Origin of the sequence: Corynebacterium sp. MSK047 (genome assembly GCF_030232285.1) — a bacterium.
GTDB classification, from domain to species: Bacteria; Actinomycetota; Actinomycetes; order Mycobacteriales; family Mycobacteriaceae; genus Corynebacterium; species Corynebacterium jeikeium_D.
In genome coordinates, this window is sequence record NZ_JASPJI010000020.1 from 1 (window position 1) to 50,856 (window position 50,856).

Sequence of the window (50,856 nt, forward strand, 5' to 3'; positions counted from 1 at the left end):
ATGCAATATCGGAATCAGACCCTTGAAGCCCTAACCGCCTAGAGTTAAACCAGTCCAACTTTCGGGGGCTAGTTCACTACTGCGTGCGCCTCTTTGAATTGTGAAGTTGTCGCGTGCTTGGTGGGCAGTTAACGCTCTAGCAACTGACTACCTGGCCTGCGTCCTACATTGATGTCGAGGAAGCATGTGCCAACGCAATAATCACCGGAATGACTGTCGCGAATAGGAAAGCTGCCAGGCACAGAGCCCAAATGATTGCCGGTTTCCACTTCTGCATGAAGCCCCAAAAGGCCGTGCCGAACATCAGGAAGCCAATCGCGACGCAGACGATGGTGAAAATCACCCACGTGTCCACTTACTGTCCACCTCCAGGGTTACCGGGGTCTCCGCCGCCTTCATTGCCACCGCCGAAACCACCGCCTCCCGGAATCGGGATGGGCAGTAGGTCAGCGATTCCGCCGCCACCGCCTCCGCCATCGCCACCCGGAACCGGAAGCGGTGCAGGCTGCTCCTCGGAGGACTCAGAGGTCGACTCCTCGGCCGACTCCTCTTCTGTGGTCTCCGGGGCATAGCCCTGGTCATAGCCAGAGTCAGAGGTCGACGGCGCCTGGTACTGCGGCGCACCTGCGACACCACCGATTGGCTCCGGCTTGGTGAAGTACTCAAAGTCCTCGTTAGACAGTGCGTTATCCATGGTGTACTTCCACAGATCGCCCGGGGTTTGCGAGCCGTACATGATGCCACCATAGGAGTTGTAGAGCGCCGAACCATCGACGTTGCCAACCCACACTGCAGTCGACAGCTGCGGTGTCGAACCGATCATCCACGCATCCTTGTTCTGGCCGGTGTCACCCAACTGCGTAGTACCGGTCTTGGCGGCCGACGGGCGACCACCACTCAAGGGCTTGTTGCTGTAACCGGCAATAGGCTCCATGGCCGATATCATATTGGTGGCCACTGCCTTGGAAACTCGACGGTCGCCCTTGTCAGCGTTGGACTCGTAAACAATCTCGCCCTTGGAGTTTTCGACCTTCTCTACGAAGTGAGTCTGCTGATAGACGCCATCGTTAGTCAGGGTAGCCAGACCAACGGCCATATCCAGCGGACGTGAGAGGTACTGACCCAGGGCGATACCGTCCTGCGAGTGACCGTTGTCGTCCATCAGAGTCTTTTCAATACCCGGGATGGACTCAGCCACGCCCAGACGATGAGCCATTTTGGCGGTGTCATCCGGACCATTCTTCAGGTCGCGCTGCAGGCGAATAAACGGGGTGTTCAGCGACTGCTTCAGGGACTCATAAAGCGGAAGCACGCCACCGCCGGCACCGCCGTCGTTGTGCAGAGTGACGTTACCGGACTGCACAGGTGCCGAAGAGTACTGCGCGGTCAGTGGAATGCCCTGATCGAGCGCTGCTGCCAGCGCAAAAATCTTGAAAGTAGAGCCGGTCTGCAGACCGCTGTTCGCGTAGTCCCAACCAGTCGGATCGTCGCCACCGTAGTAAGCGCGGACAGCACCGGTCTTCGGCTCCACCGAAACGATGGCGGCACGCAAACCCGTTGACTGATCGACGTAGTTTTCCATCGCATCCAGGGCAGCCTGCTGCACCGTCGGGTCAATGGTCGTCGTAATGCGTAGACCGCCAGTGTTGACCTCCTGCTCGGAGATACCTTCGCGCTCCAACTCAGCCAGAACCTGATTCTTAATCATGGCAGCCGGGCCGGGCTCCGGAGCCTGCTTCGGCGCCAACGCCGGATCGATGGTCTCCGGGTACTGCATTCCCGCGCGGTCCTGCGGCGAGACGATGTTCATCTCCACCAGGCCATCGAGGACGTAGTTCCAACGCTGCTCAGCCTCCGGGCGGTTAGTCCACGGATCCAGTGCAGATGGACGCTGAATCGAGGCTGCCAGCACAGCACCCTCTTCGGCATTCAGCTCACCGACTTCCTTACCGAAGTAGGCCTTCGACGCTGCCGCGATACCGTATGCGTTACGACCAAAGTAAATCGTGTTGAGGTAGGCCTCAAGGATTTCGTCCTTAGTCCACTCCCGCGCCATCTTCGCCGACATGACCAGTTCCTTGGCCTTACGGGTCAGCGTGCGCTCATTGCCCACCACAGCATTCTTGACGTACTGCTGCGTAATGGTCGAGCCGCCACCGGCACTGGAATTACCAGTCACGACTCCCAGAGCCGCACGGGCATAACCAGTCAAGGAAAAACCCGGGTTGGTATAGAAATCACGATCCTCAGCTGCCAGCACTGCATTGCGTACAGCATCCGGCACCTTGTCGATAGTGATGTTGCTTCGGTTACCGCCCTCGGGGACGATGCGCGTGATTTCCTTTTCACCACTGCGGTCATAAATCACCGCAATCTGGCTATTGGCCAACTCCTCTGGCTCCGGCACGTCCGTTGTCGCATAAGCAACACCGAACACAACTACCGGCAACAGCACGACCAGCGCCACGGCTAGACCGAGCCACGCTAAAATTCGCCGCTTATTATCAGTCGGCTGTTCTTCTTGCGCCATCGAGCTTTCCTCTTCATGGTCATCTGGTTCATGGTCATCTGGGGCGTACTGCCCCTTCTCCGGGTCCGGCTCGCTTGCCGACGTCATCTCTGAATCGGTAGCCAGACCCTCGTCACTGCCACCGACCGAAACAGCATCAATGCTGTCGCTGGAATCGTCGTCAAGCGATGCGTCATCGGAGCGTGCGTGCGTATTGAAGGAATCAGCATCCGGCTGATCCCACCACTCGCCTGATGAATTAGAACCCTGGCCCTCGTGAGGGCTGTTAGGACCGCCTGGGCTATCGGGTCGATCATTGCTCACGGGTGCTCTCCCTAGTTTTCTGACTCTTCTCGAGCTGCCTGAAGTGTCCGGGTCAGGAAACTCCACTTGCAGTCGGGGCACACCTCAACTTCTTTGACGGTGCACGAACCATATTCATTAACTATTGCGGATAATTCGTTTTCAGTACAAGCAGAGCCGGAACGACGGCCCAAGTTTTCTCCGAACACCCAGAATACGAGTCGGAGGTCGAATTTGCGACATACTGGGCACTCTTCCTGGGGCTTTCTGCCGTGAAAACGCGCGGCAGCGACCAGCCGAGCATCGGCATCACAGAGTGATTTCCGTGAAATCTCCCCTGCACGCCACTGCTCCAATAACTGCTTCTTGAGCAAGGAGTGATCGATCTCGCCCTGCCATGTCATCACGAAGACAGATTAGCAGGCGCGTGCGGGCTGATTTCACCCCCGCTTTATCGGTAAACACATGCCCCCTCACGGTTCGGGCATCGGCAAAAAACGCATAAAGGTATAACGTCACGCTCGTTACCTCAATGCGTGCACCCACTCACGGCCGCACCGCTGGCGTAAGGCCCTGGCGCGGGGTCCTGATGCTAGGTCCTGATGCGAGTTCCCGGTGTGAGTTCCCGGCGCGAGGTCAAAGCCTCCGAGCACATAGTTTCAAGGAGAATTACCAAATGAGTTCAATTCGCGTCGCTATCGTCGGCGTCGGCAACTGCGCCTCCTCCCTGGTGCAGGGTGTCGAGTTCTACCGCGATGCAAAGCCCGATGAGACCATTCCTGGCCTCATGCACGTCGTCTTCGGCGACTACCACGTCTCCGATGTCGAGTTCGTCGCAGCTTTCGATGTTGACGACAAGAAGGTCGGCAAGGACCTCTCCGAGGCCATCGTTTCCTCTGAAAACTGCACCATCAAGATCGCCGATGTCCCGACTCTCGGCGTTGAGGTTCAGCGCGGCCCGACCCTGGACGGCGTTGGCAAGTACTACGCGGACACCATCGACGAATCCCCAGCTGAACCGGTCGACGTAGTTCAGGCGCTGAAGGATGCCAAGGTCGATGTCCTGGTCTCCTACCTGCCAGTCGGTTCCGAGCAGGCCGACAAGTTCTACGCACAGTGCGCCATTGACGCTGGTGTAGCCTTCGTCAACGCCCTGCCGGTCTTCATCGCTTCCGACCCGGAGTGGGCCAAGAAGTTCGAAGACGCAGGCGTTCCGATCGTCGGCGACGACATCAAGAGCCAGGTCGGCGCAACCATCACCCACCGCGTCATGGCCAAGCTATTTGAGGACCGCGGTGTTCGCCTCGAGCGCACCCTGCAGCTCAACGTCGGCGGCAACATGGACTTCAAGAACATGCTCGAGCGCGACCGCCTCGAGTCCAAGAAGATCTCCAAGACCCAGGCCGTCACCTCCAATCTCACCGGTCCACTGGCCGGCAAGATCGATGACCGCAACGTCCACATCGGCCCGTCCGACTGGGTGGACTGGCTGGATGACCGCAAGTGGGCCTACGTCCGACTCGAGGGCAAGGCCTTCGGCGAGGTGCCGCTGAACCTTGAGTACAAGCTCGAGGTCTGGGACTCCCCGAACTCCGCTGGCATCATCATCGATGCTGTTCGCGCTGCCAAGATCGCCAAGGATCGCGGTATCGGCGGCCCGGTTTACGCCGCTTCTTCCTACCTGATGAAGTCCCCGCCGAAGCAGCTTGCCGACGATGTTGCGCGAGCACAGCTCGAAGCATTCATCAAGGGCGAAGACTAAAAGGTACAAGCACTCAAAAGTACAAGCGAGCAGCTCCGAGAGCATGTTCCTTGAAAAGCGTCAGCCGGTTACCCATGCGGTAGCCGCTGGCGCTTTTGTGCTTCTCTAGCCTCCCCGCGCCCTCCCACGCTCTTCTCGTCCTCCTCGCCCTACTCGCTGCTGCGCCCATCTCGTCCCCGCCATGGATGCGTGCGCTGCAGTCGTCGTAAAGCAGACAGCAATACACCCGCGAGGATGAATCTGCGAGATATATCACAAGCCAAAAGCATTCGCGAAAGTAGCCGTATGGCTACCTCCAACCCAAAGTTCTAAGTACAGAAGAAGTGACACTTTAGGGGGTTTCTGCCAGCACCGAAAAACCTTATACGCAGATAGGTTTAATGTTTTGTACTGGGGTTTTAGATGTTTGGTGGAAAATTCCTGGTGATTTCATCGCCGAAATCACCAGTTGTAGAAAAATAAATAGCACCCCAAATAAATTTCGTATTGGCAACTAGCACTGTTCGCATATAACATCGTCGCTATGACATTATCTTCGGGCTCGATTGGCAATCCTGATGCCGTTACTCCTCTGTCGCTCGCTAAGCGCATTCGCCCTCTCCTGACTCGCGCTGAGCTGCTCTACAGCCGCCGCTCCTCGGAGTCCCAGCTCAGCCGCGCGCAGCTGTCCATCATGATGACCCTGGAGGCACTGGGCGCCTGCCGTATCAGCCAGTTGGCTGAGGCCGAGGCCATCCGCATGCCCACCGCCTCCAACGCCGTGCACCACTTGGAGGTCGCCGGCATGGTGGAGCGCGTCCGCGACAGCAAAGACCGTCGTGGCGTCCGCGTTGAACTGACCGACCGTGGCCGTGAAGAGCTGCACCGTGTTTCTGAAGAGCGCGATCAGCAGATGGCTGAGATGTTCAGCACGCTGAGCCAGGAAGAGCTGGAATTTGGCGCTGGTCTTGAGACGATTCTGTCCAAGATTCTCGAAAACTACCCGGAGCACCCAAAGACAAACCCAAACGTCTAGTCTCTTTTCCAGCTAGCCCTGCCCTCTTTAAGCCCACAGGCAGGATACATAGCTTTTACACTTCCTCGGTGCCGTTTTAAATATGCCCGCCTATCCACGTAGGCTATTACCCAGAAGCACCACTTGGATATTTCTGAGTAATCACAGGAGGATTAGCGATGGCTTCCCGCCCGCTTCGTATCATGATTGCGTGGCGTCCAGGCGAGTACGGCACCGAAACGCTTGCTTACGCCGCTTGGTTAGCTCGCACCACGAAGGTGCAGATTCGCGTTGTCAGCGCACTGTCGCGCGGCTGGCCGCTGACCTCACTGGCTCGGTTGAGCACCAATGACTCCTGGGTTTCCCACGAAACCGAGTCTCTTGAAAAAATCATCAAGGATGAGCTAAAGCTCGCTGGCCTGCGCAAGGGCATGCTTGACGACGATGCCGTACGAATCATCGAATCCTCCAGCGAATCCACAACTATCTGCAACGAAGCCGAAGAATTCGAAGCCGATGTGGTTTTGCTTGGCACGCGCCGAAGCAATACCAAGGACTGGACCGCCAAGAACCGCAGTCGCTTTACTGCGGGATCAACCTCGGATGCGCTGCTGCATTACTCGCCAATCCCGCTGGGATTGGCGATCCCCGGCGCGAAGCTTTCTAAGCACGGTGTGACCCGTGTCAGCATTTGCTACATTGACACCCCGCAGTCCCACCATGCATTGAATAAGGCTGCTGACCTGGCATATCGCTGGGAAGTTCCCCTGCGCCTGGTCTCGTTTACGCCTCGTGGTGCGACCATGTACCCAACGGAGAACGGCTACGGCCCCTCCTCTGACCTGATGATTGAGTGGCGCGAGCAGGCTATGGGGCTGCTCGACCGCGGTATCGACCGCGCACATACCCGTTACCCAGACCTTTCCGTTGATGCGGAAGTGGCGTCCGGCAACGGTTGGGAAGAGGCCATTCAGTCCATCAAGTGGAAAAAGGGAGACTTGCTCGTTTTGGGTTCGTCTACCCTTGGCCCATTCGGACGAATTTTCATCGGCTCGTCGACTAACCACATCGTTCGCCACAGCCCGGTGCCAATGCTGATTACTCCGGCCTAGTATGGCAGGCACATCAGACGGCATTTAGAGGCGAGGGGAGCAGAAGGTGGATAATTCACCGAAGCGCAGTACACCAGAGCGCAATGAGGATGAAATCTTCGACGAGCTTGAGCGCAAGATGTATTCCGGAAAGCGTGCCTACATCTACACCGCGGGTGTGATTCTTACGACGCTGCTCGCGGGCCTCATTATCGGCATCGCCGGCGCCATTGTCGGTGGCCCCACCTGTGATGCGGGTAAGTCCAGCTTCCTCTGCTCCCGCACTTGGGAGATCCTTTTCCCCGTTGTCCCGGGCGTAATCTCCCTGGTCGGCTGCCTTTTGGGCTTCTGGCAGACCTACGTGGAGTGGAAGAACTTCCGCAACTGGCGCGCGTGGCTCGCTATGTGCTGGGTGCTCATGCCCTTCACTTTGATGTGGATGCTCTCCACATTCGGCGTCCTGATTCTGGGCGTTAAGTAGGGGTAAGAGGCGGCCAGCCTCGGAGCCACCCCTTGAGGCTTTTGCGAGAAAGTCTCAAGCGAGAAAGTGTCTGGGTTTATGTCAAATTTGAGCCGATTTTAGGCCTCAAACTGTCATAAACCCAGACACTTTCTTGTACGCACTAGTCTCCTTGGCTACTTCTTCACAACCAGGTTGACCATCTTGCCCGGAACGACAATGACCTTCACGATATTGCCACCGGCGTTCTCCACAGCTGCGACAACCTTTTCGTCGGCACGCGCGGCGGCCTCGATGTCCTCGCGGGAAGCATCGGTAGCCACATCAATGCGAGCGCGAACCTTGCCGTTAATCTGAACTGGCAGCTCAACGGTGTCGTCGACCAGCCACTTCTCGTCAACTGCCGGCCACGGACCGTGTGCCAGGGACTCGGTGTGGCCGAGACGGCTCCACAGTTCCTCCGCGATGTGCGGTGCCACAGGGCCAAGCATGAGGGCCAGCGGTTCCACGGCGGCGCGCGGGGCACCGGTCGAACCGTAGGTCTTAGTCAGGTAGTTGACGTACTCAATGAGCTTTGCGACGGCCGTGTTGTCACGCAGCTCTGCGTAGTCAGAGGTAACCCCTTCCACGGTGCGGTTGAGCGCCTTGAGGTCGTCGTCGGAAAGCGCTGCGTCCGTGACGGCGAGCTCACCGGAGTCCTCATTGACCACCAGGCGCCAAGCGCGCTGGAGGAAGCGCTGCGAGCCGACCAGATCCTTCGTCGCCCACGGGCGGGAGGTGTCCAGCGGACCCATGGCCATCTCGTAGACGCGCAGGGTGTCGGCGCCGTAGTTGTCGCAGACCTCGTCGGGGGAGACAGCGTTCTTCAGGGACTTGCCCATCTTGCCGTACTCCTGGAAGACCTCCAGGTCAGAGCCGTCTTCGGCGCCGCCCGGGATGAGGAACTTACCATCGCGCTCAACAACCTGATCCGCCGGCTGGTAGACACCACGGGCATCGGTGTAGGCGTAAGCCTGGATGTAGCCCTGGTTGAACAGACGGCGGTACGGCTCCTTGGAGGTCACGTAGCCGAGGTCGAAGAGGACCTTGTGCCAGAAGCGGGAGTAGAGCAGGTGCAGCACTGCGTGCTCGACGCCACCGACGTAGAGGTCGACGCCGCCTGGGTCGTCCTTACCGTGAGTCTCCGGGCGAGGGCCGGTCCAGTAGCGCTCGTTTTCCAGGTCAACGAACTCCTCAGCGTTGTTCGGGTCGATGTAGCGCAGCTGGTACCAGGAGGAACCTGCCCAGTTCGGCATGACGTTGGTGTCACGGCGGTACTTCTTCTTGCCATCGCCGAGATCGAGCTCGACATTGACCCAGTCAGTGGCCTTGTCCAGTGGAGCCTTTGGCTCGGTGTCAGCATCGTCCGGGTCGAAGGTGACCGGCTTGTAGTCCTCGACCTCTGGCAGCTCGACCGGAAGCATGGACTCGGGCAGCGCGTGGGCGTGACCGTCCTCGTCGTAGACGATGGGGAAGGGCTCGCCCCAGTAGCGCTGGCGGGCGAACAGCCAGTCGCGCAGCTTGTACTGGACCTTCTCGTGACCCGCACCTTCCTTCTCCAACCACTCAATGACGGTGGCGATGGCGGTGTCCTTGTCCAGGCCATTGATGTCCAGGCCGGAATCATTGGCGGAGTTCACGCACGTACCGTTACCGACGTACGCCTCCTTTGCAATGTCACCACCTGCGACGACCTCGCGGATTGGCAGACCGAAGGCAGTGGCGAACTCGTAGTCGCGCTCATCGTGGGCCGGGACAGCCATGATGGCACCGGTGCCGTAGCCAATCAGGACGTAGTCGGAAATGAATACCGGCACCTGCTCACCGCTCACCGGGTTGGTGGCGTAAGCGCCCAGGAAGACACCGGTCTTTTCCTTGTTCTCCTGGCGTTCCAGGTCGGACTTGGAGGCAATTGCGGCGCGGTAAGCGGCGACGGCCTCGGCTGGGGTTTCCTTGCCGAAGGTCCAGCGCTCATCCACGCCCTCGTAGGAACCGCTGCCGGCTTCAACCAGCTGATCCACCAGCTCGTGCTCAGGAGCGAGCACCATGTAAGAGGCTCCGAAGAGAGTGTCCGGACGAGTGGTGAAGACCCTGATCTTGGTGGAGACCTTCGGGCCGACCTCGGCTGTGAAGTCGACCTCGGCACCGCGGGAGCGGCCGATCCAGTTGCGCTGCATGGACTTGACCTTGTCCGGCCAGTCCAGCAGCTCCAGGTCGTCGACCAGGCGGTCAGCGTATGCGGTGATGCGCATCATCCACTGGCCCAGCCGCTTGCGGAACACCGGGAAGTTACCGCGCTCCGAACGGCCCTCGGCGGTCACTTCTTCGTTGGACAGCACAGTGCCGAGGCCCGGACACCAGTTGACCATCGAATTCGACTGGTAAACCAGACGGAATTCGTCGACTGCTTCGCGCTGCTCGGTCTCGCTGAGCTCAGCGTAGACGCGACCATCCTTGGTAGTCATCTCGCCCGACTCCAGCAGCGGAATCAGCTCATCGATGCGACGGGCCTTCTTCTGATCCTCATCGAACCAGGCGTTGTAAATCTGCAGGAAAATCCACTGCGTCCACTTGTAGTAGTCCTGGTCAGTGGTCGCGAAAACACGGCGGCGGTCATGGCCAAGTCCCAGGCGGCCCAGCTGGCGCTCCATGTTGGCGATATTCGCTTCCGTCGTCACGCGCGGGTGCGTACCGGTCTGGATTGCGAACTGCTCCGCCGGCAGACCGAAGGCGTCGTAGCCCAGGGTGTGCAGCACGTTTGCGCCCTGCATGCGGTGGAAGCGCGCGAAGACGTCGGTGGCGATGTATCCCAGCGGGTGGCCTACGTGCAGACCGACACCGGACGGGTACGGGAACATGTCCTGGACGAAAAGCTTGTCCTTCGGCGGAGTCGAGCCGTCGGCAGCTGCCAAATCGCCCACCGGGTTGGGGGCGTAGAAGGTGCCGTTATCTTTCCAATACGCCTGCCACTTTCCCTCTAGCTGAGTCGCCAGCTCGGGGGAGTAGCGGTAGTCGGTGGCTTCTGCCGAGGACGAGGACTTTTCGCTGTTGGTCATGGTCTCACAGTCTAATAGGTGCGTTTGGCACGTGCTCAACCACCTATATAAATTGGAAGCATGATTGTCATCCCTGTAATTACCCTGGTTCTGGCTGTTTGCATAGCCGTTGTCGCTGGTTTGGCATGGTCGGCGAAACTGCCGGGTAATGACTGGATCGGAATTCGAGCGCCTGAGGCTCGAAAGTCCCAGGAAAACTGGGATATTACGCACCGCGTTGCCGGCCCGCCGTGGGCTGTGTCCGCTATCGCTTTCCTCGGCGCCGCCATGCTCGGCTTCCTCGCCATCCGCCCGGAGGCCTCTGGTTGGATGTGGCTGTGGTACGCCGTCGCTCTGCTCGCCGGTATCGCCATGCTCGGCATTGGTGCGGCTATCGGCTCGCACACCATCGCGCTTTACGACGCCAAGGTCTCCGCCGAGTCCGGCTCCGGTTGTGGGTGCGGTGACGGTGACAGCGGCTGCGGCTGTGGCTCCGCCGCCACTGATGCCACCGACGCTGCACCTGATGATGCCTGCTGCTCCGACAACCCGGCAGCTGACTGCGGTGTCTCCGGTGGCTGCAGCTCCTGTGGCCTGGAAGGACTGTGCACGGACAAGGGCTCATCCGCGAATGCCACTTTCAAGCCTGTGGACAAGGATGCGCTGCGCAAGGCAGCTGAGCAGAAGAAGTAAAAAATTATTGCAGAGAAAAGCTTCTGCAAAACAGTAAGACAACCTCTGGTTGCCCACTAAGCTATTTGTCCATGTGGCAACGAATTGTGAATTGGCGTCCAGATCCCCTCATCGTCGGTATCGTTGCTGCAGCGATACTGGCGATTATTTTTCCTGCAAGCGGCACTACCGCTGAGGTTTTCAGCTGGGCCACAAAGATCGCCATTGGCTTCTTGTTCTTCCTCTATGGCGCGCGCCTGAGCCCGCAGGATGCGTTGGCCGGTGTTAAGCATTGGCGGCTGCACATAACCATTCTGGCTTTCACATTCGTGCTGTTCCCAATCCTCGGCCTGCTGATGAAACCCCTGGATTGGATTCTTTCTCCTGGCCTCTACCTGGGCATTTTGTACATGACGCTGGCACCGTCGACGGTGCAGTCGAGTGTGAACTTCACCTCCATCGCCAAGGGCAATGTCGCCGGCGCAATCGTCAGTGCCTCGGCATCTAACCTGCTGGGCATTGTGGTCACACCGGTGCTGGTGATGCTGTTGATGGCCACTGGTGGCGGCGTTCATGTGGATTCGTCGGTGTTCTTGGATATCTCGCTGCAGTTGCTGCTGCCATTCGCAATCGGCCAGCTCACTCGCCGTTGGACCCTGAAGTTTGCCGCCGCGAAGACGACTAAGAACGTTGACCGCCTATCTATCGCAATGGTCGTTTACGCAGCCTTCTCCGAGGGCATGGTGCAGGGCATCTGGTCGAAGGTGCCGGCAGGGGACATTGTCATCCTGTGCGTGCTTTCGGTCGTGTTGGTGGAATTCGTTTTGCGGTTGTCCGGATTCGTCGCCAACAAGATGGGCTTCGACCGCAAGGACCGCATTGCGATTCAGTTCTGCGGTTCGAAGAAGTCCCTGGCCACCGGTCTGCCCATGGCCGCCGTTATCTTCGGTGCCGATGCCAGCCTCTATATTTTGCCGCTGATGATTTTCCACCAGATTCAGCTGATGATCTGTGCGGTCTACGCCGCTCGCTGGGGCAAGGAGGCAGAAGCCGAGCCGGAGCCACAACCCGCTTAACGCGGTCCAGGGCATGGACCCGAGGGGCGAATCCGGCTTGGCACATATACTGGGGCGCACAACATATGGTTCGGTTTTAAACGAGCAAACGAAAGTGTGAGATTCAGCATGGCTAACGAGAATCCGGCTCCGTTCTCCCCGGAACAGCGCGCCGCAGAAGAGACCGCAATCAACGAGTTCTGGTCGTGGTGGAACTCTTTTGGCGCCGATGCGCTCGACTCGATGTTTAGTGTCCAGCTCGGTATCGATGGTGCTCCGAACGCCGCCGATGTGGACATTATTGATGTCCAGAAGGAGGTCGGCGGCCGCATCGCCGCTATTAATGACCGGCTCATCTGGGGGTTTGAGGCTGGCGCTCCGTATTCTCGCCACCTTCTGACTGTTAGCGCTGCCGGCGATCCGGAGCTGCGTCCGGTCGCTCGCCGTTGGCTGGAGGCCGCGCCTGACGACGGCGCGGTGTGGTCTTTCACCGACCTCCGTCAGGCGGATCCGGCGATGAAGCTGTCGCTGGGGGATGTCGCGGCCACGTTGGTTGCACAGGGTGCGCTCGAGGCCGATGCTCCGGCCGAGGTCGATCCGGCAGACGCCCGCGTGGCTGTTAGCAGTGGTCATGGGGCAGTGGACGTTCGCCTATTCCACCCGCTGTTCCCGGCAATTGCTCAGTTGGAGGACGGTGAGCGCTTGGTAGCTCAGCTCGGTTTCACGCTGCTGCAGCTGGCTCTGGGGGAGGAGGACTTCGGCCTATGGCTACGCGGTTTTGCCTTCGCCGGCGAGGAGCCGGAAGGTGCGATCCCGCTACCGGAGCTGGGCGGTGTCGTCGAGAAGCTCGCGGAAGAGTGCCCGGAGTGGCTCACCATTGATGCCGAAGCCAACGGCCAGCCGCTCGTCGTCGCCACCCGCGCTCCGATTACGCAGCTGGTGAGCCCGACTATGACGCAGCATGTGCTGATTCAGCTCATGCTCGGCAATATTGATGACAAGGGCTTGCCGACGGACGAATCGAAGGAATCCCTCTCCGAGTTCAATACCGCTGCCGCTGAAGCCATCGCTGAGGACAAGGGTATTTTTGTCGCAACTGAGCAATCCGATGGCATGGCTCTGATGCACTTCTTTATTGACCCGGCATCTGATGCGGAGGCGGGTCTGCGAGCTGTTGCGGAGACGTGGGCCGAGGGAGAGCATGTCGTCGATACCGGTTACGATCCAGCTTGGCAGCGCGTCGGTCACCTGCGCGTGTAGATTGGTTTTTTGTTATGAACGCTCGTCATCGTCTTACTCCACGGCCTTCCCGCGCGATTCGCATGGGTCTTACCGGTGTCATCGCTGTCACCAGCCTTCCGCTGGCAGCTGGAAACGTCGCTGCGGCTCCGCAGCCAAAACTGACTCCGCAGGGCACTATTGATGCTCCGGGGCGAACCCAGATCAGCTTTACCCACACCCCAAGTGGCACGCACTACGGTACGGCGAACGAGAATGAAGCTCGTCCGGGGCTTTCGATTGTCAAGCTCTACATTGCGGACTACGTCTTCAAACATGGCACAGAAGCGGACAAGGCGAAGGCTACAGAGATGATTCGCTACTCCGATGACAATATCGCCAGTGAGCTCTATGGCCGTTACCCGGATTCCATCAACGCCACTGCGCGTGAATACGGCCTCAGCAACACCCACGATGCAGGTCACTGGGGAAATTCAACTACGTCCAGCGCGGACACTGTGAAGTTCCTGGAGGCCAAGAAGCGTGAGAACACTTCTGACCCGGTTCTGGTTGCTATGAGCACCGCGTCACCTGTGGCAGCGGATGACTACCGTCAGGATTACGGCACCGCCACGCTGCCGGGTGTTATTGGCACAAAGTGGGGTTGGTCCGATGACCGCCAGAGCGTTCACGCCTCGGCATCCATTGGACCTGACTTCAGCGTCGCTGCTAACACCTACGGCACGAAGGAAACTCACACCAGCGATGTTCAGAATGCCTTCGACGGCACGCTGGGCACTCCATCGCTGCCGGACATCCCAGGCGTCCCGAACCTGCCCGAGAGCCCAAATCTCGGCGAACTACTGAATCTGCTGGAAACCCCGCAGCTGCCCCAGATTCCGGGACTACCGGACTTCACAGGCCAGGTACCGGCGCAGTTCTAGCCACTGCCGCTAGCCACTGGTTCGCTGGCACTGTCCACACACAGCGCACCTCACGCGACAAGGTTCACGAGGACCATATACAGCGCCGTGCCTACAAAAATCGAAATCACGGTGTTACGCCGCCACCAGTGCAGGCCAATGGTGACCACCAGTGCTACCGGCACGGCCCAGGCAGCGCCGGGGTCGCCACTCTCACCACTGAGTCCTAGCCGCCCGAAGACGGTGTAGGCAACCAACGCCACCATGACTCCAACCGGCATGGTCGTGCCGAGGAACTCGAACAGGGGAGACCCTTTCAGAGTGCGCACGAACGCAAACGGCAGCGCACGCAGCGCAAGAGTCACCGTACCCATCGCAAAGAGCGCGGCAAGCACATAGCCGGAATCGGGCATCGCGGTCATGCTCGCTCTCCCTCCGTTACACGCTGATTGCTTGCCGACGTCATGCGCATCACCCGATCCACCCGCGGTGACCACACGCGCAACAGCAGCAGGCCGAAGTACATCAGCAGTCCGATAACCAGCATCTGGTTCGGGTTAATCAGCCAGCCCACCAGCGTGCAGACGATAGCGGACAGGGGCAGTGACCAGTCCTTAGAAGTCTCAAACGCGTCCATGGCCAGCACCGTAAAGAGCGCCACCAGTGCGAACTCGGCACCGCGGATACCCTCGGGCAGTGCTGCGCCGGTTAGAGCCCCGACAATACCGGAGCCCACCCACAATAACTGGCAGAGAATCTGAATCGTCAGCAGTCGGTGGCCCGACATCTTTTCGTCCGCATTTGCCGCAGAGACGATGGCATACGACTCGTCGGTAAGCGCGTATGTGGAGTATGCGCGACCGAGACGAGACTGTATCCGGTCGCGTGGGAACGTCAGCCCATAGAAGACGTGGCGGAAGTTGACCATAAAGGACGTCACAGCACAGCCGAGCAGACCCGTATGCGCCATAACCAGGCCAACAGCGAGGAATTCCATCGACCCCGCGTAGACCACGAAGGAGAAGATGGGGGCCCACCACCAGCTAAAGCCAGTCTGTGCGATGAGCAGGCCGAATGCGAGCCCCAGCGGAATGAGTCCCATGCCCACGGGCAGTGTCTGCCGGATGCCGGCAGCTATGTCGCTGCGGTCGCTGTTTCCTGTGGCGCTACTTCCTTCAGCCCTGTTTCCTTCGGTATTGATGTGCTCACTCATCTAGTTGTCACGTACATCTACGGGGTAGGTGCCATACAGTGGCAGCGGCCATGGCTGACGGCGCATGCAATCACCCCAGATGTCCGCGGCAGCAGGAGCGAGTACATCAGAGGGCAGGGCAGGGGCGACGTACCAGTCACCGCGGTCGAGCTCGTCTTCCAGCTGTCCCGGGTCCCAGCCTGCGTAACCGGCGAAGATGCGTGCGCCATCTATGCGGTCGCGTACGTCCTCCGGCTCCGCACCGAGGTTGACCAGCGCAAACCTGTGGGCGATGCGTTCCATCAGCGGGGTACCGGTAATACTGTCGGTCTCCTCTGGGAGGGTGGCGCCGTTTCGCACCACACCAATGCAGATTGGCTGTGTCTGGTTGACCGGACCCCCGACGTAGAGCACCGGCGGCTTGGCCATCAGCGGCGCCCAAGGCTCGAGCACATTGTGCACCGGCGTCTGCGAACGCTGCGTGAGATCGACACCAAGGGTGCCGTGTTCATCGTGCTCAATAAGGAAAATCACCGAGCGGGAAAACTCCGGCGAGAGCATGCCGGGTGCTGCGAGCAGCAGCATCCCGGCAGCCGGGTCGTTGCGCTCAAGGCTGGTAAAAAGCCGGTCGCCGTAGAGATTTTCCGGATTAATCGATGCCATTAGCTCTCACTTTCGCTTTCAGCCTGCTCACCGGACTGCTCGTACCACCATTTCTTCAGCGCCAAGATAGCATCTTCACGCTCCAGCGGACCGGACTCCAATCGCAGCTCTTTCAGGTAATTCCAGGCCTGTCCGACTTCTTTGCCGGGCTTCAGGTCCAGAATTTCCATGATTTCGTTGCCATCCAGGTCGGGGCGGACGCGTGCGAGGTCCTCCTGCTCGGCGAGCTCCTTGATTCGCGCTTCCAGGCTGTCGCAGGCTCGTGCGAGGCGTGCTGCTTTACGACGGTTTCTCGTCGTACAGTCGGCCCGCACGATTTTGTTGAGTCGTTCCAACAGATCTCCGGCGTCGTTGACATAACGTCGCACCGCCGAGTCCGTCCACTTGCCTTCGCCGTAGCCGTGGAAGCGCATGTGCAGGTAGACCAACTGCGAGATTTCGTGGTTGGTCTTCTTCGGGAACTTCAGTTTCCGAAGGCGGCGCCGCACCAGCTTCGCACCAACCACTTCGTGCTGGTAAAAGGTGACGTTTCCCTGCTCGTTGTAGGCACGGGTAGCGGGTTTGCCGCAGTCGTGCAGCAGTGCCGCCCAGCGCAGTACGAGGTCCGGTTCACCGGGTTCTTCCTGGTCAATAGCTTGCCGCATGACCTGCAGAGAGTGTTGGTAGACATCCTTGTGCTGGCGGTGTTCATCCTGCGTCATGCGCATGTCGGAAATCTCCGGCAGCACGCGGTCGGCCAACCCCGATTCCACCATCAGGTCGATACCTCGGCTTGGGTCCGCACCCAGGATGAGCTTGTTCAGCTCGGTGGAGATGCGCTCGACCGTGATGCGGTCAATTTCGCTGGACATTTCCTTCAACGCCTTGAGCACACGCGGTGCCACATCGAACCCCAACTGGGATGCGAAGCGGCAGGCACGCAGCATCCGCAGGGGGTCGTCGCCAAAACTGACCTCCGGCGCACCCGGGGTATCCAACACACCCGCGACAAGATCCTCGAAACCTCCGAGCGGGTCAAGGAAGGTGCGGGTGCCGTCACCGTGGAGCTCCACGGCGATGGCGTTACAGCGGAAGTCACGGCGGATTAGGTCGCCCTCCAGCGTGTCACCGAAAGTGACCTCCGGATTGCGACTGACCTGGTCATACGTATCCGCACGGAAGGTGGTGATCTCCACCTGACGGCCATGCCGTTCCGCGGAGAGTGTGCCGAATTCAATGCCGGTATCCCAGACAATGTCCGCCCAGTCATCGAGGATCGCGCGTGTCACCTCCGGGCGCGCGTCGGTGGTGAAATCGAGATCCACGCCCAGTCGCCCTAAGAGAGCATCGCGCACAGAACCGCCCACGAGGTACAGGCGATGGCCAGCTGCACTAAACGCAGCTGCCAGCGAATCCAGGATCTCCGACTCCTTGGCGATCGCCTGATCCGCCACTGCCAGCATTGCCGTCCTGCGCACCTGTGGGTCCGCGTCAGCAGCCGCCGGAGTAGCACCGTGAGGTGTAGTCCCCCCGGGCTGGTCACCATTTGTCGTTGAAGGAGTCGATTGTGTCACGACCGACACAATACCCGCTTATACCTATAAACCCGGTAGTCTAAGTGGAATGAACAACGTGGTACGCAATGACAACTCGGTGGCGAAGAGCCGTCGACGTCGTCGGCGACCGCGCAGAAGAGGTGGCGTTTCCTCGTCCACCAACACTAGCAACGCTACTACCAGCGGAAATTCTGCAAAACGTAGTGGCTCCGGTGCCAATGGCTCCCAAAAGGCCAAGCCAAACTCCGGTGGCGCCAAGAAATCTTCCAAATCACCGAAGTCGGCACGACCCTCGAAGCAGTCGAACAACCGCGGTGGCCGTAAGAACGGTCAGGATAGGAACAATCGCCGTCGTCACGCACAGACGAAGCGCACAAACAATCGCCGTGCGCACTCGTCGCGCGCGCAAAATGCAGCGCCGATGCAGACCTCGATTGAGACTTCGGCGGGCGGACTGGTCGTCTCGGGGCTTGCTGAGGCTGTCGGCGATGGCGGCAAAGTCAACCTGTCACGGATTTATGTCGCGCTGATTGGTCGGCACGATCGTCGCGGGCGCCTGCTGTGGTCGATGCCTAAGGGCCATGTCGAACCCGGCGAAGCTTTCGATTCCACCGCCGAACGCGAGGTGTGGGAAGAAACGGGCATTCGCGGCGAGGTCATCGAAGAGCTCGGTGTGATTGACTACTGGTTTGTCTCCGACGGCACGCGGATTCACAAGACCGTGCACCATCACCTTCTGCGCTACGTCGATGGCGATTTGAACGACGAAGACCCCGAGGTCACCCAGGTCATGTGGGTTCCTGTGGATACCCTGGTGGAACGGTTGGCCTACGCTGACGAACGCAAACTGGCCCGGCGCGCGCACAATCTGCTGCCCGATCTCGCCCGCGCGGAAAAGCGAGCAGGCCGGCAGACGCCGAGGTGATTGCGCATGTTCAGGTTGCAGTTGCCAAGGAATGTTGTTCGTAAAGTCACGGCCGCCACCGCAGCGCTCGTACTGTGCTTGCCGACGACCGTTGCGCCCCCAGCTTTTGCGCAAGATGAGCAGTTGTGGGGCAGTGGCACCAATCGTGTCGGTGAACAGGGCCCCCTTCGGCTTTCGATAACCAGCTTCACTCCGCATGTCGCGGCTCTACATTCGACGCTGACCATCAAGGTGCAGGTGCACAACACCTCCGATGCGGATATCAGCAATGTTGCGCTGCGCCCACAGCGGGCCGGCGCACTGGCTTCCTCTGCAGATGCGCGGACGATTCTCGCTGAGCCTGAATCGGTGTTTGATGTGGCTGGGACCTTCAGTGCCCCCATCGAGCTGAAAGCGGGGGAGAAGCGTGAGGTTACGCTAAGTGTTCCTATCTCCGCACCGGCTCCAGAAGGACTCGACATCACGGAAGCCGGCACGTTTCCGCTGCTCATCAATGCTAACGGGCAACCGGCAGATGACATCGACCGCCTGCTGGCGGAAACACGCGCACTGCTTCCGGTGACGGATCCGCAAGCGGAAGGTGATGAGCCGGAACCGCCTGCCGGTGATCAGAACGACAACGATGAGACCGACAATTCCGATGCGCCCACCCGCCGCGACCCAGTGCCGTTTTCGCTGATTTGGCCCATCAGCCAGCCAGTGCCACTGGTCGGCGGTGAGACCGGTGACGCACCCTCGTCGCCGAATCTCATCCTCACCGACAATTCTTTGGCCGAGTCTCTCGAACGCGGTGGCCGCCTCGACGGTTTGCTCACCTCGTTGGAAAAGGGCTTTGCCGGCCCGGATGGGCAGAGGTTGCGGGAATCAACCTGCATCGCCATCGACCCGGAGACCCTCGACGCAATCTCCAGGATGACCCGCGACTACTGGATTGGCACCAGCCGCCCAAGTCCTGTGGAGTCCTCTCCGCGACTGCGGGATTCCTGGGGAAACGCGGATGACACCAATCTCACGCATATGCCCGCCAGTGACAATGCTGCCGCCTGGCTCAATCGGCTGCACGATCTCACACAGGACACCTGCACACTGTCACTGCCGTGGGGCGGCACCGATGCCAGCGCCGTGGCTCGCGTGGGGGATCACGAGCTTTCGATGGAGGCACTCGCCGCTGGTCGGCAGACTATCGCCAAGCATTTGGACGTTCAGGCACTGCCGGGCCTCTATTTGCCGGCCGAGGGATACGTGACGTCGGAAAGCGCCCCGCTGTACTCGGCGGCGACGGCCCTGAACGGGACCGCCCCGGAGCGCGCATTCGAAAACCGCGTCGATACCGGCGAGGCGATGCCACCCTCGCCCACTCCACCCGAAGCCGCGCACGACACCACCGTGTTAGTCGCAGACAACACCGCCGTCACCGCCGATGGTCAGACACTGCGCCCCGGCCACAGTGGCGTGCTTGCCGACGGTAGCCGCGCCTTCGCCCTCCCTGGGGCACTGACAACCTCTCTGGCTGCAACAGGGCGGTCTCCCCAGACTGTGGCGTATTCGAATCTGCTCGGACGCTACGATTTCCGAATCGACTCCGAGGCTGCACGGATGCAGACAGCGATTGGCACTCTGTTCCAATCACTGACTGATTCGGATGACCCTCGCGCGGCTGTGGTGGCAGCACCGCCGTCCGGTTGGGATCCACGCGCTAGCGACGCTGAAGATTTCATGGCTGCGGTCAGGAAAGCCGTGGACGATAACCTGGCTGAGCTGACTCCGCTGATGGACTCCATCACCGCTTCAGCTCACGACCTGGATGCGGGCTCGGTTACTCCAATTGACGAACTTGCCGATCCCGCGCCAGTGAGTGAGACGCTCGTGGAGAAGGCTCAACTGGCCTCCCGCGAAATCACGGACCTGACCACAATCATGTCCAACGATCCCAATGTCGCACTGACGCGGTATGAATTCACCCGCCCCCTGCGGCACGACTTGCTGCGCTCGTTTACAACTCTCGGCCGGCGAAATCAGCTGCAGTCACCTGACGTGCAGCGGCGGAGCGAAGAACTCAGCGACCAGGCACTGATTATGACTCGACGCCTGCGCAATTCAGTGACGTTGGTAGCTCCCGGCGGTGTCTACACCCGCGCAACGCAGCTGTCGCCGATTGCGGTGCTGGCTCGCAATGGCCTGCCGCTGCCGGTTCCCGCGTTCGTGCGCGTCGGCGCTGGAGATTCGGTGTTGGAGGAGAAGTATGAGGCCGCCATCCCCGCCAAGGGGTCGGTGACTGTTCAGTTCACTCCGAAGTCGGGTGATGATGCAGAATCCACTCCGGCGACCAATGCTCCAGAGGGAGACCGGCCACGGGATAGTGGAGACAACTCCCACAACCTGTTGCTGTGGCTCGAATCACCTGGCGGCACGCCGATTTCTCGATCAGTGAGTATTTCCGTGCAATCGGGCGCTTCGGTTGGGGTTTTGGCTATCGTGACCCTCGTCATCGTCACTGTTGGTGGGTTTTTTGCCGCAAAACGGTCTCAGTACTTTCGGAAATAGACCCCCTTTTAAGCAACAATAGGACATGTGACTGACTCAGACGCGCATAAATCTGGACTTCGAGGCCGCATTCGTCGCCCCGCGCCACCGGCCCCAGTTCCGGCGGCGCGGCCAACGGCTGAATCTCAGCCGGCCGAAGCGGCCCCGGACCTAACTCGCGTATCCGGCCATAAGGCAAATGCCGATACCGCCGCTGACGCGATGACGGAATCGGCATCACCATCGCCAGCAAAGGCGGCAACTGCGACAGCAACCGCTTCCAGCGATTCCTCCGCAGGCTCGACGGCGGACGCAAATCAGGGACAGTCGAACTCGGACATCGTCGCCTCCACGGGCTCGATGGCAATCGCTACCCTGATTTCGCGCATTACGGGTTTTTTGCGAAACCTGCTCATCGGCGCGACGCTGGGTCCGGCTGTGGCTTCAGCCTTCAACGTCGCCAACACACTGCCGAACCTGATTACGGAAATCGTCCTCGGCGCAGTGCTGACTTCTCTGGTGGTGCCAGTGTTGGTGCGCGCGGAGAAGGAGGATCCAGATCACGGTGCCGCCTTCATTAGACGTCTCTTGACTGTCTCTATGACGCTGTTGGCAGTGGTGACGGTGCTGGCGGTGATAGGTGCGCCACTGTTGACCAGATTGAGCCTTAACGAGGCCGGTAAGGTCAACGTTCCGCTGGCAACGTCATTTGCGTTCTTACTATTGCCGCAGATTATCTTCTACGGCATATTTGCGCTGCTCATGGCGGTGCTAAACACCAAGGGAATCTTTAAACCCGGTGCGTGGGCACCTGTCGCTAACAACGTCGTGGCCATTGCCACGCTCTTGCTATATCTGTTCCTGCCCGGCCAGTTGAGTCCGGATTCGGACGGTTCACTCTCCGATCCGCACATCCTGCTTTTGGGTCTTGGTACCACCCTGGGTGTCGTCATTCAGGCAGCCATCATGATTCCCTACCTCAAGCGCGCGGGCATTGATTTGCGTCCGCTGTGGGGTATCGACGACCGCATCAAACAGTTCACCGGCATGGGTGTCGCGATTATCACCTACGTGGCAATTTCCCAGGCTGGTTACTTCATCACCACCAATATTGCCTCGACTGCCTCCAAGGCAGCGCCGACGATTTACCAGCAGGCTTGGCTGCTGTTGCAGGTGCCCTACGGCATCATCGGCGTTACCTTGCTGACCGCCATCATGCCGCGACTGTCCCGCAATGCAGCCGACGGCAACGATGGGGCAGTGGTCCGAGATCTGTCCATCGGTACCCGCCTGACCATGATTGCGCTGGTGCCGATCGTTGCCTTCTTCACCGCATTCGGCCGCCCCATCGCCGTCGGTCTTTTCGCGTATCTGGAGTTCCCCCGCGAAACCGCAGAGATTCTCGGCTGGACGCTGTCCTTCTCGGCGTTCTCGCTTATTCCATACGCCATTGTGCTTTTGCACTTGCGTGTTTTCTACGCCCGTGAAGAGGCCTGGACCCCGACTTTCATCATCCTCGGCATTACCACCGTCAAGGTGATTCTGTCGTTCTTCGCTCCTCGTCTGGCTTCTGACGATGAGACCGTCGTCGTGTTGCTCGGTGCCGCCAACGGTTTCGGTTTCGTCGCCGGCGCAATAATTGGCTTCTTGCTCTTGCGCCGCACTCTCGGACACTTGGACAGTAAGGCGACCGTCCACACCGTGCTGTGGGCACTGGGGGCGTCGCTTGTCGGTGTCGCCGTTGCTTGGGGCGCATTCGCATTGACCGACCTTGTGCTGTTCGATTTCTTCGGTTCCTTCGGTGTGCTACTGCAGACCATCGTCACCGGCGTGGTCTTCCTCATCGGTACCGGCCTGGTGCTCGCTCAGGCTCCATTGGAAGAGGTCCGCGTTCTGGGTGGCTTCCTCGGCCGCATTCCGGGTCTACGTCGCTTTGCTCCGCAGCCTCATGCAGCCGACAATGCCGTCGCCGACCGTGAGGATATGGAGCGCGAACGTGGCTTCGCCGCTGATGCTTTCTCGATTGCCCCGTCGAACCTGATTGGCGAGGCCACGGGTCTGGCAAACGAGGGCTTCACCGCTTCGCCGCTGTTGCCGCCGATGCCGACGCAGGGTTCTCGCCCGACCCGCTATGTACCCGGCGAGATGGTCTCAGGTGGTCGTTTCCGTCTGCGTTCTGAAGTCGCGACCTCCCCAGGTCTGCGCCTGTGGCGCGCCATGGATATGGGAGATCCCGACAACTCAGATGTCGCACTTGTCTTCGTCGACACGATTGCACTGCCGTACTACGACACTTCGCCATCGGTTGCTGCCCAGAAGATTGCCACGACGACCAACGAGCTGCGTGACCTGGCCGGCACCGGGATGTCCCGCATTCATAGCGTGGCGAAGACACGCACCGAGGTGCTCATCGTCGCCGACTGGACCAGCAGTATCGGTATTGAGCGGTTCGATCAGGCCGCCCACCCGGATGCCCTGGCACTCGCAGTAGCATCACTTGCCGAGACAATCGCCGACGCCCACGAATCTGGACGTTGCCTTGGCCTGACAAACAAGCCTGGGCAATTGCGCATCAGCAGCGACGGCCACATCTACGACGCTTTCCCCGTCGTTTTGCCCGATAGCTCGCAACGTTCGGACTACAACGCGTTGCTTTCTGTCATCGACGAGCTGTTCTACAACGTGCCAAATATCCCCTCCGATATTTCTGCTGCCATCGACCGCGCGAAGCAGGTTCGCCCGGAGAACTTCAACCAACAGGAGTCGCCAGCTCGCACACTCGCGGAGGATTTGCGCACTGCAGCGCTCGGCCCCGACTCTTCGGAGTTTCTCGCAATCGACCCCGACACCGGTGCGCGCGAATCCGTCGATGCCGACGGTGTAGCCCAATCAAACGCTCGCCACACCAAGAATCGCACCCGCGCATTCAGCACCGGCGCAGTCGTTGTCGGTGTAGTCATTGTCGGTGCACTTGTCGCCGCGGGCATCTTTGGTCTGGTTAACCGTTCCTCGGACGCACCGATTAACTCCGAGTCCGTACGACGCGGCCCGGCTCCGATCACGACGCTTTCGCTTGCCGACGCTAACGAGTGGCAGGCCGACAGCGACAACCCGGCAGCCGGTCCAGACAATCCGGACATGGCTGAGCTGACCATCGATAGTGACGAGGAAAGCTTTTGGGTAACTTCGACTTACCTCAGCCAGTTCGGCAATCGCCCAGAGGACTTCAAACCTGGTGTCGGTATTCGGGTCACTCTCGATGAACCGGCAACCATTCGAGAGCTTAAGGTCGCGGCGACCCCGGGCGCACACATTGAAGTTCGCGGCCTACGAGATGCCGACTCGACGAACTTGGATGACACAACGGTTCTCGGAAGCGCTACTGCCACCTCAGGTACGACGACCATCGAAATCGATAGCCGCGACACTGAGTGGAAGAACCTTGTTGTCTGGATCTCCGGCTTGCCGACGGCTGCGGAAGCGGTAGCCGACAGCGACTCAGACACTGACGCTGATACAGATGCTGATACAGATGCTGAGTCGCAGAATTCCGATGCGGACAACCCACTTGTCGGCGACCGCAATCTGGCTGAGCAATCTCCGGATTCGTTGCTGCCAGTTGCTATTGGCGACATTCAGGTGCGTGGTACGGAATAACGCTCTGAGCTTGCCTTAGGTGGCAACAGTTCAAGTTGTCCCAAGTTATCCACAGCTACTGGGACGTTTTGAAATTCATCCACAGCCCGCGGTCTCCACGGCAGTTTTGCCAAGCGGAGAGCGCGGGTTTCGTGTTTGCATAGGAGCCATGAACTTTGGGGGAAGAAATCGAATTGGGGACAGTCACCGTAAGGCCCGCATGGGTCGGCGACTGGGGGATTGTGGCGTCGTCGGTATGCAAAAGCATGCATCTGCGGACGAGGTCGATCGTGAATTATTGAAGGCGCACCTGGCGGGGGATCGTCGCGCGTTCGCGGTGTTGGCACGGCGTTATTATCCGCAGTTGGTAGCGATGGCGCGGCGCTATCGTCGGGATGATTTCGATCCCTTGGATGGGGTACAGGAGGGGCTGGCGCGGGCAATTGCGGGGGCGGCGAGCTTTCGCGGGCGTTCAACGGTGGCGACGTGGCTGACGTGCATCGTGAAGAATGCGTGTATTGACCACAACCGCGGTCGTTTCGGGGAGATCCCTCTCTGCGATAAGGAGGAGGATTTTGAGACGTTTATGAGTTCACAGCCGATTCCCTGCCCGGATGTTCCGCTACGTGTGACTATGGCCGCCGCATTGGAGCAGCTGCCAACGGATCAACGGGATGCCCTGCTGTACTTGGACATCTTTGGATATTCGCTGCAGGAGACCTCTCGCAGTATTGGGCAGCCGAGCGGGACGTTGAAGTCTCGGCGGGCGCGGGCGCGTCGTACGCTTCGGCGACAATTGGAAGAAGTGCAGGTGGCCTAACAACTGCGGAGCAGGGGAGAGGCTGGGGGAATAGAGATGGCTAACCTCACGTTGGTTGAGGTGGCTGGTTCCGGTAATTTCTTTCCCGGAGCTGAAAAATTTGCTTACTACTGAGCATCACTGTGCGCCATGTGATGTGAGAGATAAAAATTATAGGAGTCTTCATGAGCGATATCGTTCACGACCTGATCATCGTCGGTTCCGGTCCCGCCGGTTACACGGCTGCCACCTACGCAGCCCGTGCCGACCTGAAGCCTGTGGTGTTCGAGGGCATCGAGTTTGGCGGCCTGCTTATGACGACTACCGATGTGGAGAACTACCCAGGTTTCTCCGAGGGCATCATGGGCCCAGAGCTGATGGATCAGATGCGCGCACAGGCAGAGCGCTTCGGCGCTGACCTGCGCATGGAGATTGTCGATCGCATGGATCTCACCGGCGATATCAAGTCTGTCTGGGTTGGCGAAGAAGAGCACAAGGCTCACGCTGTCATCCTGGCAACCGGTGCCGCTCCGCGTTATGTCGGTGCTCCGGGTGAGCAGGCGCTGCTTGGTCATGGTGTCAGCGCCTGTGCCACCTGTGATGGTTTCTTCTTCCGCGACCACGATATCGCCGTCATCGGCGGCGGTGACTCCGCAATGGAAGAGGCAACCTTCCTTACCAAGTTCGCCCGCTCGGTGACGATTGTCCATCGCCGCGATGAGTTCCGTGCGTCGAAGATCATGGTCGAGCGCGCGCAGAACAATGACAAGATTCGCTTTGCGACGAACAAGGTTGTGTCCCAGGTTCTTGGTGAGGACAAGGGTTCAGTTACCGGTCTCGAGCTGGAAGACACCGTCACTGGTGAGAAGTCCGTCCTGGATGTGACTGCCATGTTCGTAGCAATTGGCCACGAGCCACGTTCGCAGATGGTTCGCAATCAGCTGGATTGCGATGAGAATGGCTACATTCAGGTAGCCGCTCCGAGCACCCAGACATCTCTCAAGGGCGTCTTTGCGGCGGGCGATGTTGTTGACTCGCATTACCAGCAGGCAATTACCGCCGCTGGTTCTGGCTGCAAGGCTGCGCTGGATGCTGAGCACTACTTGGAAACTGTTGCTCGGTAGCTGACAGCAGGGCAGTCGCACTAGCTGGATAAACACCTAATAGTTGGGGTATCGCAATTGTTGGATAAGCCCTACGATTGCAGATATCCAACTATGGGGAATATCCGATAGTCGGTAAGACCAATTGTTGTTTGCTGTAGCTCAATCAGGGCGCAGCGGGACGTGTTATAGCCCGGTACGCCCCGTACTCATCGAGCACTTGCAGCGTTCTCAAGAACACCATTAATTAACAATTTAGTACTTCACTCGCACCACCGGAAGCCCTAATTTTTGACGCCTTGAGCGCCAAATCCGTACGCGAGGCTGAAGAAGCTAGGTTGAAAAATTAGAATCAAGACCACAAAACAAAACCACTAAGAACTCAAACGAGCTCATTCTAAGGAGAAGAATTTCATGGCTCCGGTAACCGTCACCGCCAACACCTTTAAGTCCGATGTCCTCGAATCCGATAAGCCGGTGCTTGTTGATTTCTGGGCAGAGTGGTGTGGCCCGTGTAAAAAGATTGCTCCCGTTTTGGACGAGGTTGCGACCGAGCTCGATGGCAAGGCCGTCATCGCCAAGGTCAACGTCGATGAGGAGCGTGCACTGGCTGGCATGTTCCAGATCATGTCCATCCCAAGCCTGCTCCTATTCAAGGACGGCAAGAAGGTCGAAGAGATTCGCGGAGTCCGCCCGAAGGGCGAAATCACGTCCCTCATCGAAAAGCACCTTTAAAAGAACTTGGGGTTGCTCTTTATCCGATACGAGGTTACGACTGCCCACCCGTCACTTCGCTACTGCCACCTTCGTTGGACACACCCCATTATGATGTGACTGAAGTTGTGGTTGTGATTTAGAGTTATTCCTGGGGTTCTGCCGTCGGGCTAGCCGACGCGCCCTCGTAACAATCAATTCGCGCCTGCGACCTGGTAATCTTGCTGGAAATGGCGGTTTACGTCTTCCTTAATACCGTGAAGGAACCAGGTTGCCGCCAACTTGAGAGGTATTGCTGACCATATCCTCTGAGAGTACGCGGGATTTCCTAACTGAAGTTTCGTTTAGCTCACTGGCCAGTAATACTGATTAAGTGTTGTGAGGACCCACAACGGCCTAAACATAATTGTGGAGTTCGGAAGGGAGTTTTCGTGCCAGAGTTTCTGAAGGTGGGCGATAGGTCACCTCGTGTAGCCGAGGTACGTTCTACCCTGGCTCGTCTTGGGCTTCTGCCCAATTGGGAGGGCTCAGCCGCGGAGGAGAACTCGCCTCAGTGGTCTGGTGACGATGACCTCTTTGATGAGGATATGCGCAACGCTCTCCTGGCGTTCCAACAGTCCCGCGGTGTCTATGCCGACGGGATCATCCGCGACAGCACCCTGCGCCTACTGCGAGAAGCCTCGTACACTCTGGGCACCCGCGTACTGTCCTATGATCCACTGTCTCAAATGACCGGTGAGGACGTAGGCGTTCTCCAAGCTACCTTGCAGGAACTCGGCTTCCACGATGCCCGAGTAGACGGCCACTTTGGCCCGAAGACCGATGCCTCTGTACGTGAATACCAGCTCAATTACGGGCTGGAGCCCGACGGTATCTGTGGTCCCGTTACTCTCCGGGCGCTCAGCTACTTGGGCAGGAGGGTTACTGGTGGCTCTGTAAACGCCTTCCACGAGAAGGAAATACTGCGCACGATGGGGCCGAAGCTCTCTGGAAAGCGCATTGTCATTGATCCAGGTCTTGGGGCAGGGGAGCCCGGCATTGTGGTCGACGGCCCTTACGGTCAGATTTCTGAAGAAGAGATTCTTTGGGATTTGGCCTCTCGCATTGAGGGTCGCCTTGTCGCGGCAGGTGCAGAGACTATTCTGTCTCGTCCTCGTACCGACAATCCGTCCATCGAGGATCGCGCTGAGATGGCCAACGCATTTGGCGCTGACGTCTTCATCTCCCTGCAGGCTGACCACTATCACAACAACCGCGCCAGCGGTATTGCGACCTTTTACTTTGGCTCGATGAAGGGCTCCAACTCCATTCTGGGCGAACAGCTCTCTGGCCTTATCCAGCGAGAAATTGTTGCCCGTACGAGCCTGGTAGACTGCCGCTCGCACGCCCGTACCTGGGATCTCCTCCGTCTGACCAGGATGCCCACGGTGGAAGTCGCCGTTGGTTACCTGACCAACGAGGATGACGTCGCAATTCTTTCTTCCCCAGATCAGCGGGACGTAATTGCCGAATCTATCGTTGTCGCTGTAAAGCGTCTGTACCTGGGCGATGAAGAGCAGCAGCCAATGACCGGCGCTTACAGCTTTGCGCAGCTGATTGAAGAGGAAAAAGCCTAAACACGGCTGACCAATGAAACCCAGCGCTAAAGACTGAACAGCTTTGAGCGCATAAAGGGTTCTTTCGCACTTAGATCCAACGCATGGCCGATTTCTTCGTCCCAATCCAATTCCGCATCCAACTCGATACGGAGTTTCGGATGAATCGGATGTGGAGTGACCACCCGAAACCCGGAGTCAAGAAGGGTTCGCGTACGAATCAAATCACCGGCGTTATGGTTAATCGCCGCCAACGAATCTGAAATACACGGCTTAGGATTCAGCTTTTCTTCGAGTTGCGCTTCGAAATCAGCGATTAGATTCTCCGTACCGTCGTCAGGCGTTGGCGACGACGGCGTGGATGCCGACATAGAATCCACCGTGCCACTGCAACCAAACGCTTCTACCGCTGAAATCCCGCGTAGCGCGAGCTTGTGCAGAGCGGTCACAATGAGCACGCGGAGCATGTCATCGTCAACCTCTAAAGCGTTGTAATGCAGACTCGTCAGCGCAATCGCATCCGGCGATATTGGCCCGGAAGGCATGGAAAATGTCGTCGGGCAGAAGCGTGGCGGAGCAAAGAGCAGCGTGCCGACGGTCTCAGGTTTCCCATCGATAAGTGATGCCGGTGGCTTTCGTCGTAGCGAATATCCGCACGGTCCCCAGGAAAGGTAGACGGTATTGAGCCATGCTTCCTTCTCCAAGCGCACCTGGGCGGCTAAATCAGGGCTTAAATCGCCATTTAAGAGGCTTTCACTAGCTCCGCCTGGCCGAGTAGGGGATTGGCCGTCCGAATGCTTTAAATCACCGTTGAGCGCTTCATCCTCTTCTGGCGTGCTGGGGTCCAAATTAGGTTCGCGCGGCTCAGTCGAGAACTGGGGTAGGGCAGTTGCTGTACGGATATGCTCCATGCCCTGTTCCCAAAACAGGCTTAACATCGTGTCTGGATAGATTCCTTCGATGTCGGCCAGCGAAATTTTCTCGATGAATACTTCAGTCACAGTAACCGGGTTTACTCTTCGTCGAGATGCATCAGTGACATGATGCGATCAAAGTCCTCGAGGTTGCCGAATTCGATAACGATTTTGCCCTTACGCTTGCCCATCTGGGCAGTCACCTTCGTATCAAAAGAATTGGACAGGCGGTCAGCCCAATTGTGAAGGACCTCCGGCTGCGGAGTGGGCTCGCGGTGCTGCTTTTTCGGTCGCTCGCCGGCATTGAGTAATGTCACTGCTTCTTCGGTCGCACGGACGGATAGTCCTTCAGCAACAATTCGCTCGGCGAGGCGCTGCTGTTCTTCCTTACCTGCCTTAACTCCAAGCAAGGCGCGTGCGTGACCAGCCGACAGAACACCGACCGCTACTCGTCGCTGTACCTCCACCGGCAACTGCAAGAGTCGAATCATGTTGGTAATAACGGGCCGCGAGCGACCGATTCGATCCGCCAGCTCTGCCTGAGTTACACCAAACTCTTCGAGTAGCTGCTGGTACGCAGCGGCCTCTTCGAGTGGGTTCAGCTGAACGCGATGGATGTTCTCTAGTAGGGCATCGCGAAGCATGTCCTGGTTTGGAGTATCGCGAACGATGGCGGGAATCGTGTCGACCCCAGCTCGCTGAGAAGCACGCCAGCGACGTTCACCCATGATGATTTCAAACTCGGGTTGCGGCGCGTTCGGATCTTCCTTACGCGCTGCCTCGAGTGCGGCCGCACGACTACCCTCAGAGATTGGTCGTACGATAATCGGCTGCAATAGACCGAACTCACGAATAGAGTGAGCGAGCTCATTCAGGGGCTCCTCATCGAAGACCTCTCGTGGCTGCTTCGGGTTCGGCGTGATCAGCTTCAAGTCGATCTCGCGATAGGTCGCGCCAAACTCGTTTGCGGCCGAAGCGTCAACATCGGTCGGCTCCGCGCTGCTATGGTCCGCTACTCCCGACGTCGCCGAGGGCAATGTTTCACGTGAAACATCGCTAGACTTACCAATAGCCTTATCGTCACTGTGACGTTTCTGCGCCTCATCGGTATGAGGCTTGCTCTGGCCGGATTTTGCAGATTTTCCGGCGTTTTTCCCTTCAGTCAACGAGGTGCCGGATCCCGTCGCGGCTGCCCCCAGTACGTCGGCAACTCCGCTACTTCCAGGCTGCTTCGTCCCCTGGGTACGGCGGGGACCGAAGATAATATCCGCGGCACTCTCACCTACCGAGGGGTTAGCCGCCGGAGCAGTTGGGATCAGCGCGGCGATACCGCGACCGAGCCCTCCCTTGCGGTTCTCCTTTTTTTGATTCGACATCGGTAACTACTCCTAGTGGCTTTAATTTGTCTCAGTGGAATTGGACGGGGTAGGGGAGGAAGCTGGTTTTTGCCCAATCGCACTTCCACCCGAAACTGCTGAATAGTCGCCACGCGTTGCCAATTCCTTCGCGGCGTCAAGATAAGCAACTGCGCCCCGAGACCCTGGATCGTAGGAAATTACGGTCTGCGAATATCCCGGCGCCTCCGATACCTTCACAGATCGAGGGATGAGATTACGTAGCACAACCTCACCGAAGTAGTTACGAACCTCATTGGCAACTTCTTCCGAAAGCTTGGTGCGGCCATCGAACATAGTGAGCAGCACAGCAGAAATATGTAGCTCCGGATTGAGATGCTGACGAATCATCTGCACGTTATTCATCAGCTGAGTCACACCCTCCAAGGCGTAAAACTCACACTGAATCGGGATCAAAACCTCGTTGGCGGCAGTCATCGAATTCAGAGTCAACAGACCGAGCGAAGGAGGGCAGTCAATAATGAGAAAGTCAAAGCCGTTGTCAATCAGGTACTGATCTGACACTGCATCGAGAAGTCGGCGCTCACGGTTCAGGAGCGAGACCAGCTCAATCTCGGAGCCCGCCAAGTCCAATGTCGCTGGCACACAAAAGAGATTCTCAGATTCAGGGGAACGCTGGATGACATCGTCAATCTGTAGTTCGCCAATTAGAAGCTCATACGTCGACGGGGTCCCGGAAACATGCTCAATCCCCAGGGCCGTAGAAGCATTTCCCTGCGGGTCATTATCGATGACTAGCACCTTGAGACCATGCCGCGCGAGCGCCGACGCGATGTTGACTGCCGAAGTGGTCTTGCCCACGCCACCCTTCTGGTTGGCGATAGTAATACGGCGCGGGCGTTCGGGGCGTGGAAGCGATAAACGGTTCGGGGCCTTAACTTGCGCTGCCCGTTGAGCTGCCGCAGCGATGGGTGTGTCTTGCCAGGACTTCCGGCTCATTAACTATTCCCCTTACAAGCACAGCAATCACCAATCATGGCCACTGGAGTGCGAATAAAAACTTAGTAACTATCTGCAAAAGCGTAATCATCAAGCCCCAACAAGCGTTAGACGCCGACGATTGTGGAAATGTTTCACGTGAAACATCCACCTTGGCCGGTAGGACTTTGCCATACCGCGATACTTATCCCACTCTAGCCCGACGGCACTACGCGCCTCAATGTCGAAACCAAAACACAAGCGAACCGGCAGTGGAGTAGGGGAGGGGGACTTACAACCTACTTCTTCTGAATAATCACGGCGTACGTCGAAGTTCCCAACACGGAACCGCCAACCTCTACAACGCGGGGATTAGTTCCCTTCGCCTTGGCAATAAGCTTTGCGTCCCGATCAATCTCCTCTTGCGCAGTTCCACCCTTCAGTGCAACCATCGCGCCTCCGGATTTAACTAAAGGAAGCGACCAGCCCGCCAATTTCCCAAGAGGGGCAACAGCGCGAGAAGTGACGACATCTACTTGGCCAACCTCAGCGCGAACCACTTTCTCCTCAGCGCGGCCGCGAACCACGGTCACATTGTCCAGCTCGAGATCTTCCACAACCTCGTTCAAGAAAGTCGTACGGCGCAGCAATGGTTCCACAAGAACCACCTTCAAATCTGGTCGTGCAAGAGCAAGCGGAATCCCGGGCAAGCCTGCCCCCGAACCAATGTCCGCAACTAGAAGCCCTTTGCCTATCGCTTCTCCAACTACCGCAGAATTGATAATGTGCCGATCCCACAGCTTTGGAGTTTCACGTGGCCCAATCAAACCTCGGACTGTAGCCTCCTCAGCCAACCATGAATGGTAGCGGTATGCTCGATCGGCATTCCCTCCAAACACGGTATCTATCACCGAACGCAGATCCGGATCGACCAAACCTGCGGAGGCTTCTTGATTATCGACGTCTTTCGCGGAGTTACTCAACAGTTCCACTAACCTTTCCAATGGGGCAGCTGTGCCGTCACCCGTCGAGCTTTTCATTACCCCTAGTGTACGACAGTGCAACAGCCATGTTTCACGTGAAACATTGACCGGAGTTGGATGCCAAACTCCAGGCCCCACAGAAAATTACATGCCTGTAATAACAGCGACGTTGTCTGCGCGATAGAGTGCCAAGGCAAGCAAAAACGCCCCGCATCAACTGCGGGGCGTTTCGATTAATTAACTTATGTAGACGAAGGGCGATTCCACTTCAGCTATTTCTTTTTCCGCTTCCGGTTCTTCCGATTTGCGGGTTTCTGTCCTGGCGCTGGCTTCGAGACTGGGCCCTGCTGTCCCTTCCCCGAATTACCATCCGGAAGATGGCTAGAAGCCTTGTTCGCTGCAGAGGCCTGACCGGACTGCGCCTGCTGCGCATTCTGCGCTGCCTGACGCTTGCCACCCTTCTTCGGATTGATTGGCTTCTGGCCAACCTTCGGAGCGAGCTTCTCCTGTGCCTCGCGCTTGGCAGCCTTCTTAGCTGCGACAGCTTCCTTCTCTTCCTCATCCAGCTTGCCGAAGATGTAGCGCTGCTGGAAGTAGGTCCAGACGTTGTTAGTCACCATGTAGACAAGAAGGCCGATGTGCCAGAAAGCACCGGTAACAAGAATCATGATTGGGAAGAACCAAAGCATCATCTTGTTCATCATGTCCATCTGCTGACCCATAACGCCTTCCTGGCGCTTCACCAGACCGGCTTCCTGGCGGGCACGCGTGCGGTCAACAGACATGCGAGCGTTGAAGTGCGTTGCAAGTGCCGCGATAACAATCAGCGGAATGGCAACGATCATGATGTCCATGCGGGTGAAGTCCGCAGGCGTACCAGGCACAGTAAAGGCTGCGTATTGATCCTCACCCATACCAACCGAACTGGACAGTGGAGCATTGAGCACACGAGCCAGCAGGAAGGACCGCACCTCATCTACACCGAAGACGTAGTTAGGCGTATTCCAGTTCTGCTCCACCGACATGCCGAGCGCATTGCCCGTCGTACCCGTTCGGTTGAACGAACGCAGCACGTGGAAAAGGCCAATGAACACAGGCATCTGAACCAGAATCGGCAAACAGCCGCCGAGCGGGTTGACGCCCATTTCCTTCTGTAGCTGGCGCATAGCAAGAGCCTGAGCCTGCTGATCGTTCTTGTACTTCTCCTTGATGGCCTGCATCTCAGGAGCGAGCTGCTGCATCTTGATGGCAGAACGCTGCTGGTTCAGCATCGGCTTAAACAGGAGGATACGGATGGTGACCACAAGCAAAATAATGGCCAGCACCCAGGAGATACCCGAGGAGGGATCGAATAGGAAACCTGAGGCCTTATGCCAGAACCACAGGATGGCCGAAATCGGCACATACACGAAATTGAGCACGGTCTAAGATCACTCCGTTCTTTAGGGGACAGCGCACTCGCGCCTTCGTCTACAAAGCCCCGTCAAAGGCTAAGCATTACTAGAGGTTACCTGTGCATTCGCCTCAACCACGAACCCAGGCCGGGGAATGTGGCAGGAACTGGATCCCAGCCACCCGGATGCCAGGGTGCGCAACGGAAGATGCGCAAGAGAGTCAGCCACAGGCCACGAATAGCTCCAAAGCGGCGCACGGCCTCAAGACCATATGCGGAGCAGGTCGGTTCAAAACGACATGTGCTGGTCGGCTTCAGGTTAGAGATGCGACGGCGATAGAAGAGAATCGCCCGCTCCGCCACACGTGCACCAGGGCCGTGGGCGAGGGGACCGTCGTCAAGCGAATTAGCGCCGACGTTCGTATGTGGCGAGTGCCGATTGCACATCGTGGGACAGCTCCTGGCTGGTGGCTGTGGCAGATGCAGGCAGCGCGCGAACGACAATGTCCATGGTGGACGGAAGATTCTGCGCGGCCGCGGCCATAACATGGCGGAGCTTGCGGGATACAGCGTGACGAGTCACAGCGTTGCCCACAGCTTTAGATACGACAAGACCGACACGCGGACCACCAAACCTGGCAATCTGCGTATCGGTCTTATCTTCACCGCCAGAAGCGGCGGTGTCACGAATATGCAAGACCAAGGTCTTGCGTCCGATTCGGCGTCCACGTCGTACGGTGACCGTGAAGTCACGCGAAGAACGCAGCTTATTGCTCTGAGGGAGCACCGAAATCGGCGTCCTCTTACTTAAGCGGACAGGCGGGCACGGCCCTTGCTGCGGCGTGCTGCCACAACGGCGCGACCGGAACGGGTACGCATACGGGTACGGAAGCCGTGCACGCGTGCACGACGGCGGTTATTCGGCTGGAACGTCCGCTTCGACACGGTTGACACTCCTTGAAACTCAAACGACCACGAGTCCACGCTGAACACACCGCAGTAAACTCCTCGCTTCGAGTCCGAGGCAGCGATGCGTCTGACGCATTCCCGTGATGCACGGAAAAATTACTTACCGACAGATTGAAAGCTACATGCATTCTGTCGGGTCCAAGCACAAGCTCGGACTCATATCTCAATGGATATGAAACACCCAGATAGGTTACGTCGAATCGAGCGAGAAATTCAAATCAACACGCCGGATTTACCTGGAGAATCATTTTCCAAGTTTTCCGACGGTACCGATGTTGACCTGTGGAAATACTGACCTATGCACTGCAATCCACAGGGTGTTTATCCCATCAGCTGTGGATAACTTCCACACCATGAATCACAGCGAGCAGGGGAAATAACGTGTTTACCTAGGTAAACGCAGACTAGGGGGCTATTTTTCATTGTGGGCAAACTGTGGATAAACTGTTAGTCAATTAGCGACAAGGTTTATCCACAGGTGTGGACAAACATGTGGAAGTCCTGCTCGGGGCGTATAGCACCTTGTGTAGAAACACCCCACAGGGCGAATTACAAGAAATAGCCCCCAAATGGGCAGATATGGCGCTCTCGCCATGCCAAAAACGCTCCACAAAAACAGGTCGCCTCGATAAATTTGATGAACGTAAACATGTAAAAGGACATTCACACAGTGAGCGAACAACCAGAATTGCCAGGTGGACTCTGGGAGCAGGTCGTTTCTATCCTGACTTCACCAGAAGGTGCGCCGGAGTTGGGCATTGCACCACTACGCCCGCCACACAAGGCACTGCTGCGGTCAGTGACGCACACTGGTGACTTTCCAGGTTTTTTCCTGCTCAGCACTCAATCGCCAGTGGTGCAGGCGCTGGTAAAAGAAGAGCTCAAGGGCATTATCGAGGCCGTCTTAGCTTCGCTGACCGGTGAGGAGTTGGAAACGGTCATTACCGTTGCCGATCCTGCTGACGACGCTGAAGATAGCCAGGCAGCAGAGACCACTCAATCACCTGCACAGCACTCGGGACAGATGCCATCTGCAGCTTCGCGTCCGCAGCAGGCTCAGCGTCAACAGCCAAACCAGCAGCACCAGCAGCAATCTGGCCGCAACTACCCGTTCCCCAGTGCAGATGCGAATGACTTCAATCGCCACGAGCAGCACCAGGGATCGACGCAGACGCCACAGGTGCCGCAGACACACCAGCAGAATGTCCATAATCAGCAGAGTGCCCAGTCACAGCACCGATCGATGGACGCAGTGGATTCAATGGCGCAGGGGCTTTCGCACTCATCTGCCGAGAATCCGATGACTATTGCTGATCAGCGCCAGGTCACAAGTCCTTTCCGCTCCGAGAGCCACGGCACTCCAACCGAGATGAGCATGCCTTTCGAGGAGCCCACCCTCAACCCGAACTACACCTTCGAAACCTTCGTCATTGGTCCGCAGAATAAGTTCGCCGCCGCAGCCGCCGTCGCTGTTGCGGAGTCTCCGGGGCGCACCTACAACCCGCTGTTTATCTCCGGCGGTTCGGGTCTTGGCAAGACGCACCTGCTCCACGGCATTGGTCACTACGCCAAGCATTTGTACCCTAACCTGCGGGTTCGTTACGTTTCCTCGGAAGAGTTCACCAACGACTTCATTAATTCCGTGCGTGACGACGCCCAGGAATCCTTCAAGCGTCGCTACCGCGATTTGGACATGCTCATCATCGATGACATCCAGTTCTTGGAGGGCAAGGAAGGTACACAGGAAGAGTTCTTCCATACGTTCAATGCCCTGCACCAGTCCAATCACCAAATTGTGCTGTCGTCGGACCGCCCACCACGCGAGCTTAAGACCCTGGAGGATCGCCTTCGTACCCGCTTCCAGTGGGGGCTCAATCCGGATCTGCAATACCCGGACTTGGAGACGCGAATCGCAATTCTGTCGAAGAAGGCACAGCTGTCTGATTTGGTCGTTCCGCATGATGTACTCCAGTACATCGCGGAGAACACCTCGTCTTCTATTCGTGAGCTCGAGGGGCGTCTACTGCAGATTAGCGCTCACGCATCCATGATTCATGAGCCTGTGACCTTGAAGTTTGCGCAGGAGATCCTCGGTGCCGACGAAATCGAGGTGCAGATTACCCCGGAGATCATCATCTCCACCACGGCTGAGTACTTCGACCTAACGGTTGCGGATTTGGTGGGCCCGGGTAAGACTCGTCCGGTCGCTCATGCTCGCCAGATCGCGATGTACTTGACGAGGTCCTTCACTGAGCTTTCGTTGCCGTCGATTGGCCGGGAGTTCGGAAATCGTGACCATTCGACGGTTTTGCACGCTGAACGCAAGATTGTTAAGGAAATTCAGGAGAAGAAGCCCTCAAAGGACCAGGTCAACGACCTGACTACGCGCATTCGAGACCGAGCTCGCGGCACGGCTTAAAAACCTTGGGCTCTGCGTGCGGAATTCTTGTTATTAACTGCGGTTTTTCCGTGCACAGAGCTGTGGACAACTCGTAAATTTTGTGGATGAAAGATGAAGCCCGAACACTATCCACAGACACCCCAAGTTATCCACAGTTAGACGCACTGGTTATCCACAGCTCGAAACCGGTGAAGACCAGCGGGAATCATGTAATTTCACAATGTGCACACCCCCTATTACTACTCCCGACTTTAAAAATCTCTAGAAACTTCTAGATAAAAGGGGGCCTGCGCACAACCTCGGGCAAACAACCTCTGGCGCACAACTTCATAAATGCCAAGAACGAGTAAGAACTACGATTAAGCACTAGACGGACTACAAGAATCCCAGTGAGGTCTTTGGCAGTCTGCAGTAGAGTTGTACGATGGAATCTTTGTAACTCCAGTCATGTGCGCTGACATAGCGTGCTGACAACACAAAAGACGGCTAATAACAGACATCCAATACCGGTGGAGGAACGATGGAGCAGACCGATGTCCGTATTCGCGCGGCTAAGGACGATCTCGCGGGTGCGGTGAGCTGGGTTGCTCGTAACCTGCCTGCACGCCCGACTCAGCCGATTCTGCGTGGCATGATTTTTCTCGCGGATGACAATGGTCTGCAGCTCGCTGGCTATGACTACGAGGTCTCGACTCAGATTCGTATTAGCGCAGAGGTCGATGAGCCCGGTCGCTTCGCCGTCAATGGCAAGTTGGTTTCTGACATTGTCTCTAAGCTGCCGAATAAGCAGGTAGAGATGCACTTTGATGGCACGAAGGTCATCGTTCGCTGTGGTTCTTCCCGCTTCGAGTTGCCAAGCCTGACCTTGGAGGATTACCCGCAGCTACCAGAAGCTCCGGCTGCTACCGGCACTGTCGATGCCGCTCTGCTGGCTGAGGCTATTGGTCAGGTCGCTATCGCTGCCGGCAAGGATGAGTCGCTGCCGATGCTGACCGGTATCCGGATGGAAACCGAAGGTAACGAAGTCACTCTCGCTGCCACCGACCGTTTCCGCCTGGCGGTTCGCAGTTTCGAGTGGGAGCAGATCCCGGAGGGGGAGACTAAGCTGCTCATCCCGGCAAAGACCTTCGCGGAGACTGCCCGCACTCTCGATACCACTTCCAGTGAGCCAGTGACCTTGGCATTCGGCGACGGATCCGATGATCGTGAGGTCGGCTCCGAAGGTCTGCTGGCTATCCTCGCCGATCCTCGTCGCACTACCACGCGACTGCTGGACGCCGAGTTCCCGAAGTTCCGCCCGTTGCTGCCGAAGCAGCATTCCTCCATGGCTGTTGCCCGTGTTGACCAGCTGCAGGATGCCATCCGTCGTGTGTCTCTGATGGCCGATCACGGTGCGCAGATTCGCATGGACTTCTCCGATGGCCAGGTTGTCCTTTCCGCTCATGGCGACGAGGTTGGTCACGCAGAAGAGACTGTGGCCTGCAACTTCTATGGGGAACCACTTCTGATTGCCTTCAACCCGCAGTACCTGCTCGAGGGGCTCAGCGCTGTTCGCTCCCACCGCGTTCTGCTGGGCTTTACGCAGCCCTCGCGTCCCGCGATTCTCATTCCGGAGCCGGAAGCCATCCCGGAGCTCGGTGAGGACGGCTTCTACCCAACGCCGGAGACCGACTTCACTTACCTGCTGATGCCTGTGCGCCTGCCGGGCTAGTCTGCGGCTATGCACATTCGGTATTTGTCCTTGCGGGACTTCCGCTCCTGGCCGGAGTTGGAAGTCGAGTTCACGCCTGGAATTACCGTATTTACCGGGCAAAATGGCTACGGCAAGACCAATATCGTCGAGGCCGTTGGATATCTCTCCACGCTCGGTTCGCATCGAGTGTCTACGGATGCTCCGCTGGTTCGTTCGGGGACCCCGTCGGCACGCATTTCGGCGACGGCGGTCAATGATGGCCGAGAGCTGACGGCGCATCTGCTCATCAATCCGCATCGCGCGAATCAGGCGCAGATTAATCGCACGCGGCTGAAGTCTCCGCGGGAGCTGCTGGGGATCGTCAAGTCGGTCTTTTTCTCGCCCGAGGATCTCACGTTGGTCAAGGGCGAGCCCGCGTCCCGTCGCCGCTACATCGATGATTTGCTCGCTTTACGACGGCCACTGTCCGCAGGTATCCGCATTCAATATGACAAGATCTTGCGTCAGAAAAATGCGCTGCTGAAGTCGGCGGGCTCGACGCTGCGCCGTGGCTATTCTTCCTCGGAGGGGCAGGCCGCACTGAGCACGCTGGACACCTGGGATGCGCAATTGGCGCAGGTGGGAGCGGCACTAATGGCTGCGCGCATGGATTTGATTGCCGAACTGTCGGAACACGTCAGCGAGGCCTATGCCACGCTTGCCCCGCACTCGCGCCCAGCCACGATTGCCTATGCGCCGAAGGTCGACAGTCTGGATGGCGGGCCATTGCCCAGCGAACCGGAGCTGCTCGAGGCACTGCTGCTGACGAAGATGGCGGAGCGCCGCACCGCGGAGATTGAGCGCGGTTCCTGTCTCGTTGGTCCGCATCGCGATGATCTCAACCTCATTCTCGGCAATGACCCCGCCAAGGGCTTCGCTAGCCACGGCGAGACCTGGTCTTTTGCACTCGCGCTGCGTCTCGGCGCGTACTTTTTGCTCCGTGCCGATGGGCCCGACCCGATCTTGGTGCTTGACGACGTGTTTGCGGAGCTCGACCGGCATCGTCGGGAAGCTCTCATGGAGATCGCGCAGCAGGCTGAGCAGGTGTTGATCACCTCGGCGGTGGGGGAGGAGTTGCCTCAGGCACTGGTCGAGGATTCTTCTGTCACTCATCACACGGTGACGGTGGCGCAGACTGAGCAGGGGCGAATCTCACTGCTGGATGAAAACCCAGTCGCGGAAGAGTGACGGGTATGGTCGAGAACATGGAGCCGGATAACTCACCGGAAGAAGAAAAGGACCTGATCAGCGACGCTTTCTTCCGCATGCGCGATGCCGCTAAGGAGGGCGGTCACAAGTTACCGAATCTCCAGCGGCCACCGAAGAAGAAGGGCTCGTGGTCTGGCCTCGATAGCCGTGTGCCTGTGAAGGCCGCGGAGGGGATTGTTGCGGACGTCGATAAGCAGCGGGCAGCGCAAGCAGTGGTGCGAGATCGTGCCGGTACGGTGATTTCACCGAGCCTATTGAAGGAGGCGGGGATTCGGCTGTACCGGAAATATGACCGTCGACCTGCGCCGATTGGTGCGGTGCTGAATAAGGCAGTAGTCGATCGCGGCTGGCAGATCCACATTGCCCACGGTGTGATCATGACGGAGTGGGATTCGATGGTCGGCAAGGTTGTCGCGGAACACTCCCAGGTCAAGGAGTTCAAGGACGGCACTTTGGTGGTCGAGTGCCAATCGACAGCATGGGCAACACAGCTGCGGCTGGCACAGCGACAGGTTTTGAAGTCGATTGCGGAACGCGTCGGCGATGGGGTGGTTGAGGAAATTAAGGTGCTGGGGCCAAAAGCGCCGAATTGGCGCAAGGGCAAATTGCACATCGAGGGCCGAGGACCGCGTGATACTTACGGGTAAAGGTCGGTAAACGGTCTACGATTAGCCGTCGGTATGCGTAAAACTGCGAAATTTGGTCCTTTGAGCGCATCGGCTATATCCACAGTAGGGGACTACGTTGGGGTAAGATGGGCAGGAGAAAACCGGCAGGCGGTTCTTGAGACGTTATCGACTTCCAAACTAGCCAGACCTATCTAGTAGTCCTATGTAGTTCTGGCTGGCGCTGATAGCGCTTGACCGCCGGCCTATTTTTCGCGCGCTGACGAATGTTGCGCGGGGAGAGAACCAAGAATAGGAGACGCGCCGAACCGTGGCTGCTACCGAACATCAATATGACGCCTCATCGATTACCATCCTCGAGGGCCTCGAGGCCGTGCGTAAGCGGCCGGGTATGTACATTGGCTCAACTGGTGAGCGTGGCTTGCACCACCTGGTGTGGGAGGTTGTAGACAACTCCGTCGACGAGGCGATGGCGGGTTACGCCACCGATGTTGAGGTCACTCTGCTGGAAGACGGCGGCGTTCAGGTCCGCGATAACGGCCGTGGTATTCCTGTCGAAATGCACCCGTCGGGTATGCCGACGGTGCAGGTGGTTATGACTCAGCTGCACGCCGGCGGCAAGTTTGACTCCGAGTCCTACGCTGTCTCCGGTGGTCTGCACGGTGTGGGTATTTCGGTGGTTAACGCGCTGTCGACGCGCATGGAAACCGAGGTCATCCGCGATGGCTACACCTGGTACCAGAACTTCGACCAGGCTGTTCCGGAAGAAATTATCCGAGGTAAGAAGACTCGCGGTTCGGGTACCACGCAGCGTTTCTGGCCGGACCCGGAGATTTTTGAGACCACCGATTTCAAGTTCGACACCATTTCTCGCCGCCTGCGCGAGATGGCGTTTTTGAACAAGGGCCTGACCATCACGTTGGTGGACAAGCGTGTCTCCGAGGAGGAGCTCGAGGCCGAGGCTCTGGCGGAGCAGGCGGAGACCGAATCCGCTGAAATCGCCAAGGATGCGGTTGAGGAGCAGAAGGAGAAGGCAGAGAAGACCACCAAGCCGAAGGAGCGCCGCAAGGTCTTCCACTACCCGAATGGTCTGCGGGATTATGTCGAGACTCTGAACAAGTCGAAGAACATCATCCACCCGACCATCATTTCCTTCGATGCTGCAGGTGACGGCCATGAGGTCGAGATTGCAATGCAGTGGAACTCGGGTTACTCCGAGTCGGTGCACACCTTCGCCAACACCATTAACACCATTGAGGGTGGCACGCACGAAGAGGGCTTCCGTTCTGCGTTGACATCGCTGATGAACCGCTATGCGCGTGAGCACCGCCTGTTGAAGGAGAAGGAAAACAACCTCTCCGGCGAGGACTGCCGTGAAGGTCTCGCTGCCGTGATTTCGGTGAAGGTCGCCGATCCGCAGTTCGAGGGCCAGACGAAGACGAAGCTGGGTAACACCGAGGTGCGTTCCTTCGTCCAGCGCATGACTAATGAGCACATCGGTCACTGGCTGGAGGCCAATCCGGCTGAGGCCAAGGCCATTGTTAACAAGGCCATTGCTTCGGCGCATGCCCGTCAGGCGGCTCGTAAGGCCCGTGACCTGGTGCGTCGTAAGTCCGCGACCGATCTTGGCGGTCTTCCGGGTAAGTTGGCGGACTGCCGTTCGAAGGATCCGAAGCAGTCCGAGCTGTTCATCGTGGAGGGTGACTCCGCAGGTGGTTCTGCAAAGGCAGGCCGAAACTCGCTGTTCCAGGCCATTTTGCCGCTGCGCGGTAAGATCTTGAACGTCGAGAAGGCGCGCCTGGATAAGACGCTGAAGAATAACGAGGTCCAGGCCATTATTACGGCGCTGGGCACCGGTATTCACGACGAGTTCGACATCGAGAAGCTGCGCTACCACAAGATTGTGCTGATGGCCGACGCCGACGTCGATGGTCAGCACATTGCCACGCTGCTACTGACGCTGCTGTTCCGTCTGATGCGTCCGCTGATTGATGAAGGGCACGTCTACCTCGCCCAGCCGCCGCTGTACAAGCTCAAGTGGGCCAAGGGTGAGCCGGGCTACGCCTACTCAGATGCTGAGCGCGATCAGCTGCTGGAAGAGGGGCTGGCTGCCAACCGCAAGATCAACAAGGACGATGGCGTTCAGCGTTACAAGGGTCTCGGTGAGATGAACGCCGCTGAGCTGTGGGATACCACCATGGATCCGGATCACCGCGTGCTGCGTAAGGTCGCCCTCGAGGACGCGCAGAAGGCCGATGAACTGTTCACCATTCTGATGGGCGATGACGTCGCTTCACGACGTTCGTTCATTACCCGTAATGCGAAGGACGTTCGCTTCCTCGACGTTTAAGCCGGTACCTGGTTTTAGTTTTCGCCTTGTCGGTTCCCCTGACAAAACCTCAGTTCAGCCATTAATGTTTATGAAATGGAAGATACTCGGGGAAGCATGGTCAACGGGGAACCGCCAGTCGAGCCACGTATTGTGCAGGAGACTTTGCCAGATGGCTCCGTGACCCCGATGGCGCTTCGGTTTCCCGAAGGTTCGCCTCGGGGCATTGTCGTTATTTGGCCGGGCTTTGGCATGGGTGCTCGCTACTACCGGCCGATTGCCCAAGAGTTACAGCGCCGAGGTTTTTGCGTCCTGACCTCGGAGTTGCGCGGCCAGGGTAACCAGACTGCGGTGGCCACCCGCCGTCACAATTGGGGCTACCAGGATCTCGCGTCGGTGGATTACCCGTTGGCCGTGGCGCGGGCTCGCAAGGAGTTTGACCACCTCGCGGCAGGGGAGAAGCTACCCATCTACTTGCTGTGTCATTCCATGGGCGGTCAGATTGCCTCGCTGTATCTGGCCCGACCGGAAGCGGACGTGGCCGGCGTAGTGATGGTTGGCTCCGGTACTCCGCACTACAAGTGTTTTACCGGCAAGGAGTACAAGCGACTCCGTTACGGTGCACCGTTTATGCAGGTGGTGTCCCAGATCCTCGGTTATTGGCCAGCGGGCAGGCTTGATGTGGCCGGCTATGGCCGGCAGGCTCGTAACCATGTGGTGGAGTGGGCGCGGTTCTCTCGTACGGGTCTTCTGCGACCGCGCGGTGCGGATATCGACTATGCCGCTGAGATGCCGAAGGTGACTACCCCGGCGCTGCTGCTGAACTGTGGTGGTGATCGTGACTGCCCGGAGGCCTCCGCACAGGCGCTGGCACGGATGCTGCCGAATTCGGCAAAGTACGAGTTCATTGAGCAGCGCCTTGGCCACAATCGCTGGGCGCGTGAGCCACAGGCTGTGGTTGACCGTCTAGAGCAGTTTATTGAGGAAATTTAAACCGCAATTTTCCAGCTGGTAATCTGCGCTTCTTAACGTAGATGCCTATGGCAACTTCACCTAAAAATATATCTGAATTTTCCCGTCGGCACTTCCTGCAGACCGCCGCAGGTGTCGGTGCTGTCACCGCTGCGAGCACGCTGCTGCCGCCATCATTGCGCCATGCACTCGCGCAGCCCCGACCGGCTGGCTCCCTCGACCAGGTTGAGCACGTTGTCGTGTTGATGCAGGAAAACCGCTCTTTTGATCACTACTTCGGCACTCTCCGAGGTGTGCGGGGGTACAACGACAATTCCGCTTTGCCGGGCGTTTTCAACCAGAGTGGGGTCAGTCCATACCTGATTCGCAACGCCGCTAATCGCGGTGATCTCTCGGTGGAGTACATTGCAAGTTTGCCGCACGGTTGGGAAGACGGGCAGGTTGCACTAAACGGCGGCCGCTGTAATGGCTGGATCGAGGCCAAGGGCAACGGCACGATGGCCTGTTATGACCGTCAGGACATCGCGTTCCAATTCGCTCTCGCAGAGACGTTCACTATCTGCGATGGTTACTTTTCCTCGATGCCTACGTCGACAAGCCCGAACCGCAACTACCTGTTTTCGGGTGATACCCGAAAGGAACCGTGGGGGACTGGAGCGGTTGGCAATGCGGCGTACGAGCCGACGCACCCGGGGTACAGGTGGCGCACGTATGCCGAGGATCTCTCGGCGGCTGGGGTGCCATGGCGCGTCTACCAGGAGTGGGATAACTACACGGACAACAACCTGGATTTCTTCGCCGCGTTTCGAAATATTGGCCGCAAGGTCATTCGTGAGGCCGGGCTGCCTGGGCTCGACATGACGGGCTTCCACGAGAAGCTGCTGGAACTGGGCGATGGGATGCCGCCAACTGCAGAGCAGCAGGAGATGGTCGACCGCCTGAATGCCGCTGTGGAGAAGCTGCCTGAGGCGGAACGGGATCTCTATGATCGCGCGCTGCACCGCCGCCAGCCGGGCACGCTAACCGACGCTTTCCGACGGGATGTTGAATCTGGGGAGCTGCCAAAGGTGTCCTGGATTGTGCCTTCGGCCGCGGAAAGCGAGCACCCGGGAGCGTCCTCGCCGATTCAGTCGGCGAATATCACTTACCGCCTGTTGGATGCGTTGGCCTCCAACCCGGAGGTGTGGGCCAAGACGGTCTTCCTGATTAACTTTGACGAGTTTGATGGTTACTTTGACCATGTGGTGCCGCCGCTGCCGCCGAAGAACGAGCCAGGGGAGTGGTACCTGGGCAAGCCGAAGGGGCTCGGTTTCCGCGTCCCGATGACTGTCATTTCACCGTGGTCGGTGGGTGGTTCGGTGTCCTCAGAGGTCTTCGATCACACTTCGGTGATCCGTTTCCTGGAGCAAGTCACCGGCGTGAGCTGCGGAAATATCACTGATTGGCGTCGCCGGATTTGTGGTGATTTGGTATCCACACTGGACTTCTCGGCATCTGCGGGAATGCAGCTTCCAGAGCAGCCGGGGCCAGCGCCAGAGTTTGTGAAGCGCTGGGAGGCGGAGCCGGCCGGTGACTATCCGGTGCAGGAGTCCGAGCAGGCGACCGCGCTGCCGACACCGTACCGGCTGCACGCCTACCTCAAAGGCGGCAATCTTGTGCTGGTCAATGACGGTTCCCGTGAGGCTGTTTTCGCTGTTTACAGTGGCAATAAGGTGGAGCATCACACGGTGCTCGGTACGTTAGAGCTGCGAATTGGACTCCTGGAGCGCGAACTTACCGTGTGCGGCCCGGACCGCTTCCTGCGTGTATTCAGCAAGACGGCGAAAGAGTTGCCGGAGGTCACTTTGGAGCACGCGGCGGGACGTGTTCTAGTTGGCGGGCAGGACCGGACGGCTGATTATGTCCGTGATGGTTGGTACGAGGTTGAGCTGGCTGAAGGTGAGGCCACGGCGTATTACACGGGCCGGCTGGAGTCTGGCAATCGCATTCCGACCAGCCCGTTTACCCGAAAGGGTGACTAGGCCCTGTCCCCGGCTAAGTGCCACCTTTGACCAGTTCCCACGTCTCTGCGAATGACAGCTCTTCGCCGTTGGTGGTGAGGAGTATGTGTGCAAGTAGTGCGCCCAGTGTGGTGTTGCCAAAACTTAGTGGTTTCACGTGAAACGTTGCGTAAGCGACCGCTTGTGCAGCCGCAGAAACCATGGGAAAGCTACGGTGACCAGCAATGACTCCTGAGCTGGCGGCGACAATAGCGCTGATTGTCCACGGCCTCGCAAGTGTAGCGTCGACCAATTCCGGCACTGTGGCCACCAGTTCATCGGTGGCCGCCAGGATAGCGGCCTCGCTGAGAGGCTGAATCTGGGGCGTGCTCATTCCTGTGCTCCCCGGGGCCTTGGGGAGCTCAACTTTCGCAGCAGCGCCATGTCAGTATCAATTACGCTTGCCGTAATTTCCCGGGCCTGACCTTGCTGAAGGGCTCTCGCTGCGGCGGATTCGATGGCGCGAATGGCGGCCTCGTGTTTAGACACGCCCTCCATGTGCGCCAGCAGAGCCAAGGCGGTGTCCTGTTCTTTCGTGAGCCTCAAGGTCATCGCCATCGCATTTGCTCCCTGCTATCTAACTGCGCTTCTTAACTGCGCTAGTTTGTTTCTCGCTATCAGGCCTAAAACCCCAGATTTGATACCACAATGGTATCGAAAAGTTGCACACGGCGTCGTAAAGCGGGCTCTAAAGCCCTGTAGAATGGATGCGAACCTCTTTTAAGTAAAGGAAGCAGTCATTGAGCGACGATAACAACAACGACGGCTCATCTTTCGGAAGTGGAGTATTGGGCCACCAGGTTCGCCCGATCGACATCAATGAAGAGATGCAGTCGAGCTATATCGACTACGCCATGAGCGTGATTGTTGGCCGCGCGCTGCCGGAGATCCGTGATGGTCTCAAGCCGGTGCACCGCCGCATTCTCTACGCCATGTTCGACAACGGCTACCGCCCGGAGCGCGGCTATGTGAAGTCCGCAAAGCCGGTTTCGGACACGATGGGTAACTACCACCCGCACGGCGACAGAGCTATTTACGACACCATGGTGCGCATGGCGCAGCCGTGGTCCATGCGCTATCCGCTTGTCGACGGTCAGGGTAACTTCGGCTCCCGCGGTGACGACGGCCCCGCAGCTATGCGTTACACCGAGGCCCGTCTGACGCCGTTGGCCATGGAAATGGTGCGCGACATTCGCGAAAACACCGTCGATTTCCAGCCGAACTACGACGGTCGTACGACAGAGCCGGTTATTCTGCCGTCGCGTGTCCCGCAGCTGTTGATGAACGGCTCCGGCGGTATTGCCGTCGGTATGGCCACCAATATCCCACCGCACAACCTGCGTGAGGTCGCGGATGCCATCAACTGGTGCCTGGACAACCCGGAAGCGGATGAAAAGACCACGCTGGATGCGGTCATGGAGCGCATCAAGGGCCCGGATTTCCCAACTGCCGCCCAAATTGTCGGCGATAAGGGCATCAAGGAGGCCTACACCACCGGCCGTGGTTCGATTCGCATGCGCGGTGTGACCTCGATTGAGCAGGAGGGCACCCGTCAGTCGATTGTCATCACTGAGCTGCCGTACCAGGTCAACCCGGACCGCATGATTGCCAACATCGCGGATCAGGTCAAGGACGGGCGTCTGCAGGGCATTGCCTCGATTGATGACGAATCTGACCTGAAGTGGGGCATGCGTATCGTCGTCAAGCTCAAGCGCGACGCCGTACCGCGTGTGGTGCTGAACAACCTGTACAAGCACTCCCAGCTGCAGACCAGCTTCGGTGCGAACATGCTCGCCATCGTCGACGGTGTGCCGCGTACGCTGCGCATTGACCAGATGGTGACGCTGTATGTCGCCCACCAGATTGAGGTCATCGTTCGACGGACCCAGTTCCGCCTGGACGAGAAGGAAAAGCGCGCCCATATCCTGCGTGGCCTGGTCAAGGCCCTGGATATGTTGGACGAGGTCATCGCCCTGATTCGCCGGTCTGCCACGGTTGATACCGCGCGCACGGGCCTGATGGGTCTGCTCGAAATCGACGAGATTCAGGCTGACGCCATTTTGGCGATGCAGCTGCGTCGTCTGGCTGCTCTGGAACGCCAGAAGATTATTGACGAGTTGGCTGAGATCGAGCTCGAGATCGCCGACCTGAAGGACATCCTGGCCAAGCCGGAGCGTCAGCGTGCCATCGTTAAGGAAGAGCTGGGCGAGGTAGTGGAGAAGTACGGCGATGACCGTCGTACCCAGATTGTGGCCGCTGAGGGCGACGTCACCGAAGAGGACCTCATCGCCCGCGAAAACGTGGTCGTGACCATTACTTCCACGGGCTACGCCAAGCGCACCAAGGTCGATGCCTACAAGGCCCAGCGCCGTGGTGGCAAGGGCGTGCGCGGTGCGGACCTGAAGCAGGACGACATTGTCCGCCACTTCTTCGTCTGCTCCACGCACGACTGGATTCTGTTCTTCACCAACAAGGGTCGCGTCTACCGTCTCAAGGCCTACGAACTGCCGGAGGCCACTCGCGCCGCCCGCGGCCAGCATGTCGCCAATCTGCTGGAGTTCCAGCCGGAGGAGCGCATCGCCGAGGTGCTGCAGATTCAGAGCTACCAGGACAGCCCGTACCTGGTGCTGGCCACCAGCGAGGGCAAGGTTAAGAAGTCTCGCCTGGAGGACTACGAGTCCGCTCGTTCCGCTGGCCTGATTGCCATCAACCTGCGCGAAGGCGACTCCCTCATCGGTGCTCGTTTGTGCTCTGCTGACGATGACCTGCTGCTCGTCTCCGAGCGTGGCCAGGCTATCCGTTTCACCGCCTCCGACGACGCGCTGCGCCCGATGGGCCGCGCCACGGCCGGTGTCCAGGGTATGCGCTTCAAGGGCGACGACAAGCTGCTCAGCATGGTCGTGGTCGAGGAAGAGCACAACCTGCTGGTTGCAACGACCGGTGGCTTCGGCAAGAAGACCAAGCTCAGCGAGTACACCCCGCAGAACCGTGGCGGTATGGGCGTGTTGACGCTCAAGTACGACCCGAAGCGTGGTCCGCTGATGGGCGCCCTGGTGGTCGACAACGACGACGAAATCTTCGCTGTCACCTCCGCCGGCGACATCATCCGCACCAACGTCAACGAGATTCGTGCCACCTCGCGTGCCACTAAGGGCGTGCGCCTGGTCAATCTCGCTGACGGCGTGGAACTATTGGCTGTCGACCGCAACGTCGAGGATGAGGGCGAAGAGACCGCTTCTAAGGTCTCTGAGGCCGGAACCTTGGACGTAGTCCCGAAGCGCACCGGCGCCACCAAGAGCACCGGTGCTGCCGAGTCCGGTGACTCGGAGGCGGAGAAGGAGTAAGCGTATGGCCGAAACTAACTTGGTAGTCGACAAGGTGAGCCCCTGGTCCGCCATGCGCATTACGGCGGCCACTGGTTTCATTTGCTTCCTCGTCTGGCTTGCCGCGGTTGGCCTGCTCTACCTCTTGCTCTCCGGGATGGGATTGCTCGCTCCGATCAGTGAAATGATCGGCGGGGAGGATTCCATCAGCGCGGGTCTTGTCCTTGGCCTGGCGGCCGCTGTAGGTGCGCTGTGGTGGGTGCTGTCGATTGGATTCATGGCCCTCGGCGCGGTTATCTACAACGCTTGCGGCGGTCTCGTCGGAGGTCTCAAGATTTCGCTTGCCGACGACGACTAGGCTGCCTTGCCGCCCGCTGGCCCCGGTGTCACCCCCGTTCGGTGGCTCCGGGGCCGCGTTGGTTCAGAGGTGTTTTTCAGTGAACTGGTTGTGGAGTAGCTGTAATGACTACTTAATGACTGCTTTTTAACCTAATATTTAGGCCTCTGACCAGGCGATTTGTGAAGTGTCATGGTTACGGGTTAAGTTATATCTCGTTCCACGGGGCCTATAGCTCAGGCGGTTAGAGCACTTCGCTGATAACGAAGGGGTCGGAGGTTCAAGTCCTCCTAGGCCCACTCCGAACAAGGTATAATTGCTCGGTATACGGGGCTTTAGCTCAATTGGTAGAGCACCTGCTTTGCAAGCAGGAGGTCAGGGGTTCGATTCCCCTAAGCTCCACAAAAAAAATTCCCCCCGGTCGTAAGGCCGGGGGAATTTTGCGTTCTGGGTTAGGTGGCGGTTCTAGGGGCGGGTTAAGGGTCAAAATGTGTGTCTGGCTCGGCGTGTCGCGGGGGTTAGATTTGGCCTTTTTGAATGCCGATTGAGT

The 50,856-nt window shown here is 58.4% G+C and carries 42 protein-coding genes and 2 tRNA genes; 26 read left to right on the forward strand and 18 right to left on the reverse strand.

Annotated elements, in window-relative coordinates:
* Nucleotides 1-163: 163 nt before the first annotated feature.
* From QP981_RS08815 to QP981_RS08825, 3 genes are read right to left on the reverse strand one after another with little or no spacing between them, the layout of a single operon-like run.
* Nucleotides 164-355 (reverse strand): hypothetical protein, encoded by a 192-nt coding sequence (locus QP981_RS08815; protein WP_016421704.1) that lies wholly within the window; start codon nucleotides 353-355, stop codon nucleotides 164-166.
* The gene (locus tag QP981_RS08820; protein WP_016421705.1) at nucleotides 356-2,833 is read right to left on the reverse strand and encodes a transglycosylase domain-containing protein; all 2,478 of its coding nucleotides are present in this window, start codon (nucleotides 2,831-2,833) and stop codon (nucleotides 356-358) included.
* An 11-nt stretch (nucleotides 2,834-2,844) separates the two neighbouring features.
* A complete protein-coding gene (locus tag QP981_RS08825; RefSeq protein ID WP_224433683.1) occupies nucleotides 2,845-3,216 on the reverse strand; it encodes a DUF5318 family protein in 372 nt (123 codons plus the stop codon).
* Between the two features lie 272 nt (nucleotides 3,217-3,488).
* Between QP981_RS08825 and QP981_RS08830 the strand changes: the two genes are divergently transcribed.
* The 4 genes from QP981_RS08830 (at nucleotide 3,489) to QP981_RS08845 (ending at nucleotide 7,140) form a co-directional block, all read left to right on the forward strand.
* Nucleotides 3,489-4,574, forward strand: a complete 1,086-nt coding sequence (locus QP981_RS08830) for an inositol-3-phosphate synthase (protein ID WP_016421706.1) — start codon at nucleotides 3,489-3,491, stop codon at nucleotides 4,572-4,574.
* A gap of 523 nt (nucleotides 4,575-5,097) precedes the next feature.
* Complete coding sequence (locus QP981_RS08835; protein ID WP_070429059.1) at nucleotides 5,098-5,589, forward strand: MarR family winged helix-turn-helix transcriptional regulator; 492 nt, start codon at nucleotides 5,098-5,100, stop codon at nucleotides 5,587-5,589.
* Between the two features lie 158 nt (nucleotides 5,590-5,747).
* Nucleotides 5,748-6,680 (forward strand): universal stress protein, encoded by a 933-nt coding sequence (locus QP981_RS08840; protein ID WP_016421709.1) that lies wholly within the window; start codon nucleotides 5,748-5,750, stop codon nucleotides 6,678-6,680.
* Between the two features lie 46 nt (nucleotides 6,681-6,726).
* Nucleotides 6,727-7,140: a hypothetical protein gene (locus QP981_RS08845; protein WP_070429060.1), complete on the forward strand. Its 414-nt coding sequence runs from the start codon at nucleotides 6,727-6,729 to the stop codon at nucleotides 7,138-7,140.
* A gap of 155 nt (nucleotides 7,141-7,295) precedes the next feature.
* Here the strand turns inward: QP981_RS08845 and leuS are convergent, their stop codons facing one another.
* Nucleotides 7,296-10,214 (reverse strand): leucine--tRNA ligase, encoded by a 2,919-nt coding sequence (leuS, locus tag QP981_RS08850; protein WP_284797641.1) that lies wholly within the window; start codon nucleotides 10,212-10,214, stop codon nucleotides 7,296-7,298.
* A gap of 60 nt (nucleotides 10,215-10,274) precedes the next feature.
* Between leuS and QP981_RS08855 the strand changes: the two genes are divergently transcribed.
* From QP981_RS08855 to QP981_RS08870, 4 genes are all read left to right on the forward strand, one after another.
* Nucleotides 10,275-10,886, forward strand: coding sequence for an SdpI family protein (locus QP981_RS08855; RefSeq protein ID WP_070628761.1), 612 nt, complete (start codon nucleotides 10,275-10,277; stop codon nucleotides 10,884-10,886).
* Nucleotides 10,887-10,957: 71 nt separating this feature from the next.
* On the forward strand, nucleotides 10,958-11,941 hold the full coding sequence (locus tag QP981_RS08860) for a bile acid:sodium symporter family protein (protein ID WP_284857871.1): 984 nt from the start codon (nucleotides 10,958-10,960) through the stop codon (nucleotides 11,939-11,941).
* A gap of 108 nt (nucleotides 11,942-12,049) precedes the next feature.
* On the forward strand, nucleotides 12,050-13,180 hold the full coding sequence (locus QP981_RS08865) for a DUF695 domain-containing protein (protein WP_069358893.1): 1,131 nt from the start codon (nucleotides 12,050-12,052) through the stop codon (nucleotides 13,178-13,180).
* Nucleotides 13,181-13,194: 14 nt separating this feature from the next.
* Nucleotides 13,195-14,082 (forward strand): serine hydrolase family protein, encoded by an 888-nt coding sequence (locus QP981_RS08870; protein ID WP_284857872.1) that lies wholly within the window; start codon nucleotides 13,195-13,197, stop codon nucleotides 14,080-14,082.
* A 50-nt stretch (nucleotides 14,083-14,132) separates the two neighbouring features.
* Here QP981_RS08870 and QP981_RS08875 read toward each other — a convergent pair whose 3' ends face one another.
* The 4 genes from QP981_RS08875 to QP981_RS08890 all read right to left on the reverse strand — a co-directional run bounded on the left by QP981_RS08875 (nucleotide 14,133) and on the right by QP981_RS08890 (nucleotide 17,358).
* The gene (locus QP981_RS08875; protein WP_049189416.1) at nucleotides 14,133-14,483 is read right to left on the reverse strand and encodes a branched-chain amino acid transporter permease; all 351 of its coding nucleotides are present in this window, start codon (nucleotides 14,481-14,483) and stop codon (nucleotides 14,133-14,135) included.
* Nucleotides 14,480-15,163 carry an AzlC family ABC transporter permease gene (locus QP981_RS08880; protein WP_048733174.1) on the reverse strand — a complete coding sequence of 228 codons (684 nt, stop codon included), beginning with the start codon at nucleotides 15,161-15,163 and terminating at the stop codon, nucleotides 14,480-14,482. The genes QP981_RS08875 and QP981_RS08880 overlap by 4 nt, the downstream gene beginning before the upstream one ends.
* A gap of 111 nt (nucleotides 15,164-15,274) precedes the next feature.
* Nucleotides 15,275-15,916, reverse strand: coding sequence for a YqgE/AlgH family protein (locus QP981_RS08885; protein ID WP_048733149.1), 642 nt, complete (start codon nucleotides 15,914-15,916; stop codon nucleotides 15,275-15,277).
* The gene (locus tag QP981_RS08890) at nucleotides 15,916-17,358 is read right to left on the reverse strand and encodes a CCA tRNA nucleotidyltransferase (protein ID WP_016421726.1); all 1,443 of its coding nucleotides are present in this window, start codon (nucleotides 17,356-17,358) and stop codon (nucleotides 15,916-15,918) included. Before QP981_RS08890 ends, QP981_RS08885 begins: the two co-directional genes overlap by 1 nt.
* Before the next feature lie 160 nt (nucleotides 17,359-17,518).
* Here QP981_RS08890 and QP981_RS08895 point away from each other — a divergent pair, with 160 nt between their 5' ends.
* From QP981_RS08895 to QP981_RS08925, 7 genes are all read left to right on the forward strand, one after another.
* A complete protein-coding gene (locus QP981_RS08895; RefSeq protein WP_284857873.1) occupies nucleotides 17,519-18,376 on the forward strand; it encodes an NUDIX hydrolase in 858 nt (285 codons plus the stop codon).
* 6 nt (nucleotides 18,377-18,382) lie between these two features.
* Entirely contained in the window at nucleotides 18,383-20,920 is a 2,538-nt protein-coding gene (locus tag QP981_RS08900) for a hypothetical protein (RefSeq protein WP_284857874.1), read from the forward strand.
* Nucleotides 20,921-20,947: 27 nt separating this feature from the next.
* Nucleotides 20,948-24,556 (forward strand): murein biosynthesis integral membrane protein MurJ, encoded by a 3,609-nt coding sequence (locus QP981_RS08905; RefSeq protein WP_070566075.1) that lies wholly within the window; start codon nucleotides 20,948-20,950, stop codon nucleotides 24,554-24,556.
* Between the two features lie 235 nt (nucleotides 24,557-24,791).
* Complete coding sequence (locus QP981_RS08910) at nucleotides 24,792-25,355, forward strand: sigma-70 family RNA polymerase sigma factor (protein WP_042389015.1); 564 nt, start codon at nucleotides 24,792-24,794, stop codon at nucleotides 25,353-25,355.
* Between the two features lie 164 nt (nucleotides 25,356-25,519).
* Complete coding sequence (gene trxB / locus QP981_RS08915) at nucleotides 25,520-26,458, forward strand: thioredoxin-disulfide reductase (RefSeq protein WP_005511625.1); 939 nt, start codon at nucleotides 25,520-25,522, stop codon at nucleotides 26,456-26,458.
* Nucleotides 26,459-26,851: 393 nt separating this feature from the next.
* Complete coding sequence (gene trxA / locus QP981_RS08920) at nucleotides 26,852-27,172, forward strand: thioredoxin (RefSeq protein ID WP_016421730.1); 321 nt, start codon at nucleotides 26,852-26,854, stop codon at nucleotides 27,170-27,172.
* 410 nt (nucleotides 27,173-27,582) lie between these two features.
* Entirely contained in the window at nucleotides 27,583-28,767 is a 1,185-nt protein-coding gene (locus tag QP981_RS08925; RefSeq protein ID WP_048733139.1) for an N-acetylmuramoyl-L-alanine amidase, read from the forward strand.
* 26 nt (nucleotides 28,768-28,793) lie between these two features.
* On the opposite strand, the gene QP981_RS08930 is transcribed toward QP981_RS08925, so the two are convergent.
* The 8 genes from QP981_RS08930 to rpmH form a co-directional block, all read right to left on the reverse strand.
* Entirely contained in the window at nucleotides 28,794-29,747 is a 954-nt protein-coding gene (locus QP981_RS08930; protein ID WP_048733137.1) for a hypothetical protein, read from the reverse strand.
* A gap of 11 nt (nucleotides 29,748-29,758) precedes the next feature.
* The gene (locus QP981_RS08935) at nucleotides 29,759-31,036 is read right to left on the reverse strand and encodes a ParB/RepB/Spo0J family partition protein (RefSeq protein ID WP_069358896.1); all 1,278 of its coding nucleotides are present in this window, start codon (nucleotides 31,034-31,036) and stop codon (nucleotides 29,759-29,761) included.
* 21 nt (nucleotides 31,037-31,057) lie between these two features.
* Nucleotides 31,058-32,014, reverse strand: coding sequence for a ParA family protein (locus QP981_RS08940; protein ID WP_048733133.1), 957 nt, complete (start codon nucleotides 32,012-32,014; stop codon nucleotides 31,058-31,060).
* Between the two features lie 278 nt (nucleotides 32,015-32,292).
* Nucleotides 32,293-32,928, reverse strand: coding sequence for a 16S rRNA (guanine(527)-N(7))-methyltransferase RsmG (gene rsmG, locus QP981_RS08945; RefSeq protein ID WP_224783766.1), 636 nt, complete (start codon nucleotides 32,926-32,928; stop codon nucleotides 32,293-32,295).
* Nucleotides 32,929-33,248: 320 nt separating this feature from the next.
* Nucleotides 33,249-34,397 carry a membrane protein insertase YidC gene (gene yidC / locus QP981_RS08950; RefSeq protein ID WP_048731382.1) on the reverse strand — a complete coding sequence of 383 codons (1,149 nt, stop codon included), beginning with the start codon at nucleotides 34,395-34,397 and terminating at the stop codon, nucleotides 33,249-33,251.
* A gap of 86 nt (nucleotides 34,398-34,483) precedes the next feature.
* Nucleotides 34,484-34,816, reverse strand: coding sequence for a membrane protein insertion efficiency factor YidD (gene yidD, locus QP981_RS08955; RefSeq protein WP_082149732.1), 333 nt, complete (start codon nucleotides 34,814-34,816; stop codon nucleotides 34,484-34,486).
* The gene (gene rnpA, locus QP981_RS08960; RefSeq protein WP_048731381.1) at nucleotides 34,776-35,156 is read right to left on the reverse strand and encodes a ribonuclease P protein component; all 381 of its coding nucleotides are present in this window, start codon (nucleotides 35,154-35,156) and stop codon (nucleotides 34,776-34,778) included. The genes yidD and rnpA overlap by 41 nt, the downstream gene beginning before the upstream one ends.
* A 20-nt stretch (nucleotides 35,157-35,176) precedes the next feature.
* Nucleotides 35,177-35,314 carry a 50S ribosomal protein L34 gene (gene rpmH, locus QP981_RS08965; RefSeq protein WP_005511646.1) on the reverse strand — a complete coding sequence of 46 codons (138 nt, stop codon included), beginning with the start codon at nucleotides 35,312-35,314 and terminating at the stop codon, nucleotides 35,177-35,179.
* A gap of 694 nt (nucleotides 35,315-36,008) precedes the next feature.
* On the opposite strand from rpmH, the gene dnaA reads away from it, so the two are divergent.
* The 7 genes from dnaA to QP981_RS09000 all read left to right on the forward strand — a co-directional run bounded on the left by dnaA (nucleotide 36,009) and on the right by QP981_RS09000 (nucleotide 46,628).
* Complete coding sequence (dnaA, locus tag QP981_RS08970) at nucleotides 36,009-37,757, forward strand: chromosomal replication initiator protein DnaA (protein WP_070607171.1); 1,749 nt, start codon at nucleotides 36,009-36,011, stop codon at nucleotides 37,755-37,757.
* Between the two features lie 502 nt (nucleotides 37,758-38,259).
* On the forward strand, nucleotides 38,260-39,450 hold the full coding sequence (gene dnaN / locus QP981_RS08975) for a DNA polymerase III subunit beta (protein ID WP_070600956.1): 1,191 nt from the start codon (nucleotides 38,260-38,262) through the stop codon (nucleotides 39,448-39,450).
* A 9-nt stretch (nucleotides 39,451-39,459) separates the two neighbouring features.
* A complete protein-coding gene (gene recF / locus QP981_RS08980; RefSeq protein WP_048731375.1) occupies nucleotides 39,460-40,659 on the forward strand; it encodes a DNA replication/repair protein RecF in 1,200 nt (399 codons plus the stop codon).
* Nucleotides 40,660-40,664: 5 nt separating this feature from the next.
* Nucleotides 40,665-41,327, forward strand: coding sequence for a DciA family protein (locus tag QP981_RS08985; protein ID WP_049170117.1), 663 nt, complete (start codon nucleotides 40,665-40,667; stop codon nucleotides 41,325-41,327).
* A 289-nt stretch (nucleotides 41,328-41,616) separates the two neighbouring features.
* Nucleotides 41,617-43,656, forward strand: a complete 2,040-nt coding sequence (gene gyrB, locus QP981_RS08990; protein ID WP_016421743.1) for a DNA topoisomerase (ATP-hydrolyzing) subunit B — start codon at nucleotides 41,617-41,619, stop codon at nucleotides 43,654-43,656.
* A gap of 75 nt (nucleotides 43,657-43,731) precedes the next feature.
* Nucleotides 43,732-44,628, forward strand: coding sequence for an alpha/beta fold hydrolase (locus tag QP981_RS08995; RefSeq protein WP_350309473.1), 897 nt, complete (start codon nucleotides 43,732-43,734; stop codon nucleotides 44,626-44,628).
* Nucleotides 44,629-44,675: 47 nt separating this feature from the next.
* Nucleotides 44,676-46,628 (forward strand): alkaline phosphatase family protein, encoded by a 1,953-nt coding sequence (locus QP981_RS09000; protein ID WP_284857875.1) that lies wholly within the window; start codon nucleotides 44,676-44,678, stop codon nucleotides 46,626-46,628.
* Between the two features lie 13 nt (nucleotides 46,629-46,641).
* Here the strand turns inward: QP981_RS09000 and QP981_RS09005 are convergent, their stop codons facing one another.
* Together QP981_RS09005 and QP981_RS09010 are read right to left on the reverse strand one after the other, a co-directional pair.
* A complete protein-coding gene (locus QP981_RS09005) occupies nucleotides 46,642-46,980 on the reverse strand; it encodes a hypothetical protein (RefSeq protein ID WP_284857876.1) in 339 nt (112 codons plus the stop codon).
* The gene (locus QP981_RS09010) at nucleotides 46,977-47,204 is read right to left on the reverse strand and encodes a CopG family transcriptional regulator (RefSeq protein ID WP_070827216.1); all 228 of its coding nucleotides are present in this window, start codon (nucleotides 47,202-47,204) and stop codon (nucleotides 46,977-46,979) included. The genes QP981_RS09005 and QP981_RS09010 overlap by 4 nt, the downstream gene beginning before the upstream one ends.
* A gap of 269 nt (nucleotides 47,205-47,473) precedes the next feature.
* Here QP981_RS09010 and gyrA point away from each other — a divergent pair, with 269 nt between their 5' ends.
* The 4 genes from gyrA (at nucleotide 47,474) to QP981_RS09030 (ending at nucleotide 50,708) form a co-directional block, all read left to right on the forward strand.
* Nucleotides 47,474-49,990 (forward strand): DNA gyrase subunit A, encoded by a 2,517-nt coding sequence (gene gyrA, locus QP981_RS09015; protein ID WP_502869566.1) that lies wholly within the window; start codon nucleotides 47,474-47,476, stop codon nucleotides 49,988-49,990.
* 4 nt (nucleotides 49,991-49,994) lie between these two features.
* Nucleotides 49,995-50,327: a DUF3566 domain-containing protein gene (locus QP981_RS09020; RefSeq protein WP_284857878.1), complete on the forward strand. Its 333-nt coding sequence runs from the start codon at nucleotides 49,995-49,997 to the stop codon at nucleotides 50,325-50,327.
* A gap of 204 nt (nucleotides 50,328-50,531) precedes the next feature.
* A tRNA-Ile gene (locus tag QP981_RS09025) sits at nucleotides 50,532-50,605 on the forward strand.
* A gap of 30 nt (nucleotides 50,606-50,635) precedes the next feature.
* Nucleotides 50,636-50,708, forward strand: a tRNA-Ala gene (locus QP981_RS09030).
* Nucleotides 50,709-50,856 lie beyond the last annotated feature (148 nt).

Coding starts and splice junctions, on each gene's coding strand:
- QP981_RS08825 (WP_224433683.1), bottom strand. CDS start 3,216: ATGACATGGCAGGGCGAGATCGATCACTCCTTGCTCAAGAAGCAGTTA.
- QP981_RS08830 (WP_016421706.1), top strand. CDS start 3,489: ATGAGTTCAATTCGCGTCGCTATCGTCGGCGTCGGCAACTGCGCCTCC.
- QP981_RS08835 (WP_070429059.1), top strand. CDS start 5,098: ATGACATTATCTTCGGGCTCGATTGGCAATCCTGATGCCGTTACTCCT.
- QP981_RS08840 (WP_016421709.1), top strand. CDS start 5,748: ATGGCTTCCCGCCCGCTTCGTATCATGATTGCGTGGCGTCCAGGCGAG.
- leuS (WP_284797641.1), bottom strand. CDS start 10,214: ATGACCAACAGCGAAAAGTCCTCGTCCTCGGCAGAAGCCACCGACTAC.
- QP981_RS08855 (WP_070628761.1), top strand. CDS start 10,275: ATGATTGTCATCCCTGTAATTACCCTGGTTCTGGCTGTTTGCATAGCC.
- QP981_RS08860 (WP_284857871.1), top strand. CDS start 10,958: ATGTGGCAACGAATTGTGAATTGGCGTCCAGATCCCCTCATCGTCGGT.
- QP981_RS08865 (WP_069358893.1), top strand. CDS start 12,050: ATGGCTAACGAGAATCCGGCTCCGTTCTCCCCGGAACAGCGCGCCGCA.
- QP981_RS08870 (WP_284857872.1), top strand. CDS start 13,195: ATGAACGCTCGTCATCGTCTTACTCCACGGCCTTCCCGCGCGATTCGC.
- QP981_RS08875 (WP_049189416.1), bottom strand. CDS start 14,483: ATGACCGCGATGCCCGATTCCGGCTATGTGCTTGCCGCGCTCTTTGCG.
- QP981_RS08880 (WP_048733174.1), bottom strand. CDS start 15,163: ATGGGACTCATTCCGCTGGGGCTCGCATTCGGCCTGCTCATCGCACAG.
- QP981_RS08885 (WP_048733149.1), bottom strand. CDS start 15,916: ATGGCATCGATTAATCCGGAAAATCTCTACGGCGACCGGCTTTTTACC.
- QP981_RS08890 (WP_016421726.1), bottom strand. CDS start 17,358: ATGCTGGCAGTGGCGGATCAGGCGATCGCCAAGGAGTCGGAGATCCTG.
- QP981_RS08895 (WP_284857873.1), top strand. CDS start 17,519: ATGAACAACGTGGTACGCAATGACAACTCGGTGGCGAAGAGCCGTCGA.
- QP981_RS08900 (WP_284857874.1), top strand. CDS start 18,383: ATGTTCAGGTTGCAGTTGCCAAGGAATGTTGTTCGTAAAGTCACGGCC.
- QP981_RS08910 (WP_042389015.1), top strand. CDS start 24,792: ATGCAAAAGCATGCATCTGCGGACGAGGTCGATCGTGAATTATTGAAG.
- trxB (WP_005511625.1), top strand. CDS start 25,520: ATGAGCGATATCGTTCACGACCTGATCATCGTCGGTTCCGGTCCCGCC.
- trxA (WP_016421730.1), top strand. CDS start 26,852: ATGGCTCCGGTAACCGTCACCGCCAACACCTTTAAGTCCGATGTCCTC.
- QP981_RS08935 (WP_069358896.1), bottom strand. CDS start 31,036: ATGTCGAATCAAAAAAAGGAGAACCGCAAGGGAGGGCTCGGTCGCGGT.
- QP981_RS08940 (WP_048733133.1), bottom strand. CDS start 32,014: ATGAGCCGGAAGTCCTGGCAAGACACACCCATCGCTGCGGCAGCTCAA.
- yidD (WP_082149732.1), bottom strand. CDS start 34,816: ATGTGCAATCGGCACTCGCCACATACGAACGTCGGCGCTAATTCGCTT.
- dnaN (WP_070600956.1), top strand. CDS start 38,260: ATGGAGCAGACCGATGTCCGTATTCGCGCGGCTAAGGACGATCTCGCG.
- recF (WP_048731375.1), top strand. CDS start 39,460: ATGCACATTCGGTATTTGTCCTTGCGGGACTTCCGCTCCTGGCCGGAG.
- QP981_RS08985 (WP_049170117.1), top strand. CDS start 40,665: ATGGTCGAGAACATGGAGCCGGATAACTCACCGGAAGAAGAAAAGGAC.
- QP981_RS08995 (WP_350309473.1), top strand. CDS start 43,732: ATGGAAGATACTCGGGGAAGCATGGTCAACGGGGAACCGCCAGTCGAG.
- QP981_RS09000 (WP_284857875.1), top strand. CDS start 44,676: ATGGCAACTTCACCTAAAAATATATCTGAATTTTCCCGTCGGCACTTC.
- QP981_RS09005 (WP_284857876.1), bottom strand. CDS start 46,980: ATGAGCACGCCCCAGATTCAGCCTCTCAGCGAGGCCGCTATCCTGGCG.
- QP981_RS09010 (WP_070827216.1), bottom strand. CDS start 47,204: ATGGCGATGACCTTGAGGCTCACGAAAGAACAGGACACCGCCTTGGCT.
- gyrA (WP_502869566.1), top strand. CDS start 47,474: ATGCAGTCGAGCTATATCGACTACGCCATGAGCGTGATTGTTGGCCGC.
- QP981_RS09020 (WP_284857878.1), top strand. CDS start 49,995: ATGGCCGAAACTAACTTGGTAGTCGACAAGGTGAGCCCCTGGTCCGCC.